This is a genomic window from Devosia sp. Root413D1 (genome assembly GCF_001425235.1).
Classification (GTDB): domain Bacteria; phylum Pseudomonadota; class Alphaproteobacteria; order Rhizobiales; family Devosiaceae; genus Devosia_A.
In genome coordinates this window covers 507,016-560,058 of record NZ_LMEA01000007.1, presented here as the reverse complement: position 1 = coordinate 560,058, position 53,043 = coordinate 507,016, and the positions used below count along the sequence as shown (strand labels likewise).

Annotated in this window: 66 protein-coding genes and 3 tRNA genes (2 of these 69 cut by a window edge); 14 read left to right on the top strand and 55 right to left on the bottom strand. The window is 63.6% G+C overall.

Annotated elements, in window-relative coordinates; all coding sequences use genetic code 11:
* The 4 genes from ASC89_RS07630 to ASC89_RS07615 form a co-directional block, all read right to left on the bottom strand.
* Window positions 1-463, bottom strand: partial view of an NAD(P)-dependent oxidoreductase gene (locus ASC89_RS07630; RefSeq protein WP_055996369.1) — the beginning only. Its footprint begins 503 nt before the window's first position; the window shows 463 of its 966 coding nt (coding positions 1-463); it begins with the start codon at window positions 461-463; its stop codon lies beyond the left edge, outside the window.
* Between the two features lie 87 nt (window positions 464-550).
* Window positions 551-1,036, bottom strand: coding sequence for a heme-binding protein (locus tag ASC89_RS07625; RefSeq protein ID WP_055996366.1), 486 nt, complete (start codon window positions 1,034-1,036; stop codon window positions 551-553).
* A gap of 106 nt (window positions 1,037-1,142) precedes the next feature.
* A complete protein-coding gene (locus ASC89_RS07620; protein ID WP_200940427.1) occupies window positions 1,143-1,736 on the bottom strand; it encodes a response regulator transcription factor in 594 nt (197 codons plus the stop codon).
* Window positions 1,736-3,283, bottom strand: a complete 1,548-nt coding sequence (locus ASC89_RS07615; protein WP_055996360.1) for a sensor histidine kinase — start codon at window positions 3,281-3,283, stop codon at window positions 1,736-1,738. The genes ASC89_RS07620 and ASC89_RS07615 overlap by 1 nt, the downstream gene beginning before the upstream one ends.
* A gap of 134 nt (window positions 3,284-3,417) precedes the next feature.
* Between ASC89_RS07615 and ASC89_RS07610 the strand changes: the two genes are divergently transcribed.
* On the top strand, window positions 3,418-3,966 hold the full coding sequence (locus ASC89_RS07610; protein WP_156384538.1) for an AAA family ATPase: 549 nt from the start codon (window positions 3,418-3,420) through the stop codon (window positions 3,964-3,966).
* Here the strand turns inward: ASC89_RS07610 and dld are convergent.
* The 33 genes from dld to rpsL all read right to left on the bottom strand — a co-directional run bounded on the left by dld (window position 3,958) and on the right by rpsL (window position 25,250).
* Window positions 3,958-5,676, bottom strand: a complete 1,719-nt coding sequence (gene dld, locus ASC89_RS07605; RefSeq protein WP_055996357.1) for a D-lactate dehydrogenase — start codon at window positions 5,674-5,676, stop codon at window positions 3,958-3,960. The two genes, ASC89_RS07610 and dld, sit on opposite strands and share 9 nt — an antisense overlap.
* 1 nt (window position 5,677) lies before the next feature.
* Entirely contained in the window at window positions 5,678-6,721 is a 1,044-nt protein-coding gene (locus ASC89_RS07600) for an NAD-dependent epimerase/dehydratase family protein (RefSeq protein ID WP_055996354.1), read from the bottom strand.
* A 116-nt stretch (window positions 6,722-6,837) separates the two neighbouring features.
* Window positions 6,838-7,266 (bottom strand): 50S ribosomal protein L17, encoded by a 429-nt coding sequence (gene rplQ / locus ASC89_RS07595; protein WP_055996351.1) that lies wholly within the window; start codon window positions 7,264-7,266, stop codon window positions 6,838-6,840.
* 145 nt (window positions 7,267-7,411) lie between these two features.
* Window positions 7,412-8,431 carry a DNA-directed RNA polymerase subunit alpha gene (locus ASC89_RS07590; RefSeq protein ID WP_055877867.1) on the bottom strand — a complete coding sequence of 340 codons (1,020 nt, stop codon included), beginning with the start codon at window positions 8,429-8,431 and terminating at the stop codon, window positions 7,412-7,414.
* Window positions 8,432-8,534: 103 nt separating this feature from the next.
* Window positions 8,535-8,927: a 30S ribosomal protein S11 gene (gene rpsK, locus ASC89_RS07585; protein ID WP_055877870.1), complete on the bottom strand. Its 393-nt coding sequence runs from the start codon at window positions 8,925-8,927 to the stop codon at window positions 8,535-8,537.
* An 82-nt stretch (window positions 8,928-9,009) separates the two neighbouring features.
* Entirely contained in the window at window positions 9,010-9,378 is a 369-nt protein-coding gene (gene rpsM, locus ASC89_RS07580) for a 30S ribosomal protein S13 (RefSeq protein ID WP_055877873.1), read from the bottom strand.
* A gap of 175 nt (window positions 9,379-9,553) precedes the next feature.
* Window positions 9,554-10,123: an adenylate kinase gene (locus tag ASC89_RS07575; protein WP_055877877.1), complete on the bottom strand. Its 570-nt coding sequence runs from the start codon at window positions 10,121-10,123 to the stop codon at window positions 9,554-9,556.
* Window positions 10,120-11,454 carry a preprotein translocase subunit SecY gene (gene secY, locus ASC89_RS07570; protein WP_055877880.1) on the bottom strand — a complete coding sequence of 445 codons (1,335 nt, stop codon included), beginning with the start codon at window positions 11,452-11,454 and terminating at the stop codon, window positions 10,120-10,122. Before secY ends, ASC89_RS07575 begins: the two co-directional genes overlap by 4 nt.
* A gap of 32 nt (window positions 11,455-11,486) precedes the next feature.
* Window positions 11,487-11,972: a 50S ribosomal protein L15 gene (rplO, locus tag ASC89_RS07565; RefSeq protein WP_055877882.1), complete on the bottom strand. Its 486-nt coding sequence runs from the start codon at window positions 11,970-11,972 to the stop codon at window positions 11,487-11,489.
* Between the two features lie 12 nt (window positions 11,973-11,984).
* A complete protein-coding gene (rpmD, locus tag ASC89_RS07560; protein WP_055877885.1) occupies window positions 11,985-12,173 on the bottom strand; it encodes a 50S ribosomal protein L30 in 189 nt (62 codons plus the stop codon).
* A 22-nt stretch (window positions 12,174-12,195) separates the two neighbouring features.
* Window positions 12,196-12,723, bottom strand: coding sequence for a 30S ribosomal protein S5 (gene rpsE / locus ASC89_RS07555; protein ID WP_055877888.1), 528 nt, complete (start codon window positions 12,721-12,723; stop codon window positions 12,196-12,198).
* Between the two features lie 22 nt (window positions 12,724-12,745).
* Window positions 12,746-13,108 (bottom strand): 50S ribosomal protein L18, encoded by a 363-nt coding sequence (gene rplR, locus ASC89_RS07550; RefSeq protein WP_055877891.1) that lies wholly within the window; start codon window positions 13,106-13,108, stop codon window positions 12,746-12,748.
* A gap of 12 nt (window positions 13,109-13,120) precedes the next feature.
* Window positions 13,121-13,654, bottom strand: a complete 534-nt coding sequence (gene rplF / locus ASC89_RS07545) for a 50S ribosomal protein L6 (RefSeq protein WP_055877892.1) — start codon at window positions 13,652-13,654, stop codon at window positions 13,121-13,123.
* Window positions 13,655-13,710: 56 nt separating this feature from the next.
* On the bottom strand, window positions 13,711-14,109 hold the full coding sequence (gene rpsH / locus ASC89_RS07540) for a 30S ribosomal protein S8 (RefSeq protein ID WP_055877895.1): 399 nt from the start codon (window positions 14,107-14,109) through the stop codon (window positions 13,711-13,713).
* Between the two features lie 13 nt (window positions 14,110-14,122).
* Window positions 14,123-14,428 (bottom strand): 30S ribosomal protein S14, encoded by a 306-nt coding sequence (rpsN, locus tag ASC89_RS07535; RefSeq protein ID WP_055877897.1) that lies wholly within the window; start codon window positions 14,426-14,428, stop codon window positions 14,123-14,125.
* Between the two features lie 21 nt (window positions 14,429-14,449).
* Window positions 14,450-15,007, bottom strand: coding sequence for a 50S ribosomal protein L5 (rplE, locus tag ASC89_RS07530; protein WP_055877900.1), 558 nt, complete (start codon window positions 15,005-15,007; stop codon window positions 14,450-14,452).
* Window positions 15,000-15,314 carry a 50S ribosomal protein L24 gene (gene rplX, locus ASC89_RS07525; protein ID WP_055877903.1) on the bottom strand — a complete coding sequence of 105 codons (315 nt, stop codon included), beginning with the start codon at window positions 15,312-15,314 and terminating at the stop codon, window positions 15,000-15,002. Before rplX ends, rplE begins: the two co-directional genes overlap by 8 nt.
* A complete protein-coding gene (gene rplN / locus ASC89_RS07520; protein WP_055877905.1) occupies window positions 15,314-15,682 on the bottom strand; it encodes a 50S ribosomal protein L14 in 369 nt (122 codons plus the stop codon). Before rplN ends, rplX begins: the two co-directional genes overlap by 1 nt.
* 58 nt (window positions 15,683-15,740) lie before the next feature.
* Complete coding sequence (gene rpsQ, locus ASC89_RS07515) at window positions 15,741-15,974, bottom strand: 30S ribosomal protein S17 (RefSeq protein ID WP_055877908.1); 234 nt, start codon at window positions 15,972-15,974, stop codon at window positions 15,741-15,743.
* 10 nt (window positions 15,975-15,984) lie between these two features.
* On the bottom strand, window positions 15,985-16,221 hold the full coding sequence (rpmC, locus tag ASC89_RS07510; RefSeq protein WP_055877910.1) for a 50S ribosomal protein L29: 237 nt from the start codon (window positions 16,219-16,221) through the stop codon (window positions 15,985-15,987).
* 5 nt (window positions 16,222-16,226) lie between these two features.
* Window positions 16,227-16,640 (bottom strand): 50S ribosomal protein L16, encoded by a 414-nt coding sequence (gene rplP / locus ASC89_RS07505; protein ID WP_055877912.1) that lies wholly within the window; start codon window positions 16,638-16,640, stop codon window positions 16,227-16,229.
* Between the two features lie 16 nt (window positions 16,641-16,656).
* Complete coding sequence (gene rpsC / locus ASC89_RS07500) at window positions 16,657-17,418, bottom strand: 30S ribosomal protein S3 (protein WP_055877916.1); 762 nt, start codon at window positions 17,416-17,418, stop codon at window positions 16,657-16,659.
* Window positions 17,418-17,798 carry a 50S ribosomal protein L22 gene (gene rplV / locus ASC89_RS07495; protein ID WP_055877918.1) on the bottom strand — a complete coding sequence of 127 codons (381 nt, stop codon included), beginning with the start codon at window positions 17,796-17,798 and terminating at the stop codon, window positions 17,418-17,420. Before rplV ends, rpsC begins: the two co-directional genes overlap by 1 nt.
* A 1-nt stretch (window position 17,799) precedes the next feature.
* Window positions 17,800-18,078 carry a 30S ribosomal protein S19 gene (gene rpsS / locus ASC89_RS07490; RefSeq protein ID WP_055049075.1) on the bottom strand — a complete coding sequence of 93 codons (279 nt, stop codon included), beginning with the start codon at window positions 18,076-18,078 and terminating at the stop codon, window positions 17,800-17,802.
* A gap of 3 nt (window positions 18,079-18,081) precedes the next feature.
* Window positions 18,082-18,921: a 50S ribosomal protein L2 gene (gene rplB, locus ASC89_RS07485; RefSeq protein ID WP_055877921.1), complete on the bottom strand. Its 840-nt coding sequence runs from the start codon at window positions 18,919-18,921 to the stop codon at window positions 18,082-18,084.
* 14 nt (window positions 18,922-18,935) lie between these two features.
* Complete coding sequence (locus ASC89_RS07480) at window positions 18,936-19,229, bottom strand: 50S ribosomal protein L23 (protein ID WP_055877922.1); 294 nt, start codon at window positions 19,227-19,229, stop codon at window positions 18,936-18,938.
* A complete protein-coding gene (gene rplD, locus ASC89_RS07475; RefSeq protein ID WP_055877925.1) occupies window positions 19,226-19,846 on the bottom strand; it encodes a 50S ribosomal protein L4 in 621 nt (206 codons plus the stop codon). The genes ASC89_RS07480 and rplD overlap by 4 nt, the downstream gene beginning before the upstream one ends.
* Window positions 19,846-20,550, bottom strand: coding sequence for a 50S ribosomal protein L3 (gene rplC / locus ASC89_RS07470; RefSeq protein ID WP_055877928.1), 705 nt, complete (start codon window positions 20,548-20,550; stop codon window positions 19,846-19,848). Before rplC ends, rplD begins: the two co-directional genes overlap by 1 nt.
* Before the next feature lie 86 nt (window positions 20,551-20,636).
* Window positions 20,637-20,945 carry a 30S ribosomal protein S10 gene (gene rpsJ / locus ASC89_RS07465; protein WP_055049780.1) on the bottom strand — a complete coding sequence of 103 codons (309 nt, stop codon included), beginning with the start codon at window positions 20,943-20,945 and terminating at the stop codon, window positions 20,637-20,639.
* A gap of 73 nt (window positions 20,946-21,018) precedes the next feature.
* Window positions 21,019-22,209 (bottom strand): elongation factor Tu, encoded by a 1,191-nt coding sequence (tuf, locus tag ASC89_RS07460; RefSeq protein ID WP_055877931.1) that lies wholly within the window; start codon window positions 22,207-22,209, stop codon window positions 21,019-21,021.
* Between the two features lie 79 nt (window positions 22,210-22,288).
* Window positions 22,289-24,379 carry an elongation factor G gene (gene fusA, locus ASC89_RS07455; protein ID WP_055877934.1) on the bottom strand — a complete coding sequence of 697 codons (2,091 nt, stop codon included), beginning with the start codon at window positions 24,377-24,379 and terminating at the stop codon, window positions 22,289-22,291.
* 16 nt (window positions 24,380-24,395) lie between these two features.
* Complete coding sequence (gene rpsG, locus ASC89_RS07450; protein WP_055877935.1) at window positions 24,396-24,866, bottom strand: 30S ribosomal protein S7; 471 nt, start codon at window positions 24,864-24,866, stop codon at window positions 24,396-24,398.
* A gap of 12 nt (window positions 24,867-24,878) precedes the next feature.
* Window positions 24,879-25,250, bottom strand: coding sequence for a 30S ribosomal protein S12 (rpsL, locus tag ASC89_RS07445; protein ID WP_055049779.1), 372 nt, complete (start codon window positions 25,248-25,250; stop codon window positions 24,879-24,881).
* 521 nt (window positions 25,251-25,771) lie between these two features.
* Here rpsL and ASC89_RS07440 point away from each other — a divergent pair.
* Window positions 25,772-26,248 (top strand): YbjN domain-containing protein, encoded by a 477-nt coding sequence (locus ASC89_RS07440; protein WP_055996348.1) that lies wholly within the window; start codon window positions 25,772-25,774, stop codon window positions 26,246-26,248.
* A 21-nt stretch (window positions 26,249-26,269) separates the two neighbouring features.
* Here the strand turns inward: ASC89_RS07440 and ASC89_RS07435 are convergent, their stop codons facing one another.
* The 11 genes from ASC89_RS07435 to secE form a co-directional block, all read right to left on the bottom strand.
* Window positions 26,270-26,935 (bottom strand): O-methyltransferase, encoded by a 666-nt coding sequence (locus tag ASC89_RS07435; RefSeq protein WP_055996344.1) that lies wholly within the window; start codon window positions 26,933-26,935, stop codon window positions 26,270-26,272.
* A gap of 116 nt (window positions 26,936-27,051) precedes the next feature.
* Window positions 27,052-28,362 (bottom strand): esterase-like activity of phytase family protein, encoded by a 1,311-nt coding sequence (locus ASC89_RS07430; protein WP_055996341.1) that lies wholly within the window; start codon window positions 28,360-28,362, stop codon window positions 27,052-27,054.
* Window positions 28,363-28,506: 144 nt separating this feature from the next.
* Window positions 28,507-29,406 (bottom strand): SPFH domain-containing protein, encoded by a 900-nt coding sequence (locus ASC89_RS07425; RefSeq protein ID WP_055996338.1) that lies wholly within the window; start codon window positions 29,404-29,406, stop codon window positions 28,507-28,509.
* A gap of 190 nt (window positions 29,407-29,596) precedes the next feature.
* The gene (gene rpoC, locus ASC89_RS07420) at window positions 29,597-33,799 is read right to left on the bottom strand and encodes a DNA-directed RNA polymerase subunit beta' (protein ID WP_055877948.1); all 4,203 of its coding nucleotides are present in this window, start codon (window positions 33,797-33,799) and stop codon (window positions 29,597-29,599) included.
* An 81-nt stretch (window positions 33,800-33,880) separates the two neighbouring features.
* On the bottom strand, window positions 33,881-38,029 hold the full coding sequence (gene rpoB, locus ASC89_RS07415; protein ID WP_055877950.1) for a DNA-directed RNA polymerase subunit beta: 4,149 nt from the start codon (window positions 38,027-38,029) through the stop codon (window positions 33,881-33,883).
* A 348-nt stretch (window positions 38,030-38,377) separates the two neighbouring features.
* Entirely contained in the window at window positions 38,378-38,752 is a 375-nt protein-coding gene (rplL, locus tag ASC89_RS07410; RefSeq protein WP_055877952.1) for a 50S ribosomal protein L7/L12, read from the bottom strand.
* 71 nt (window positions 38,753-38,823) lie between these two features.
* On the bottom strand, window positions 38,824-39,342 hold the full coding sequence (gene rplJ / locus ASC89_RS07405) for a 50S ribosomal protein L10 (protein WP_055877957.1): 519 nt from the start codon (window positions 39,340-39,342) through the stop codon (window positions 38,824-38,826).
* Between the two features lie 363 nt (window positions 39,343-39,705).
* Entirely contained in the window at window positions 39,706-40,401 is a 696-nt protein-coding gene (gene rplA / locus ASC89_RS07400) for a 50S ribosomal protein L1 (RefSeq protein ID WP_055877960.1), read from the bottom strand.
* A gap of 2 nt (window positions 40,402-40,403) precedes the next feature.
* Window positions 40,404-40,832 carry a 50S ribosomal protein L11 gene (gene rplK / locus ASC89_RS07395; protein ID WP_055877963.1) on the bottom strand — a complete coding sequence of 143 codons (429 nt, stop codon included), beginning with the start codon at window positions 40,830-40,832 and terminating at the stop codon, window positions 40,404-40,406.
* Window positions 40,833-40,996: 164 nt separating this feature from the next.
* Window positions 40,997-41,527, bottom strand: a complete 531-nt coding sequence (gene nusG, locus ASC89_RS07390; RefSeq protein WP_055877965.1) for a transcription termination/antitermination protein NusG — start codon at window positions 41,525-41,527, stop codon at window positions 40,997-40,999.
* 35 nt (window positions 41,528-41,562) lie between these two features.
* Window positions 41,563-41,757 (bottom strand): preprotein translocase subunit SecE, encoded by a 195-nt coding sequence (gene secE, locus ASC89_RS07385; protein ID WP_055877966.1) that lies wholly within the window; start codon window positions 41,755-41,757, stop codon window positions 41,563-41,565.
* 236 nt (window positions 41,758-41,993) lie between these two features.
* On the opposite strand from secE, the gene ASC89_RS29095 reads away from it, so the two are divergent.
* Entirely contained in the window at window positions 41,994-42,122 is a 129-nt protein-coding gene (locus ASC89_RS29095; RefSeq protein WP_274532690.1) for a hypothetical protein, read from the top strand.
* Window positions 42,123-42,134: 12 nt separating this feature from the next.
* On the top strand, window positions 42,135-42,380 hold the full coding sequence (locus tag ASC89_RS07380) for a helix-turn-helix domain-containing protein (protein ID WP_055996336.1): 246 nt from the start codon (window positions 42,135-42,137) through the stop codon (window positions 42,378-42,380).
* On the opposite strand, the gene ASC89_RS07375 is transcribed toward ASC89_RS07380, so the two are convergent.
* The 3 genes from ASC89_RS07375 to ASC89_RS07365 all read right to left on the bottom strand — a co-directional run bounded on the left by ASC89_RS07375 (window position 42,350) and on the right by ASC89_RS07365 (window position 44,335).
* Window positions 42,350-42,643, bottom strand: a complete 294-nt coding sequence (locus ASC89_RS07375; protein WP_055996333.1) for a hypothetical protein — start codon at window positions 42,641-42,643, stop codon at window positions 42,350-42,352. The two genes, ASC89_RS07380 and ASC89_RS07375, sit on opposite strands and share 31 nt — an antisense overlap.
* 261 nt (window positions 42,644-42,904) lie before the next feature.
* Window positions 42,905-43,852 (bottom strand): hypothetical protein, encoded by a 948-nt coding sequence (locus tag ASC89_RS07370; protein ID WP_055996330.1) that lies wholly within the window; start codon window positions 43,850-43,852, stop codon window positions 42,905-42,907.
* A 407-nt stretch (window positions 43,853-44,259) separates the two neighbouring features.
* Window positions 44,260-44,335 (bottom strand) — tRNA-Trp (locus ASC89_RS07365).
* 168 nt (window positions 44,336-44,503) lie between these two features.
* On the opposite strand from ASC89_RS07365, the gene ASC89_RS07360 reads away from it, so the two are divergent.
* Window positions 44,504-44,782: a hypothetical protein gene (locus ASC89_RS07360; RefSeq protein ID WP_055877974.1), complete on the top strand. Its 279-nt coding sequence runs from the start codon at window positions 44,504-44,506 to the stop codon at window positions 44,780-44,782.
* An 83-nt stretch (window positions 44,783-44,865) separates the two neighbouring features.
* Here ASC89_RS07360 and ASC89_RS28410 read toward each other — a convergent pair whose 3' ends face one another.
* Complete coding sequence (locus tag ASC89_RS28410) at window positions 44,866-45,033, bottom strand: hypothetical protein (protein WP_156384537.1); 168 nt, start codon at window positions 45,031-45,033, stop codon at window positions 44,866-44,868.
* A 97-nt stretch (window positions 45,034-45,130) separates the two neighbouring features.
* Here ASC89_RS28410 and gcvA point away from each other — a divergent pair, with 97 nt between their 5' ends.
* The 3 genes from gcvA (at window position 45,131) to ASC89_RS07345 (ending at window position 47,447) form a co-directional block, all read left to right on the top strand.
* Window positions 45,131-46,024, top strand: coding sequence for a transcriptional regulator GcvA (gene gcvA / locus ASC89_RS07355; protein WP_055996327.1), 894 nt, complete (start codon window positions 45,131-45,133; stop codon window positions 46,022-46,024).
* Between the two features lie 95 nt (window positions 46,025-46,119).
* Window positions 46,120-46,344 (top strand): dCTP deaminase domain-containing protein, encoded by a 225-nt coding sequence (locus tag ASC89_RS29235; protein ID WP_407065059.1) that lies wholly within the window; start codon window positions 46,120-46,122, stop codon window positions 46,342-46,344.
* A 20-nt stretch (window positions 46,345-46,364) separates the two neighbouring features.
* Window positions 46,365-47,447 (top strand): UTP--glucose-1-phosphate uridylyltransferase, encoded by a 1,083-nt coding sequence (locus tag ASC89_RS07345; RefSeq protein ID WP_055996324.1) that lies wholly within the window; start codon window positions 46,365-46,367, stop codon window positions 47,445-47,447.
* A gap of 154 nt (window positions 47,448-47,601) precedes the next feature.
* Here ASC89_RS07345 and ASC89_RS07340 read toward each other — a convergent pair.
* Window positions 47,602-47,675, bottom strand: a tRNA-Gly gene (locus tag ASC89_RS07340).
* A 165-nt stretch (window positions 47,676-47,840) separates the two neighbouring features.
* Between ASC89_RS07340 and ASC89_RS07335 the strand changes: the two genes are divergently transcribed.
* The 5 genes from ASC89_RS07335 to ASC89_RS07315 all read left to right on the top strand — a co-directional run bounded on the left by ASC89_RS07335 (window position 47,841) and on the right by ASC89_RS07315 (window position 51,716).
* A complete protein-coding gene (locus ASC89_RS07335; protein WP_055996321.1) occupies window positions 47,841-48,236 on the top strand; it encodes a thermonuclease family protein in 396 nt (131 codons plus the stop codon).
* A gap of 160 nt (window positions 48,237-48,396) precedes the next feature.
* Window positions 48,397-49,227 carry a sugar phosphate isomerase/epimerase gene (locus ASC89_RS07330; RefSeq protein WP_162247915.1) on the top strand — a complete coding sequence of 277 codons (831 nt, stop codon included), beginning with the start codon at window positions 48,397-48,399 and terminating at the stop codon, window positions 49,225-49,227.
* A complete protein-coding gene (locus ASC89_RS07325; RefSeq protein ID WP_055996315.1) occupies window positions 49,224-49,985 on the top strand; it encodes an NAD(P)-dependent oxidoreductase in 762 nt (253 codons plus the stop codon). Before ASC89_RS07330 ends, ASC89_RS07325 begins: the two co-directional genes overlap by 4 nt.
* Window positions 49,986-50,065: 80 nt before the next feature.
* Window positions 50,066-51,097 carry a PAS domain S-box protein gene (locus ASC89_RS07320; RefSeq protein WP_055996313.1) on the top strand — a complete coding sequence of 344 codons (1,032 nt, stop codon included), beginning with the start codon at window positions 50,066-50,068 and terminating at the stop codon, window positions 51,095-51,097.
* 136 nt (window positions 51,098-51,233) lie between these two features.
* Window positions 51,234-51,716, top strand: coding sequence for an AAA family ATPase (locus ASC89_RS07315; RefSeq protein WP_244488411.1), 483 nt, complete (start codon window positions 51,234-51,236; stop codon window positions 51,714-51,716).
* Between the two features lie 41 nt (window positions 51,717-51,757).
* On the opposite strand, the gene ASC89_RS07310 is transcribed toward ASC89_RS07315, so the two are convergent.
* Window positions 51,758-51,842, bottom strand: a tRNA-Tyr gene (locus ASC89_RS07310).
* 154 nt (window positions 51,843-51,996) lie between these two features.
* Between ASC89_RS07310 and rlmB the strand changes: the two genes are divergently transcribed.
* A complete protein-coding gene (gene rlmB, locus ASC89_RS07305; protein WP_055877986.1) occupies window positions 51,997-52,752 on the top strand; it encodes a 23S rRNA (guanosine(2251)-2'-O)-methyltransferase RlmB in 756 nt (251 codons plus the stop codon).
* A 34-nt stretch (window positions 52,753-52,786) separates the two neighbouring features.
* Here the strand turns inward: rlmB and ASC89_RS07300 are convergent, their stop codons facing one another.
* A protein-coding gene (locus tag ASC89_RS07300) for a hypothetical protein (protein ID WP_055996310.1) crosses the window boundary here: on the bottom strand, window positions 52,787-53,043 show its 3' portion. The gene runs 82 nt beyond the window's last position; only the last 257 of its 339 coding nucleotides appear in the window; its start codon lies off the right edge, out of view — the gene reads right to left on this strand; the stop codon is at window positions 52,787-52,789.

The following is a 53,043-nucleotide window of genomic DNA, read 5'->3' as shown; positions in this document are numbered from 1 at the left end:
AGACGGTGGCGGGAAAGCCGTGGCGGCGCGCCTCGTCGAGCAGGTAGCTTTCGATCGCCGCCTTCTGCGTGCCGTACTCGCCGAAGGGGTTGCGCGGCTGGTCTTCGGTGGCGGGCACGGCAGTGTTGTGGCCATAGACCCAGATGGTACCGCAGTGGATGAAATGCTGCACCTTGCCGCGCAGCGCCTCGACCAGTTGCTGGGCGCGCGGCAGCACGAAGCAGATCATGTCGATGACGATGTCAGCCTCAAGCGCCGCAATCGCAGTGCCGAAACTGCCTTCGTGCTCGGCGGCCTCGCGATCGATGAGGACCGTCTCCACCCTGCCCCACGCAGCATTGGGCGTGTACGGCTTGCGGTGGCCGCGCGTGACGTTGATGACGTGATGACCGGCTTCGACCAAGCGAGGCACGAGGTAAGTGCCGACATGGCCGCTGCCTCCGATGATGACGACCTTGGCCATGACGCTCTCCTCCAATGAACGAAAGGCGGTGCATGTGCACCGCCCTTCCCACATTGTAGCCGCAGCCAAGCCGCGGAGGAAAGTCGCTTACTGCAGCAGCTCGGCATTGGCGTCGATGGCCGCGACGGCGCAGGCCTCATCGATGGCGCCCGAGGGTGCACCGCCCACGCCGATAGCGCCGATGGTCTCGTCGCCCGACTTCACCGGCACGCCGCCGGCAAGCACCAAGAAGCCCTCGAGCGTGGTCAGCTCGGCCGCCGACGGGTTCTTGGCGATGTTCTCGACCATCACCGCCGTCGGGGTACGGGTCGAGGCCGAGGTGTAGGCCTTGCGGGTAGCGGAATCGAGGGTGTGCGGACCGGCGGCGTCGGCGCGGAGCAGTGCGCGGAGGTTGCCGGCGCGATCAACCACGGCGACCGAGACGTTGTACTTGTCGGCGGCGCAGGCCTCGACCGCCGATTGAGCGAGCCTGGTCGCAACATCGAGCGGCATGTTCTTTTTGTTGAGGGTCGCGGCATTGGCGACGCCCGTGAGCGCGAGGACGGCGGCGAGGGCGAGGGAGAGCTTGGGCATGGGATACTCCGGAAGGTGGGTGGCGCATGGCGCCGTTGACCCCGGAAATCTGACCGCTCCCGGCCTCGATCACTATCGGTGAGCCGCCCGAGGCAGGTCGGTAGCGCTACCGACGGGCGGCCGCCGCAACGATGCGGACGAACTCGGCGACCGAACTGGTGCCGAGCTTTTCAGCGATGTGGGCGCGGTGGGTATCGATGGTGCGCGGCGAGATGGCCAGCGTCTCGGCGATTTCTTTCGTCGCCCAGCCGCGGCTCACCATGTCGAGCACCTCGCGCTCGCGGTCGGTGAGCGTTGCCAGCAGCTGCCGCGCCTCGTCGTCCTCCTGCTGCGTATCCAGCCGCGCGAGTGCTGCCTGCACCGCTTCGACCAGCACCTGCTCATCGATCGGTTTGGTGAGGAAGTCGACGGCGCCGGCTTTGAAGGCGCGTCGGCAGGCGTGGATGTCGCCGTGTCCGGTGATGACGATGAATGGCCAGTCGATGCCGCGCTCGCTGAGCCGCTCCTGCAGTTGCAGACCCGAGACAGCCGGCATCCTGAGGTCGACCAAGAGGCACCCCGGCTGCAGCGCTGCGGATGCGGCGAGGAAGCTCGTTGGGTCGGCGTAGGTGCTGACGGCATAGCCGTAGGTCCCGAGCAGCAACGACAGCGCGTCGCGTACGGCCTCATCGTCATCGACGAGATAGATCGGGGTCTTGATCATCTCGGTGCGCCTCCGCGATAGCGCGGCAGCGTCACGGTGAAGCTCGCGCCGCCCTCCGGATTGTTGGCAGCCTCGACGCTGCCGCCGAAGCGCTCGACCAGCGTTTCGCAGAGCGGCAGGCCAAGGCCCATGCCAGTGGGCTTGGTGGAGTAGAACGGCTCGAACAGGTGCGGCAGCACGTCGGCCGGTACCCCCGGTCCGTTGTCACTAACCCGGACTCGGACCTGCTCGGCATCCGCCGTGACCGTGACCACGACCCGGTTCCCCTGCCCGGAAGCCTCGATGGCGTCTGCGGCGTTGCGAACGAGGTTGTGCAGCACCTGCTCGAGCTCAATGGGGTCGGCCAGTACGGTCGCCGGCTCGCTCGATGGGATGATCTCGAGCACCACGACCCGGTCCCGGAGGTCGGCGACCAGCAGACTGGCGACCTCGGCGGCGACGCGGTTGAGGTCGCTCGGCTGCGGCGTCGTGGGCGACTTGCTGACGTAGGCGCGCAACCGCCCGAGAATATCGGCAGCGCGGCGGGCCTGGCGCACGTTGGCCTCGAGCACGCCAGCGAGGGCGGCGCTGTCCGGAGGGCTGTGCTCGGCCAGACGCAGGCCGGCCTGGCTCTGGCTCAGCAGCGCCGTCAGCGGCTGGGTCAGCTCGTGGGCAATGCCCGAGGCCAGCTCGCCCATCGAGTTGACCCGGGCGGCATGCTCGAGCCGCAACTGGTGCTCCTGCGCCCGCTGGCGCTCCCGCGCCTCTGCCGTCGCTCGGCGCTGCTGCAGCAGTAGATAGGCGGCAGCAGCGAGCACAAGCGTGCTCACGGCAAACACCAGCAGAGGGCCGAGCGGCAGCACTTCTGCTAGGGTGAGCCGCTGCTGCAGGCGAAGTGAGAGCGGCTGTGACGCACTGGGGACCAGCCACGAGCCGGCGAGCGTCACCTCGCCCAAGCCGGCAGTGGACGACCGATCGTCGACGAGGACTATCTCCCCCTTCGCCAGTTGCAGTGACAGCCCGGGCGGCAGATCCGGGTCATCCAGCAGCCGGGAGGCATCGATGCTCAGGGCGATGAGGAAACGCCCGGCGTCGTCCGAGGTGCGCTTCAGCAGCTGGTAGCCGCCAGCCCCTGAGGGATCAGCGAGCATGGTTGAGGTACCGCGCTGCAGCGACGGCGCGGCGCGCTCGAACTGTTGAAGTTGGCTCACCGTTGGCGTTTCGCCACTGACCGCCAGCGTCGCGAGGCTGCTGTCCAACAGCGCGATCGAGGTGATGCGTGGATAGAACCGGATGATGCTGTCGGCGAGCTGGGTGAACAGCTCCACCGGCGGCGGATCGCTGGCGATGGCGAGCGTCGCGAGCCCCGTGAGGTGCGCATCGTGCTGTGCCGTCGCCTGGCCGATAGTGCGCTGTAGCTCGAAGCCGCGCGCGTCGAGCTGCCGCTGTGCTTCGGCAATGCCGAGCCATGCCGAAATGACGGCAAAGGCCACGAGGCCTAGCAGCCAGGCAGCTGCGAGGGCACTCAGTGTCTTACGGTCGGTGGCGCGTGAAACGTCGTTCATGCTGCGATCTATAGCGGCGAGACGCGCTGCAGGCGATCCGCAGCACCACCGATCTGACCTCTCGCCTCGTCCGGCCGGATACAGTATAAGCCGCGTCCCCCGGAACCGGGGATTACTGAACATGGGGGGTGAAAATGGACGTGCTGCCACTCTCGGCGCTGGGCGAACGCATCATGATCTGCGGGCCGTCGAACTCCGGCAAGTCGACGCTCGCTGTCGCGCTGGCAAACAAGATCGGCGCCGAACCATTCCACGTCGACCTGTTCCGGCACCTGCCCAACACCAATTGGGAGCAGCGGCCGGACGAGGAGTTTCACGCGCTGCATGACGCCGCGGTCCTCAGGGAGCGCTGGGTGATGGACGGCAACTACTCGAGCCTGATGCCGCAGCGCTTCGCTCGCGCCACCGGCGTCATCCTGCTCTACGACAGCCACTGGGCGAACTTCCGGCGCTACCTGTGGCGCACGCTGTTTCAGAAAGACCGCGTCGGAGCCCTGGCCGGCAATCAGGACAGCCTGAAGTGGGAGATGATTCGCTGGATACTCGTTGTCCAGCCGACCCGCCGCGAGCGCGATCGAACCCGCGTCCGCGCCGCAGGGCTGCCGGTGGTCGAGGTGAACTCGATGGGGGAGCTGAAGCGGCTCTATGCCGAGTGGGGTCTCACTCGCCAGCTCTCAGTGTGAGTGGTCGTGGTGGTGGAGATGATCGTCGGCATAGTGCCGGTGCTTGGAGTCGTCGCCGATACCGGGGTTGAAGCTGTTGGTCGGATCGAGCGCCCGGAAGAAGGCCTGCTGCTCAGGCTTTGAGGCGTAGACGTGGCCGACATTGTGCTCGGCCGGATATTGCGCCCCGCGCTGGTCGAGCACGGCCAGCATGGCATCCTTCACCTCATGCGGATCGGCGCCCTTCGCCAGCACGTAATCCTGGTGGAAGACGTGGCAGAGGAAGTGACCATAGTAGAGCTTCAGCTCGAGCTGGCTGTCGATCGCCGCAGGCAGTTGCTCGTACCAGTCGTGATCGTTGCGGCGGAGCGCGATATCGAGCGCCAGCAGGCCGCCCGAGGTCTTCTCATGCATCAGCGCATAGCGGATGGCGGCGCCCGCCGCGGCGAAGCGATGGAGGAAAGCCTGGGATCCTTCCTTGGGCGTGCACCTGAAATACCCGCCATTGGCCCCGTCGGCGAACACCCGGTCCAGCAGCGCCTCGGCTTCGACAATGCCGTCGCCCGACATGCGCAGCATCAGGTGGTGCTCGTAGCGGTCGCGATACGCCAGCAGGCGTTGCGGCAGGTGCTCGGGGAACAGGTGGCTCAGCCCTTGCAGGACGCGGTCGGAGAGCTGCTTGGGCAGCAGCGGCAGCTTGTTGAGGGTGGCGTCCACCCTGCCCTTCAGGTTGAAGAAGGTCGGCATCACCTCGGTGCCGAAGCGCTGGATGACGAGGAAGGTATCCTTGCCGTGGCTGCGGGCGACATCGAACATGTCGCGATGCATGTATTCACCGGCCACCGGTAACGCGTTCAAGCTGAGCAGTTCGCGGCGGAGCCGGGTCAGCACTGCGACATCGTTGGTGCCGATGTAGAACACCTGCTCGGCGCCCTGCTTCTCGAACGTATCGAGCCGGACGGCGAACACGGCGAGCTTGCCGGCGCTGCCGGAGGCCTCGTGCAGGCGTCGCGGATCGGCGTTGAAGCGCGCGGCGGTGGGCTCATCGATCTGGCGCACCCGCTCGGCATACTCGCGGTCCGAGGCGAGGCCGACATTGTGCTGCACGTCCTCGGCCGAGTAGCCGCCCGACTGCAGGCGACCCAGAATCTCCTCGGGACTATTGCCGAGCTCGATGCCGAGGTGATTGACCAGTTCCAGCCGGCCGTCGGCGCCGAGCTGGGCGAACAGCGACAGCTCGGTATAGGCGGGACCGCGGTGGACCAGTGAGCCGCCGGAGTTATTGCAGACGCCACCAACGATCGAGGCGCCGAGACAGGACGAGCCGATCACCGAATGCGGCAGCCGGCCGATCGGCTTCAGCAGCTTCTCGAGCTTGTCGAGCGTGCTGCCGGGGAAGCTGACGATCTGCTTGCCGCCGTCGAGCAGCTGGATATCGGCAAGCCGCAGCGTGTTGACCACGACCACCGGACGATCATAGTGGCCGCTGGGCGTCGAACCCTCGGTGAGGCCGGTATTGGCGGCCTGCATGATGACGATGGCGTCGTGTCGGACTGTCGCCTCGAGCACCCGCCACAGCTCCAGCAGCGTGCCGGGTTTGGCCACGGCGATGGCATCCCCCTCGCCCGAGCGGAAGCCGCGACGATAGCGCTCGGTCTGCCGATCGCCGGTGATGAGGTAGCGGCGCCCGACGGCGGCGCGGAGATCGTCGATCAGCTCTGTGGTGGGCACGTCAGGTGGTCTTCTGTTTCACCAGTCCGAGGCGGATGACGCTGTCTGCGGTGGCGAGGATCGAATCCTTGGCGGAAATGAACTTGCGGCCCAGCAGTTTCTCACCTTTCGAGCCGTCGAACACCTTCTCATTGCCGATGTCGTTGATGATCTGGCGCGCCGGCCCACCGAACGAGGCGATCAGCTTGATGATCCAGTCCGGCACGGTCTTGCTGGTGACGTTCCATTCCGGGTGCGCGGCGCGCAGGATATTGCCGACCTCGGGGAATGGCACATACTCGGCCGTGGCCAGATAGCGCTGGCCGGCAGTCTCGGGCTTGTCGAGGGCTGCGAGATGCAGCGCCGCCACGTCGCGCACATCGATGATCGAGAAGCCGTTCGAGGGCATGGCCGGTGTCGAGCCATTGAGCAGGCCCGACACCATCTGCAGCGAGATGCTCGCATCCTTATCGAGCGCCGGCCCGATAATGGCGCCCGGATGGACGGTGGTGAGGCTGATGCCGTGTTGCTTCACGAAATCCCAGGAGAACTGCTCCGCCTTGGTCTTGCCGATGCAGTAGGCCCAGGTCCAGCGCATGTTGTCGAGATTGGTGAAGTAGGTCTCGTCGTAGACGCGACGGCCGCTGGTCTGGCCATGGCCGTAGCCAACCGTGGCGATCGAGGAGGTCATGATGATGCGCTTGATGCCGGCGTCGTTGGCGAAGCGGAAGACCCGCTGGGTGCCCTCGAGCGCCGGGCGGATCACGAGGCTCTGGTCCTTGGGTTCATCGGCGCGGATGGCGGTGGCGATGTGCATGACGGTGGCGACGCCCTGCATCGCCTTGGCCCACCCCTTGTCGTCGAGCAGATCCGCTTCCACCAGTTCCAGGCGCTCAAGCGGCCCCTGCCCCAGTTCGCCCAGCAGCGTCGCCCGGACCTCTTCGGAGCGCCCCAGCGAGCGCACCGTGCCGCGCACGCGGTGGCCGGCCTTCAGCAGCTCCAGCACTGTCCACTTGCCGACGAAACCGGTCGCGCCGGTGACGAGGATGAGGCCCTGATCCGACATTCCACTCTCCCCAATCGAGTACTTGCGCCATTACGGCGTGGATTATGTTCCGTGGTCAAACAAAAAGGCGGCCCGGAAAACCGGACCGCCTTTGATCTCTACCGAATACCTCGGCCTTACGCCGCGGCGGCTTCGTCGTCGGTCTCGCGCGCCTCGACCGGACCCGAGTCGAGGCCCTTGGCGTCGACGTCGCGATCGACCAGCTCGATGACCGCCAGAGCGGCATTGTCGCCATAGCGGAAGCCGGCCTTAAGGATGCGGATATAGCCGCCGTTACGATCCTTGTAGCGCGGACCGATGGTGGCGAAGAGCTTCTGCACCTGGGTCTCATCGCGCATCTGGGCGATGGCCTGGCGGCGGGCATGCAGGTCGCCGCGCTTGCCCAGCGTGATCAGCTTCTCGACGATCGGACGCAGTTCCTTGGCCTTGGGCAAGGTGGTCACGATCTGCTCGTGCTTGATCAGCGAAGCCGACATGTTGGCGAACATGGCCTTGCGATGTGCAGAGGTCCGGTTGAGCTTACGGTTCGAATTACCGTGGCGCATTTTGTTACTCCCTAAGGCCCGGGCGTCTCACGACGGGCGGTTAGTGCTGTGGATCACTTCGCTGAAGTGATCCACGTATTGGGTTGTCGCGCTTTCGAACCAGAAAAGTCTGCAACTTTTCCTGAAAACGCTCCGGTTGGCCTGCTTAATAATGGTCTTCGTAGCGCTTGGCCAGATCGTCGATGTTCTCAGGCGGCCAGTTCGGCACGTCCATCCCGAGGTGCAGGCCCATCTGAGCCAGCACTTCCTTGATTTCGTTGAGCGACTTGCGGCCGAAGTTCGGCGTGCGCAGCATCTCGGCTTCGGTCTTCTGGATCAGATCGCCGATATAGACGATGTTGTCGTTCTTCAGGCAGTTCGCCGAACGGACGCTGAGCTCGAGCTCGTCGACCTTCTTGAGCAGCGCCGGGTTGAAGGCCAGTTCCGGGACGGTGTCCTGGGTCTTTTCCTTGGTCGGCTCTTCGAAGTTGACGAACACCGACAGCTGGTCCTGCAGGATACGCGCGGCGTAAGCCACCGCGTCTTCCGGCGAGATGGCGCCATTGGTTTCGACGGTCAGGGTCAGCTTGTCCTTGTCGAGGCTCTCGCCGGCACGGGTCGCGTCCACCTTGTAGGAGACACGGCGAACCGGGGAGAACAGCGCGTCGACCGGGATGTAGCCGATCGGCGCGTCGTCGGGACGGTTCTTGTCGGCCGGGACGTAGCCCTTGCCGGTGTTGACGGTGAACTCGATGTTGATCTCGGCGCCGTCGTCGAGGTGGCAGATCACCAGGTCGGGGTTCAGCACTTCGATATCGCCGGTAACCTTGATGTCGCCGGCAACGACGGCACCCGGGCCCTGCTTAGTCAGGGTCAGACGCTTCGGACCTTCGCCGCCCATCTTGAGGGCGATTTCCTTGACGTTGAGCACGAGGTCGGTAATGTCTTCACGCACGCCGGGAAGCGACGAGAATTCGTGCAGGATGCCGTCAATCTGGATCGCGGTAACGGCCGCGCCCTGGAGCGATGAGAGCAGCACGCGACGCAGAGCGTTGCCGAGCGTCAGGCCGTAGCCGCGCTCAAGCGGCTCCGCAACGACCGAGGCCGTCCGCACGCTATCGCTGCCCGAAACGATGTCCAGTTTGGTCGGCTTGATGAGTTCCTGCCAGTTCCGCTGGATGGTCACGGTGGTGTCCTTTCAAATGGGCGGTCCGCCTAACCGCCTGTCCGCTATGCAATGTACCTATCCCGGCGCGAGGGGCGCGCCGGGAGATCTACCGTAACGGAGGTTAGACGCGGCGACGCTTGCGCGGCCGGCAACCGTTGTGCGGGATCGAGGTGACATCGCGAATGCTGGTGACGTTGAAGCCAGCAGCCTGCAGCGCGCGAAGCGCCGACTCACGGCCCGAACCAGGACCGCGCACTTCGACCTCGAGGGTCTTCATGCCGTGTTCCTGGGCCTTCTTGGCCGCGTCTTCAGCCGCAACCTGGGCGGCATACGGGGTCGACTTGCGCGAACCCTTGAAACCCATCACGCCCGAGGACGACCAGGAGATGGTGTTGCCCTGCACATCGGTGATGGTGACCATGGTGTTGTTGAACGACGCATTCACGTGCGCAACGCCATTGGTGATATTCTTGCGCTCTTTACGACGAACGCGTGCGGCTTCAGCTTTTGCCAATTTGTTTCCTCAGTTCGATATCGACGCTGCCGTAGTTCCAGCAGCTACATCAGGACGGCGGAGAGGTGCTCCGCGACCCGGATTACTTCTTCTTGCCGGCGATCGGCTTGGCCGGACCCTTGCGGGTACGGGCATTGGTGTGGGTACGCTGACCACGGACCGGCAGGCCCTTGCGGTGACGCAGACCACGGTAGTTACCGAGGTCCATGAGCCGCTTGATGTTCATCGCCACGTTACGGCGCAGATCGCCCTCGACGACGTAGTCGCGATCGATCGCTTCACGGATCTGGATCACTTCAGCGTCGGTCAGGTCGTTCACACGACGCTCGGCCGGGATACCAACCTTCTCGGTGATCTCCTGGGCGAACTTCGCGCCGATCCCATGGATGTACTGAAGCGCGATAACCACGCGCTTGTTGGTCGGAATATTGACGCCAGCAATACGGGCCACGTCCGCTCTCCTATAGTCGGCAGCTCAGGCTGCCCGTTTGATAACGACAAGGGACCGGAATTCCGCTCCCCACTCTTTGAGGAACCGAATCCAGCCCGATAATCCATGAGACTGGCGCGGTTCATAAGGGCAAGGTCCCGCAGAGTCAACTGCAGAGCCCCTGCCCCGAGGTATACTAGTTATGCACGGCCCGGCGGATGGCCGCCGTGACATCGTCGACCGGCTGCATGCCGTCGACCGACTTCAGAAGGCCTTTGCCGCGGTAGAACTCGACCAGCGGCGCGGTCTGCTCGCGATAGACGCTGAGGCGGTTGCGAAGCACCTCCTCGTTGTCGTCGCCACGAGCAACACCAGATTCCTTGGCCCGCTTGGCGATCCGCCCAACGAGCACATCGGCGTCGGCGGTGATCTCGATCACCGCGTCCAGCTGCATGCCCTTGTCGCCCAGCATCTGGTCGAGCGCCTCGGCCTGCGGGATGGTCCGCGGGAAGCCGTCGAGCACGAAGCCGGCCTTGCAGTCATCCTGGTCGAGCCGCTCGGAGACGATGCCGTTGACGATCTCGTCCGAGACGAGGTCACCGCGATCCATGATCTCCTTGGCGGCCAGACCCATCGGGGTCTTGGCGGCGATGGCCGAGCGCAGGATGTCGCCGGTCGAAAGCTGCGGGATCCCGTAGCTATCGATCAGCACCTTTGCCTGCGTGCCCTTACCGGCGCCCGGAGGTCCCAGAAGGATCAGCCTCATTTACGCTTGCCCCCAAGGCGCGACCGCTTCACCAGGCCTTCGTACTGCTGGGCGATCAGGTGGCTCTGCACCTGGGTCACCGTATCCAGCGTCACCGTCACGATAATCAGCAGCGAGGTACCGCCGATGAACTGGCTGACATTGAGCTGGCTGTGGATCATCTCGGGGATGAGCGCCACGACGGTCAGATAGAGGGCACCGATCACCGTGATGCGGGTCAGCACGTAGTCGATATAGGTCGCCGTCCGCTCGCCCGGACGGATGCCGGGGATGAAGCCGCCGGAGCGCTTCAGATTGTCCGCGGTGTCGGTCGGGTTGAAGACGATCGAGGTGTAGAAGAAGGCGAAGAAGATGATCAGGACTGCGAACAGCACCAGATAGAGCGGCTGGCCGCGACCGAGCAGCGCCGCCGTCACCGACAGCCACTGCGGCGCATCACCCTGCGCCGCGAACGACGCAATGGTGGCCGGCAGCAGCAGCAAGGACGAGCCGAAGATCACCGGGATAACGCCCGCGGTGTTGAGCTTCAGCGGCAGGTGCGAGGTATCGCCCTGGAACATCTTGTTGCCGACCTGGCGCTTCGGATACTGGATCAGCAGCCGGCGCTGGGCGCGTTCGAAGAACACGATCACGCCGATGACGACGACCGCGATGACCAGGAGGCCGACGACCCAGGGGGTCGGCAGAGCGCCGGTACGGCTCAGTTCGAGCGTCTGCACCACAGTCGCCGGCAGGTTCGCCACGATACCGGCGAAGATGATCAGCGATATGCCGTTACCGATGCCGCGCGAGGTGATCTGCTCACCCAGCCACATCAGGAACATGGTGCCGCCGACCAGCGTGATGACGGTCGAAAGACGGAAGAACCAACCCGGATCGATCACGACGCCCTGGCTGCCCTCGAGACCGATGGCGATGCCATAGGCCTGCACGGTGCAGAACAGCACGGCGAGATAGCGCGTGTACTGGTTGATCTTGCGACGGCCGCTCTCACCTTCCTTGCGGAGAGCTTCGAGGCGCGGCGACGCCGTGGTGATGACCTGCACCACGATGGATGCGGTGATGTAGGGAATGAGGTTCAGTGCGAAAATCGCCATGCGCTGCACGGCGCCGCCGGCAAACATGTCGAACATGCCGAAAATGCCCTGCTGCGCCTGCTGGAAGGTCGCGGCATAGGCATCAGGGTCGATACCAGGCACCGGAATGTAAGTCCCGAGCCGATAAACGAGAAGCGCACCCAGTGTGAACCAGATGCGCTGCTGAAGGGCCTTCGCTTTCGCGAAGGTCCCGAAGTTCAGATTCTTGGCCAGCTGTTCGGCTGCGGACGCCATAGTCGCTCCCTTTAGAATGGGGCCAGGCGCTCTTAGGCGTCAGCCTTCACTTCTGCCTGAGGCATATCGACCTTGCCGCCGGCTGCTTCAATAGCAGCGAGCGCGCCCTTGGTCGCGTGAGCAACCTTGAAGGTCACCTTCTTGGCAGTGAAACCGGAGCTGCCGATCAGCCGCACGCCATCGAGCTCGCGACGGATCACGCCGGCCTTCACGAGAGCGGCCGCATCGACCACGCCCTTGATGTCCAGCTTGCCGCTGTCGATGTAGTTCTGGATGCGGTCGATACGCAGCTGGTTCCACTTCTTGGGATTCAGAGCGTTGAAGCCGCGCTTCGGCATACGCATGTGCAGCGGCATCTGGCCGCCTTCGAAGCCGTTGATGGCGACGCCGGAGCGAGCCGTCTGGCCCTTACCGCCGCGACCACCGGTCTTGCCGACGCCCGAGCCGATACCACGACCGACGCGCACGCGCTTCTTATTGGCGCCCGGGTTGTCCCGGAGTTCGTTCAAACGAGTCATTGTTCTCGTCCCTTATTTGGCGTCGACGACGCGCACGAGGTGCGGGATCTTACGGATCATGCCGCGGACCTCGGGGGTGTCCTTGAGGGTCGACTGCTTGCGGATCTTGTTCAGCCCCAAACCGATAAGGGTGGCGCGCTGATCCTGCGGACGGCGCGTCGGGCTGGCGATCTGCTCGATGGTGACGGTCTTGTCGGCCATAGTTCTAACTCCCAAGCCCTAATCAGGCTTCGACGGTCTCGCCACGGCGAGCCTGGAGGTCGGAGACCTTCAGGCCGCGACGGGCGGCGACCGAACGCGGGCTATCAACACGCTTCAGCGCATCGAAGGTGGCCCGCACCATGTTGTAGGGATTGGCGGTGCCCTGCGACTTCGCCACGATGTCGTTGACCCCAAGGGTCTCGAACACCGCGCGCATCGGGCCGCCGGCGATGATGCCGGTGCCGGGAACGGCGGCACGCAGGATGACCTTGCCGGCGCCGTGGTGGCCGACCACATCGTGGTGCAGCGTACGTGCTTCGCGCAGCGGAACGCGGATCATCTGGCGCTTGGCCTGCTCGGTCGCCTTGCGGATGGCCTCAGGCACTTCACGCGCCTTGCCGTGACCAAAGCCAACGCGGCCCTTCTGATCACCAACCACAACCAGGGCGGCGAAGCCGAAACGACGGCCACCCTTCACAACCTTGGCGACGCGGTTGATGTGAACCAGCCGGTCGACGAATTCGCTATCGCGCTCTTGAACGTCTCTCATCGAATTTTCCTTTGTCGCCGGATCAGAACTGCAGGCCGCCTTCGCGGGCCGCATCACCAAGGGCCTTGACGCGGCCATGGTAGAGGTAGGCACCACGATCGAACACGACCGTCGACACCTTGGCAGCGAGACCACGCTCGGCAATCAGCTTGCCGACAGTGGCTGCGGCCTCGGCGGTCGAGCCGTTCTTGACCTTGGCCTTGACGTCCTTATCGACAGTCGAAGCGGCAGCAAGCGTGCGGCCGGATGCGTCGTCGATGATCTGGGCGTAAATATTCTTGTCCGAACGGTGCACGGACAGACGCGGGCGGCCATTGGCGTTAGCCTTGAGCGCCTTGCGAACTCGGGCCTTGCGGCGGTCCGCACCTTTGAGGCTGATGGGCATCTCGTGCGCTCCTTACTTCTTCTTGCCTTCTTTGCGGGCGATGTACTCGCCCACATAACGCACACCCTTGCCCTTGTAGGGCTCCGGCGGACGCCAACCGCGAATGTCGGCGGCCACCTGGCCAACCAGTTGCTTGTCCGAGCCGGTCACGACCACTTCGGTCTGCGTCGGCGCCGCGAGGGTAATGCCAGCCGGAGTGTTGAACACCACTTCGTGGCTGAAGCCGAGCGACAGCTTCAGATCCTTGCCCTGCATGGCGGCGCGATAACCAACGCCCTGGATCTGCAGCTTCTTCTCGAAGCCAGCACTGACGCCGATCACCATGTTGTTGATCAGCGCGCGGGTGGTCCCCCAGGCAGCCCGAGCTTCCTTGCTCTCGTTAGCGGGCTCGATGACGATGCCGTCATCGGTCTGCTTGGCGTTCACGATATCCATGAGCGTCAGCGACTGCTCGCCCTTCGGCCCCTTTGCGGTGACCTGGCGATCGCTGATCGTGACGGTGACGCCACTGACCGGAGCAATCGGCTTTTTGCCTGTACGGGACATTCTTTTCTACTTCCTTCGGAGTAATCGTCACACCGACGCCTTCAAGGCAACGAGCCTTAGAAGACGCGGCAGAGTACCTCGCCACCCAGGTTCTGGGCTTTAGCTTCATGATCGGCCATCACGCCCTTGGGGGTCGACAGGATCGACACACCGAGGCCATTGGCAACCGAGGGGATGTTCTTGACCGACGCATAGACGCGACGGCCAGGACGCGAGACGCGCTCGATGGTGCGGATCACCGGAGCGTTGTCGGAATACTTCAGCTCGATGTCGAACTGGGCAACGCCGTTGTCCATCTTGCTTTCCGAGTAGCCGCGGATGAAGCCTTCCGACTTCAGCACGTCGAGCACACGGCCACGCAGGGTGGACGCCGGGGTCTGGACGACATCGCGACGGCGCATCTGCGCGTTGCGGATGCGGGTCAGCATATCGCCGATCGGATCAGTAAGGCTCATTGTCTTCGTCTCCTTACCAGCTCGACTTCACAAGGCCCGGGATCAGCCCGAGGTTGCCGAGCTGACGCAGGGCAATACGGCTGAGCTTGAGCTTGCGATAGTAGCCACGCGGACGACCGGTGAGCTCGCAGCGGTTATGCACGCGGTTCTCAGCCGAGTTACGCGGCAGCGCGGCAAGCTTGAGCTGCGCCGCGAAGCGCTCCTCGAGCGAGACGCTCTGGTTCATCACCACTGCCTTGAGCTTGGCCCGCTTGGGACCCAGCTGCTTGGCAAGGCGCTTGCGCTTGTTGTTCTTTTCGATGGAGCTGGTCTTTGCCATGTCTCGTCCTTCTCTCTTCCGTTACTGCCGGAAGGGGAAATTGAAAGCCTTGAGCAGCGCCCGGGCTTCGTCGTCGGTGCGCGCGGTCGTGCACACGATGATGTCCATGCCCCAGGTCTGATCGATCTGATCGAAATTGATCTCGGGGAAGATGATGTGTTCCTTGATGCCCAGGGCGTAGTTGCCACGACCATCAAAGGAATTCGGGTTCAGGCCGCGGAAGTCGCGAACCCGCGGCAGAGCGATGTTCACCAGGCGGTCGAGAAACTCGTACATGCGCGCCTTGCGGAGCGTCACCTTCACGCCCAGCGGCATCTCTTCGCGGACCTTGAAGCCTGCGATCGACTTGCGAGCGTGGGTGATGACGGGCTTCTGGCCGGCGATCTTCTCGAGATCGGCAGCTGCCGACTTCACCTTCTTGGTGTCGTTCACCGCCTCGCCGACACCCATGTTCAGCACGATCTTGTCGAGCTTGGGGGCCTGCATGACGTTCTTGTAGCCGAACTCTTTGATCAGGTTCGCCTTGATGGTCTCGTCGTACTGAGCACGGAGACGCGGGATATAGACGGTATCAGCCATCGATCGTGTCCCCGGTCGACTTGGCGACGCGCACCTTGGTGCCGTCGGCGTTGATCTTGAACCCGACGCGCGACGGCTTGCCGTTCGCATCGGCGATCGCGAGGTTCGACAGGTGAATCGGGGCTTCTTTGGTGAAGATGCCCGCATCCTGGCTCGCGGTCTGCTTGGTGTGGCGACGCACAAGGTTCAGACCCTGCACGGTGGCCTTGGTCGCATCGGGGAACACCTGGGTGACCTGACCGGTCTTGCCCTTGTCCTTGCCGGCGAGAATGACGACCTTGTCGCCCTTCTTAATCTTGGCCGCCATCACAACACCTCCGGCGCAAGCGAAATGATCTTCATGTGGTTCTTGGAACGCAGCTCGCGCGGCACCGGCCCGAAGATACGGGTACCGATCGGCTCGGCCTGGTTGTTGATCAGCACGGCCGCGTTGCGGTCGAAGCGGATGACGGTGCCATCGGCGCGGCGAACCGGGAATGCGGTGCGCACAACGACGGCCTTCATCACCTGGCCCTTCTTGACGCGGCCACGCGGGATCGCGTCCTTGACCGAGACAACAATGATATCGCCCACCGAGGCGTACTTGCGGTGCGAACCGCCGAGTACCTTGATGCACATGACACGACGCGCGCCGGAATTATCGGCAACGTCGAGATTGGACTGCATCTGGATCATGGCTTGATGCCTTTTTCAGTTTCGGGGTCTGCCTACTCGGCGAGCCCTAAATTCCGGTTTACGCGGAGGGTTTCAGGACCCAGCGCTTGTTCTTCGAAATCGGCGCCGACTCTTCGATCCAGACGACGTCCCCGACCTTGGCCACATTGGCTTCGTCGTGAGCGTGGTACTTCTTGGACCGGCGCACGGTCTTCTTCATCACCGGGTGGGTGAACGCACGGTCGACCCGCACCACCACGGTCTTGTCATTGGTGTCGGAGACCACAGTCCCCTGCAAAACGCGCTTGGGCATCGGTTGCTCCTTACTTCGCTGCGGCTTTTTCGCCGAGGATGGTCTTCACCCGCGCGATTTCGCGGCGGACTTTCTTGACCTCGGTCGGCTTTTCCAGCTGCTGGGTAGCGCGCTGGAACCGCAGGTTGAACTGCTCTTTCTTCAGGCCGAGCAGCTGATCCTTCAGCTCATCGGGGGTCTTGGCGCGGAGGTCGGCGGCGCCGTTGGCGCTCTTGGCCTCAACTTTTTTCTTGGGTGCACGTGCCATGGCGATCAATCCGCAATGCGGGTGACGACCCGCGTGATGATCGGAAGCTTCATCGCGCCGAGGCGCAGGGCTTCCTTGGCGACGTCCTCGGGGACGCCGTCGATTTCGAACAGGATGCGACCGGGCTTGACGCGAGCCGCCCAGAATTCCACCGAACCCTTGCCCTTACCCATGCGGACTTCGGTCGGCTTCTTGGAAACCGGCAGGTCCGGGAAGATACGGATCCAGACGCGGCCGGCGCGCTTCATCTCGCGGGTGATCGCGCGGCGAGCCGCCTCGATCTGGCGAGCCGTAACGCGCTCGGGCTCCTGGGACTTCAGGCCGAACTGACCGAAAGCCAACTCCGTGCCACCCTTGGCATTGCCATGGATGCGGCCCTTATGCGCCTTGCGGAACTTGGTACGTTTTGGTTGCAGCATTTTTGTCTATGCCTTCTCAGTTCGCCGGCGCGCGATCGCGGCGATCGCCGCGCTCACCACGATCGTCCCGATCGGAACGCTCGCGACGCTGACCACCCTCGTTCGAACCGCCGCCTTCAGTGGCGCGACGCTCGTGAGCGGACGGATCGTGCTCAAGGACTTCGCCCTTGAAGACCCACACCTTGATGCCGATGATGCCGTAGGTGGTCTTCGCCTCGGCCGTGCCGTAGTCGATGTCGGCGCGCAGCGTGTGCAGCGGCACGCGACCTTCGCGGTACCACTCGGTGCGAGCGATGTCGGCGCCGCCGAGACGGCCGCCCACGTTCACCCGGATGCCGCCGGCGCCCATGCGGATCGCCGTCTGCACTGCACGCTTCATCGCACGGCGGAACGCCACGCGACGCTCGAGCTGCTGGGCAATGCCCTGAGCCACGAGGTTGGCATCGGTCTCCGGCTTGCGCACTTCAACGATGTTGATGTGCACTTCGCTGTCGGTGAACTTCTTCACCTTGGCGCGGATCTTGTCGATGTCAGCGCCCTTCTTGCCGATCACGATGCCCGGGCGGGCAGTGTGGATCGACACGCGGCACTTGCGGTGCGGACGCTCGATGACGATCTTCGAGACCGCAGCCTGCTTCAGGTCTTCAAGCAGCGTCTCACGGATCTTCAGGTCTTCCTGGAGCAGCGAACCGTACTCACCCTTGTTCGCGTACCAACGCGAGTCCCAGGTGCGGTTGATGCCGAGGCGCAGACCGATCGGGTTGATCTTCTGACCCATTATGCGGTCTCCTCAACTTGGCGAACCACAATGGTGAGGTTCGAGAACGGGCGCTCCATGCGGGCAGCGTGACCACGGCCACGGGCCATGAAGCGCTTCATCACCAGGGAGTCACCGACATAGCACTCGGCAACGACCAGGCTGTCCGGGTCGAGGCCGTGGTTGTTCTCGGCGTTCGCGATGGCGCTCTCGAGCGTCTTCTTGACCGAGCCGGCAATGCGCTTGCGCGAGAAGGTCAGCTCGGCGAGAGCCTTGTCGACCTTCTTGCCGCGGATCATCGCAGCCACGAGGTTGAGCTTGATGCCCGAGGTACGAAGCATGCGGAGAACCGCCTTGGCCTCGTTGTCCTTGAGCGACCGCTGAGTTTTCGGCTTGCCCATGTTACTTCCTCTTGGCCTTCTTGTCGGCCGCGTGACCGTAGTACGTACGGGTCGGAGCGAACTCGCCAAACTTGTGGCCGATCATCTCTTCCTGGACGTTCACCGGCACATGCTTGTGGCCGTTGTGCACGCCGAAGGTGAGACCGACGAACTGCGGCAGGATCGTGGAACGACGGCTCCAGATCTTGATGACTTCGTTGCGGCCGCTCGCACGGCTGGTCTCTGCCTTCTTGAGCAGATAGCCGTCGACGAACGGGCCTTTCCAGACTGAACGCGACATGGCTTAGCGGCCCTTCTTCACGTGACGCGAGCGGACGATAAACTTGTCCGTCGACTTGTTGCTGCGGGTCTTCTTACCCTTGGTCGGCTTGCCCCACGGGGTCACCGGGTGACGGCCACCAGAGGTACGGCCTTCACCACCACCATGCGGGTGATCGACCGGGTTCATGGTCACACCGCGGTTGACCGGCTTGCGGCCGAGCCAGCGATTACGACCGGCCTTGCCGATCGACGTGTTCGAGTGATCCTGGTTCGACACCGCGCCGACAGTGGCGAGGCACGAACCGTGGACCCGGCGCTGCTCGCCAGAGTTGAGGCGAAGGATCGCCCAACCGGCGTCGCGGCCGACATACTGCGCATAGGCACCGGCCGAACGGGCGATCTGACCGCCCTTGCGGGGCTTCATCTCGACGTTGTGGACGATGGTGCCGACCGGCATGCGCTCGAGCGGCATGGCGTTGCCCGGCTTCACGTCGGCGGTGCCGAGCGTCGAGATCACCTTGTCGCCGGCAGACAGACGCTGCGGCGCGATGATGTAGGCGAGCTCGCCGTCCGCGTACTTGATCAGCGCGATCCAGGCGGTGCGGTTGGGATCATATTCCAGCCGCTCGACGGTCGCCGTCTCTTCGAAGCGCACGCGACGGAAGTCGACGATACGGTACGAACGCTTGTGACCGCCGCCGCGATGGTACGCGGTGATACGGCCGGCGTTGTTACGACCGCCAGACTGGTTCAGACCTTCGGTCAGCGACTTGACCGGCTTGCCCTTCCACAGCTCCGACCGATCGGTCGTGATGAGCTGGCGGCGGCCCGGGGAGGTCGGATTGTAAGTTTTTAGACCCATTCTTCTCTCTCCCCTCAGATGCCGGTCGAAATATCGATCGACTGGCCATCGGCCAGGGTGACAATGGCCTTCTTGACATCCTTACGGGTGCCAAGTTCCTGCCGGAAACGCTTCACCTTGCCCTTGCGGACCAGGGTGTTGACCGCCTTGACCTTGACCGAAAAGAGCGCCTCGACGGCGGCTTTGATGTCGGCCTTGGTGGCATCGATCGCGACGTCGAAGACGACCTGGCTGTGCTCGGACGCCATCGTCGACTTTTCGGTGACGACCGGGTTACGGATCACGTCGTAGTTGCTGAACTTGCTCATGCGAACCGGGCCTCGAGCGCTTCGAGCGCTGCTTTGGTCAGAACGAGCTTATGGCGACGGAGAATGTCAGCGACATTGATCCCCTGCACCGGCAGCACGTCGATCTGCGGAATGTTGCGGGCCGCGTTGGCGAAATTCTTGTCCACCTCGGCGCCGTCGATGATCAGAGCACTCGACCATTCCAGCTTGCCGAACTTGGCAACCAGCTGGGCGGTCTTGGGCTCCTTGGTGGCGACGGTCGGAACGATGACCAGTTCGCCAGCCTTGGCCTTGGCCGAAAGCGCATGCTTCAGCGCCAGGGCGCGGACCTTCTTGGGCAGCTCGATCGCATGGCTGCGGGGCTCGGGGCCAAAGGCCCGGCCGCCGCCGCGGAACTGCGGAGCAGACTTGGCGCCGTGACGGGCGCCGCCCGAGCCCTTCTGCTTGATCGACTTCTTCGAAGTGTACGCGATCTCCGAGCGGTGCTTCACCTTGTGGGTGCCGGCCATCGCCTTGAGCTGCTGGTAACGGACCATGCGGTGCAGGATGTCCTGACGGACTTCAAGACCGAAGATCTCGTCCTTCAGGGTGACCGAACCGTCGGCCTTGCCGTCCAGAGTAGTGACCTGGAGTTCCATTATTTCGCCTCCTCGGCCACGGCTGCGACAGCCGCCTTGAACGAACCGGGCACAGCAGCGCCCTTCGGAGCGGCCTTCTTGACCGCGTCCTTGATCTGGATCCAGGCGCCCTTGGCACCCGGGACAGCGCCCTCGACCATGATCAGCCCGCGCTCCACATCGGTGCGCACGACCTTCAGGTTCTGGGTAGTGACGCGACGGTCGCCCATGTGGCCGGCCATCTTCTTGCCCTTGAACACCTTACCGGGGTCCTGGCGCTGCCCGGTCGAACCGTGCGAACGGTGCGACACGGACACACCGTGCGTGGCACGCAGGCCGCCGAAGTTCCAGCGCTTCATGCCGCCGGCGAAACCCTTACCGATCGAGGTACCGGTCACGTCGACCAGCTGACCTTCGACAAAGTGGTCCGCCTGCATGGTGGCGCCAACTTCGATGAGGTTCGCAGGATCGACACGAAACTCAGTTACCTGACGCTTGGGCTCGACCTTGGCGACGGCGAACTGGCCGCGCTCCGCCTTGGTGACATTCTTTGCCTTGACAGTGCCCGCGCCGAGCTGGAGGGCGGTGTAACCGTCCTTCTCCTGCGTGCGCTGGCCAACCACCTGGCAATTCTTGAGGTCGAGCACGGTCACGGGGACGTGTGTGCCATCATCCAAGAACAGGCGGGTCATGCCCAGCTTCTGTGCGATCAAACCAGAACGCATCGGTTGTTACCTTCTCTCTTTGGCGCTTGACCGGGTCATTGTGTCCAAGAGGACCCTTTGGATGGTCAGCGCGAAAACTCAGTCACTCAGAGCTTGATTTCGACGTCGACGCCGGCGGCGAGATCGAGCTTCATCAGAGCATCGACGGTCTGCGGGGTCGGATCCACGATGTCCAGAAGACGCTTGTGGGTCCGGATCTCGAACTGCTCGCGCGACTTCTTGTCGATGTGCGGCGAGCGGTTGACCGTAAACTTCTCAATCTGTGTGGGCAGCGGGATCGGCCCGCGCACCTGCGCACCCGTACGCTTGGCCGTGTTGACGATCTCCCGAGTGGAGGTGTCGAGCACACGGTGGTCAAAGGCTTTGAGCCGGATGCGAATGTTTTGACCGTTCATCTTGCTTTCCCAGCGAAAAATGGAACGCGGCGCGCTGTTTGTAGCGGCGCGCCGCGCCCTGGATTACCAGGTCTTATTTCAGGATCTTGGCGACGACGCCCGAACCGACGGTACGGCCACCCTCACGGATAGCGAAGCGGAGCTTCTCTTCCATGGCGATCGGCACGATCAGCTGGACCGAAATATTCACGTTGTCGCCCGGCATTACCATCTCGGTGCCTTCCGGCAGCGTAACGACGCCGGTCACATCGGTGGTGCGGAAGTAGAACTGCGGACGGTAGTTGGCGAAGAACGGCGTGTGACGGCCACCCTCTTCCTTGGTGAGGATATAAGCCTCAGCCACGAAATCGGTGTGCGGGGTCACGGAACCGGGCTTGCAGAGCACCTGGCCGCGCTCGACCTGAGTGCGGTCGATACCACGGATCAGCGCGCCGATGTTGTCGCCAGCCTGGCCCTGATCGAGCAGCTTGCGGAACATTTCAACGCCGGTCACGGTCGTCTTCTGCGTCGCCTTGATGCCGACGATCTCGACTTCCTCACCCACCTTCACGATGCCGCGCTCGACACGGCCGGTCACCACGGTGCCACGGCCGGAGATCGAGAACACGTCTTCGATCGGCATCAGGAACGGCTGGTCGATCGGACGAGCCGGCTGCGGGATGTACTCGTCAACGGCGGCCATCAGCTTGAGCACGGCGTCATGGCCGAGCTCCTTGTTGCCGTCGTTCAGAGCTTCGGTGGCCGAGCCCTTGATGATCGGAACGTCGTCGCCCGGGAATTCGTAGGACGACAGCAGCTCGCGAACTTCGAGTTCCACGAGCTCGAGGAGCTCCGGATCATCGACCATGTCGCACTTGTTCAGGAACACGACGAGCGCCGGCACACCGACCTGACGGGCGAGCAGGATGTGCTCGCGGGTCTGCGGCATCGGGCCGTCGGCAGCCGACACGACCAGGATCGCGCCGTCCATCTGGGCAGCGCCGGTGATCATGTTCTTCACATAGTCGGCGTGGCCCGGGCAGTCGACGTGAGCGTAGTGACGGTTGGTCGTCTCGTACTCGACGTGGGCGGTGTTGATCGTGATGCCGCGCGCCTTCTCTTCCGGCGCTGCGTCGATCTGGTCGTACGCCTTGAAGGTCGCGCCACCGGTCTCAGCCAAAACCTTGGTGATCGCTGCGGTCAGCGAGGTCTTGCCATGGTCGACGTGACCGATGGTGCCGATGTTGCAGTGAGGCTTATTGCGGGAAAACTTTTCCTTGCCCATCGCTTCTCTCCGTATGCGTCAGCCAACAGCCGACGTGAGTTTTCAGTTTTAATTCAAGCGCTTGCTTAGCGGGTAAACGTTAAGCGTACTTTGCCTGGACTTCGGTGGCGACCGCCTGCGGAACCTGCTCATAGTGGTCGAAAGTCATGGTGTACTGAGCGCGCCCCTGGCTCATCGAGCGGAGCGAGTTCACGTAGCCAAACATGTTGGCAAGAGGCACCATGGCGTCGATCACCTGCGCGATACCGCGGGCTTCAGTGCCGCGGATCTGGCCGCGACGTGAATTCAGATCACCGATGACGTCGCCCACATAGTCTTCCGGGGTCAGAACTTCAACCCGCATGATCGGCTCGAGGATCTTCGGTGCGGCCTTCTCGATGGCTTCACGGAAACCCGCGCGGCCGGCGATTTCGAAGGCGAGGACCGAGGAGTCGACGTCGTGGTAGGCGCCGTCGGTCAGTGCGAACTTCACGTCGACGATCGGGAAGCCGATGATCGGACCCGAACCCATGACGGAAGCCACGCCCTTCTGCACGCCCGGCACATATTCCTTCGGCACGTTGCCGCCGACGACTTCCGAGACGAACTCGAAACCCTTGCCCGGCTCATTCGGCTCGATGCGGAACTTGATGCGCGCGAACTGGCCCGAACCACCCGACTGCTTCTTGTGGGTGTAGTCGTGCTCGACCGTGCGGGTGATCGCCTCGCGGTACGCCACCTGCGGCGCGCCGATATTGGCTTCCACCTTGAACTCGCGGCGCATGCGATCGACGAGAATGTCGAGGTGCAGTTCGCCCATGCCCGAGATGATGGTCTGGCCGGATTCTTCGTCGGTCTTGACGCGGAACGACGGATCCTCGGCAGCCAGGCGAGCGAGCGCGAGGCCCATCTTTTCCTGGTCGGCCTTGGACTTCGGCTCGACGGCGATGTCGATAACCGGCTCCGGGAATTCCATGCGCTCGAGAATGACCCGGTTGTTCGGATCAGACAGCGTGTCGCCGGTCGTGGTGTCCTTGAGGCCAACGATGGCGACGATGTCGCCGGCGTAGGCTTCGTTGATCTGCTCACGGCTGTTGGCGTGCATCTGGAACATGCGGCCAACGCGCTCGCGCTTTTCCTTGACCGTGTTTTCCAGCATGGCGCCGGCCTCGAGGTGACCCGAGTAGATGCGGCAGAAGGTCAGCGAGCCCATGTGCGGGTCGTTGGCGATCTTGAAGGCCAGCATCGACAGCGGCTCGGCGTCAGAGGCGTGACGCTCGATCGGAGCCTCGGTCTTGACGTCGATGCCCTGGATCGCAGGAATGTCGGTCGGAGCCGGCAGGAAGTCGATAACGCCATCCAGCAGCGGCTGCACGCCCTTGTTCTTGAAGGCCGAGCCACAGAACACCGGATAAAGCTTCACTTCGCAGGTGCCCTTGCGGATCAGCCGGCGCAGCGTGTCGTTATCCGGCATTTCGCCGTTCAGGTAAGCTTCGGTGGCCGCATCGTCCATCTCGACGGCGGTCTCGATCATCTTCTCGCGGTACTCAGCGGCCTTGGCCTTGAGGTCCTCGGGGATCTCGACGACGTCCCACTGGGCGCCCAGCTCTTCGTTGCGCCAGACGAGCGCATTCATTTCGATCAGGTCGACAACGCCACGGAAGTCGCTTTCGGCACCGATCGGCAGCTGCATGACGACCGGCTTGATGCCGAGGCGCTTGTCCAGCGTATCGAGGCAGAAATAGAAATCGGCACCGATCTTGTCCATCTTGTTGACGAAGATCAGACGCGGAACGTTGTACTTGTCGGCCTGGCGCCAGACGGTTTCCGTCTGCGGCTCGACGCCCTGGTTGCCATCGAGCAGCGCGATGGCGCCGTCGAGCACGCGGAGCGAACGCTCGACTTCAATGGTGAAGTCAACGTGGCCGGGGGTGTCGATGATGTTGAAGCGGTACTGGGTGCCGTCACGGCCCTTCCAGAACGTGGTGGTCGCGGCGGACGTGATGGTGATGCCGCGCTCCTGCTCCTGCTCCATCCAGTCCATGGTCGCGGCGCCGTCGTGGACTTCGCCGATCTTATGGGACTTGCCGGTGTAGTAGAGAACACGCTCGGTCGTGGTCGTCTTGCCAGCATCAATGTGAGCCATGATGCCGAAGTTACGATAGTGATTGATCGGGTATTCGCGGGCCATCTGAGCGAGCCTTCCGTTACCAGCGGTAATGCGAGAAGGCACGGTTGGCGTCAGCCATACGGTGCGTGTCTTCGCGTTTCTTGACGGCCTGGCCGCGGCCGTTGACGGCATCCATGAGCTCGCCCGACAGGCGCTCCTTCATGGTGTGCTCGCCACGCTTGCGGGCCGACTCGATGAGCCAACGAATGGCCAGGGCCTGCTGACGGTCCGTACGAACCTCGACCGGAACCTGGTAGGTCGCACCACCGACGCGGCGCGAACGGACTTCGACGGCCGGGCGGATGTTGTCGAGGGCGGTGTGGAACACGCCGATCGGATCCTGCTTCAGCTTGGTCTGTACGATGTCAAAGGCGCCATAGACGATCGACTCGGCAGCCGACTTCTTGCCGTCCTTCATGAGCGAGTTCATGAACTTGGAGACAACGAGATCGCCGAACTTCGGATCGGGATTGACGACGCGCTTTTCAGCGGAGTGACGACGGGACATCTGGAATGCTCCTTACTTCGGCCGCTTCGCGCCGTACTTCGAACGGCGCTGCTTGCGATCCTTCACCGACTGGGTGTCGAGGACGCCGCGCAGCACGTGGTAGCGAACGCCCGGCAGATCGCGAACACGACCGCCGCGGATCAGCACCACGGAGTGTTCCTGCAGGTTGTGGCCTTCGCCGGGGATATAGGAAATGACTTCACGCGAAGTGGTCAGACGGACCTTCGCAACCTTGCGAAGAGCCGAGTTCGGCTTCTTCGGGGTCGTCGTATAAACGCGAGAGCACACGCCGCGCTTCTGCGGGTTTGCTTCCATCGCCGGTACTTTGTTCCGCTTGGGCTTGGATACCCGAGGCTTGCGGATCAACTGATTAATGGTCGGCATTGCGCTCTTTCCATCGGTCCGAAGTTCGTTGCGAAAGACGATGACAAACCAATAGGGCGCCAATTCCACCCCTAACGGGGCAGCAGCGCCTCTCATTGCAGCGGACCGCCCGGCGTTGGCCAGGCGTTCATGCGCACGAAGATTTGTCGTCGTCTCTTGCCTTTGGCGATGTGTTTGAAGTTCCTGGATGCCCGCACAAGGTGGCAGATACCCGCGTGAACTTCACGACCGACCGCTAAGGTTGCGCCTCTATATGGTCAGTGAGTCCCCCCGTCAAGGATTCTTTGCAGCGGAACGTGATGCTCACGCTGCCGGAAATCCGGGGAATTTCCATCCACGGGCAGGATGGGGTCGGAGGGCAGAGCTAATCTGCCGCGAGCGCATGGCTGGCGCCAGATCGTCGATGCAGTTTTCCTCGATTTTCGGGAATCGGGGGGCAGCGTCCCCTGCCCTGCATTGGCCCCTTTGGGACAAAGGTGTAACAGTCGGCGCGACACCGGAGCCAAGTTGGAGAGCAATCGATGAAGCTGGGACGCCTCTTGGCCACCGTTACGCTGGGGACCCTCGCCGCGACATCGGCGCTCGGGCAAAGCGTTGTCGATGGCTCCAAGGTCGACGAGATTGTGACGATCGCCCGCGGCTACGGCGCGGCGACGCTCGAGAACCAGGGTGACGGCAACCCGCGCATCGCCGGCAACATCAAGGGTGTGCCGTATTACGTGTTCTTCATGAACTGCACCGACCAGGCGGCGTGCGAGGACATCAACTTCTACGCGGGCTTTGCCAACATCAAGCCGACCATGGACGCGCTCAACGCCTGGAATCGCGACAAGCGCTTCGGCAACGCCTATCTCGATGCCGATCTCGACGCGGCGATCGAGTATGACGTGAACCTCGAGTACGGAGTGACCCGCGAGAACCTCGACGCCGCGTTCGGGGTGTGGTCGGTGCTGCTCGAGCAGTACACCGAGTATGTCGGCTACAAGCCGGCTCCCTGAGCTCCGCCTGTTCCTCGGGCTTCAGTCGAGGATCATCACCGCGAAGCCGTCATAGCCCTTGGCGCCGACCGTCTGCAGCGCCGTGGCCGAGAGCCGGGGGTTGGCGGCGATCAACTCGAACGCACCGCGGCTGCCCAGCACGTTGGGGTCGCGGCTCTCCGCATTGGCCACCTGGCCATCCCGCACCACATTGTCGAGCACGATCACCGTACCCGGCCGGCCGAGCTTGATGGCCCAATCGAGGTAGACGGTGTTGCTCGGCTTGTCGGCATCGATGAAGACGAAGTCGAACGGTTCGGGTTGCTCGGCGGCCAGCAGCGGCAGCGTCTCCGCCGCGGCGCCGACGCGAACCTCGATCCGCTCGGCATACCCCGCGCGCGCAATGTTCCGGCGGGCCACCTCGGCATGGTGCGGCTCGTATTCCAGTGTGATGATCGAGCCGCCGGCCGGCAGCGCCTTGGCCATCCAGATGGTCGAGTAGGCACCGAGCGTGCCAACCTCAAGGACGCGCCTCGCCCCGCTCATCCGTACCAGGAGGTGCAGGAACTTGCCTTGCGCCGCCGACACATCGATCGGCCGCAACCCGCTGGCCGCGTTGGCCTGCAGCGCATCGGCCAGTGCTGCATCCTCATCGACCAGCCGGTCGACGATGTAGTCATCCACCCTGCCCCACAGTTCGGCACTCATCGGCGGTCTCCGCTTGTCCGGTCGGCTTCTACGCCGCGACGTATGACGACTGCATGACACCTGGACCAGGCAAAAGGAAGGGGCCGGTATCGGCCCCTTCCGGTTCTGGCTGGGCCTTACTCGGCCTTCAGGAAGTCGGCGACGTCGAGCAGCATGAACTCGTTGTCGTCGGCCCGGCCCTGCTGACGGCCCACCGAGTAAGGATAGTTGTTGTCGTTGGCGACGACGATGGTGGTCGGATCGACCAGGTCGACATCCTCGATGGTCTCGAACGGGAAGGTGAAGACGCCGCTCTCGGTGCCGCGCGGGGCGACGCCGTTCGGGTCCTTGATGGCGAGCAGGTCGATATAGGCGAGCTTGTGCAGCACGCCATTGGCATCGGTCTTGTTGAGATCGACCAGATAGATACGCTTCAGCTTGGCCGGCTTGTCGGCCCAGGCGCCACCCGAGCCCTGGTCGCGCTCGATGATCAGGGCGCGGTGATCGTCGATCATGTTGAAGTCGCCGATCGAGTTCGCAGCGTCCTCCAGCGGGTAGTAGCGGACCTGCTCGCCCCAGCTGTTGCTGTCGAGGTGGAACTCCAGCATGCGGATCGCCGGCTTGCCGTCGACCAGTTCCGCCGCGCCGGCCGTCTCGTCGAAGAAGGTCTTTTCGAGCAGCGGGTAGAGCGTCTTGCCGTCGGCCGACTGGGCCATGCCCTCATAGCCACCGGAACGCTGGGTGTTGACGCCGGCGAGCGGGGTGCCCGGATTGGGGGTGACGACCGTCTGGTTGTCCGGCGACTTGTAGTCGACATCGCCGATCTTGGTGGCAACGACCTTGAGCACCGTGCCGTCGGCGGCGACGTTGATCAGCCAGGGGCCGAACTCGTCGCCGAGCCAATAGGTGTCGCCGACCGGCTGGATCGACTCGATGTCGAAGTCGGAGCCCGTGAGATAGCGCTCCTTGGTGGCTTCGTTGACGATGCGGAACGGCACAACGCCGTTCGGGTCCTTGAGGAAGGTGGTGTTCGTCACCCCTACCCGGCCGTTGGCCCAGTCGAGCTTCAGCTCGTGGAACATCAGCAGCGAGTCGGTCGACGTGAGCTTGGAGCCGAAGCCATTGTCGGTCAGCACCAGGAAACGGTCGCCGCCGAGTGAGCGGATACCCGAAAACCCCTGGATCGCCTGCCCGGCATAGGGTCGAGACAGCCCGGTCTTCTGGTCGTAGATCGAGTAAAGCGCCTCGGTCTTCGCACCATTGGTGAAGCGGCCGGAAAGGTTGAAGTAGGCCGGGGCATCTGCCGGCGCCGGAGTGAAGGACTGGGCCGGCAGCTCGGCATGCGCTTTCAGCACAGCGTCGAACTGCCTGGGCGCGACATCCTGGGCAATGGCGGCGCTGGCGAGCGCGACAAGGCTGACGCCGGCGATAAGGGCTTTGCGCAACATGAGATGCTCCTTTGGGTTGCGCGCCTCAGGTACTGATGCCGTGTGTCGCTTGCCTCACAGCGCGGTTGCAGATTTGCGTCGGAGCGATGACGGAAATGAGAAAGGGCCCTCGAGGGCCCTTTCGTTAGTAGGGAGCACGCGAGCTCAGGGTATCGTGGGCGTGGGCGTCAGGTTGAGGAACGGCACCGTGCCGCCGGGCGGCATCACCGATGGCAGGACACCGTCCCACTTTTCGGCCTGGACGAGCGCCACGACACCCGGGTGGTCCTTCAGCGCCTGCCCGCGCTGGTCGATCGCCGTTGCCTCGGCCCGGCCCTTGATCTCGATCGAGTAGGCCTCGGCCTCCGCGGCAAGTCGCACGGCCTGAGCATTGGCGGTGGCCGTGGCGACGACCGAGTCCGCTTCCGCCTGAGCCTGGGTGACGGTGATCTTGGCCTGCACTTCCTGCTGGGCCAGTTCCTGCTGCCGCTTCTGCACTTCGACGGTGGCGAGCTGCTTCTGCTCGATGGAGTTCTCGTAGGCAGCGGAGAACTTGATGTCCTCGACCTGCACGCTCTCCACCATGATCGGGTCGCCGATGCCGGCCTGCAGGGCGGCGAGCGCATCGAGGTTGAGTTTGGCACGCTGCTGGATGACACCCAGCGCGTCGTACTGGCCGAAGACGTTCTTGAACAATGCCGGCACGCGCGGCTCGACCAGCCGGGCGATCATATTGTCGACGCCACCATACTCGGCATAGACCTCAGCGCCGCTGCCCGGAATGACGTGATAGCTCACCGACAGCCGGATCTGCGCCGGCTGCTGGTCGCGGCTGTAGGACTCCATCGACTCGAAGGTCTTGGTGTGGGACTGCAGCGACACCTCCTTCACCTCGTCGACGATCGGCAGCTTGAAGTGGAGGCCCGGTCCAACCGTGCCGGTGACCGCCCCGTTGCGGAGCACCACGCCCTCTTCACCCTGGTCGATCTGGTACCAGGAGCCGAACAGGATGACAGCGACGACGGCGATCACGGCGACGGCGATGGCAAGCGGCGGAATACGCATTGTATCTCCTGGTGCTCAAGTCGCCGCCCGGCTGACACGCTGAATCGCGGACGAACGACGATGGCCGCAGCATGTCATGCAGCGATCGGCGTTTGTCCACGTCGCCGGCGCGGTTGTCGGCAGTTTCCTGCTGCCAGAAAAAAGAAAGGGCCCCGGAGGGCCCTTTCGAAGTTCTGCGATGTCCTGCCGATTACTCGGCCGGCTCCACCGGGGTCGGGGTCGGCGCCGGGATGGCGGCGGTCTCGGCCTGGCGGCGACGCTCGTCGAGGATCATGTCGTCGCGACGAGTGGCGATCGCCTTGGCCTTGCTGATACCCGCACCGGTACCGGCCGGGATCAGGCGGCCGACGATGACGTTCTCCTTGAGACCTTCGAGCAGGTCGGCCTTGCCGGAAACTGCCGCCTCGGTGAGGACGCGGGTGGTTTCCTGGAAGGACGCGGCCGACACGAACGAGCGGGTCTGCAGCGACGCCTTGGTGATGCCAAGCAGCACCGGGTTGGCCGTCGCCGGCTTCTTGCCGTCGGCAACCAGCTGGTCGTTGAGCTCGTCGAAGTCCAGCTTGTCGAGCTGCTCGTCCTTGAGCATGCCGCTGTCGCCCGGGTTCACGATCTCGACCTTCTGCAGCATCTGGCGAACGATCACCTCGATGTGCTTGTCGTTGATCAGCACGCCCTGCAGCCGGTAGACTTCCTGGATCTCGTTGACGAGGTAACGAGCAAGCTCTTCCACGCCCTTGATCGCCAGGATGTCGTGCGGTGCCGGGTTGCCGTCGAGGATGTACTCACCCTTCTCGATGGTGTCGCCTTCCTGGAGGTGGAACGGCTTGCCCTTCGGGATCAGGTACTCGACGGGCTCGGCGCCCTCTTCCGAGGCCTCGATGATGATCCGGCGCTTGTTCTTGTAGTCGCGACCGAATTTGATCGTGCCGGTGATCTCCGCGATGATCGCGTGATCCTTGGGACGACGGGCCTCGAACAGCTCGGCCACACGCGGCAGACCGCCGGTGATGTCCTTGGTCTTGGCGCTTTCCAGCGGAATACGGGCCAGAACGTCACCCGGCGACACCTTCTCGCCCGGCTCGACCGCGATGACCGCGTCGACCGAGAGCAGGTACCGGGCTTCACCGCCGCGATCCAGTTTGACGACGGCGTCGCCACGCTTGATCGTGATCGCCGGCTTCAGGCCGTCGCTGCGCTGGCTGGTCCGCCAGTCAGCCACGACGCGCTTGGTGAAGCCGGTGGTCTCGTCGGTGTTTTCCGTCACCGATGCACCGTCGACCAGATCCTCGAAGCCGACTTCGCCATCGACTTCGGCCAGCACCGGACGGGTGTAGGGATCCCATTCGGCGATACGCTGGCCGCGCTTGACCTCGGCGCCGTCATCGACACGGAGCTTGGCGCCGTACGTCACGCGGTGCGTGGCGCGGTCCTTGCCCTCGGGATCGAGGATGGCGATGGTCACGTTACGGCCCATGGCGACCAGCTGGCCGCCCTCGACCTTGGCGACATTGCGGTTGCGGATCTCGACCTTACCCTCGGCGCCAGCCTCGAGATAGGACGAGTCAACCACCTGCGCGGTGCCACCGATGTGGAACGTACGCATGGTCAGCTGGGTGCCCGGCTCACCGATCGACTGAGCGGCGATAACGCCGACAGCTTCACCGATGTTGACCGGCGTACCGCGAGCGAGGTCGCGACCATAGCACGCGGCGCAGCAGCCCTGGCGGAGATCGCAGGTCAGCGGCGAACGGATGCGCATCGACTGGACCTTGTAGCTCTCGATGAGCTCCACGTCCTTTTCGGTGAGCAGCGTGCCCTTGGGAACGATGACGTCGCCGTTCTCCGGGTTCACCACATCGTCAGCCGCGGTGCGGCCGAGAATGCGCTGGCCCAGCGAAGCCACGACCTGGCCGGCATCGACGATCGGCTCCATGGTGAGGCCGCGTTCGGTACCGCAATCGAGCTCGGTGATGATCGAGTCCTGCGCCACGTCGACGAGACGACGGGTCAGGTAACCCGAGTTCGCGGTCTTCAGCGCGGTGTCCGCGAGGCCCTTACGAGCACCGTGGGTCGAGTTGAAGTACTCGAGAACGTTCAGGCCTTCCTTGAAGTTGGCCGTGATCGGGGTCTCGATGATCGAGCCATCCGGACGCGCCATCAGGCCGCGCATACCGGCGAGCTGCTTCATCTGCGCCGGCGAACCGCGCGCACCGGAGTGGCTCATCATGTAAACCGAGTTGATCGGCTTCTGACGACCCGTCTCCTTGTCGAACTGAACGGCAGCAATGCCCTTCATCATCTCTTCGGCGACCTTGTCACCGCACTTGGCCCAGGCGTCGACCACCTTGTTGTACTTCTCGCCCTGAGTGATCAGGCCGTCATTGTACTGCTGCTCGAACTCTTCGACCTGCTTACGCGTGTCCTCGACGATTTTGTACTTCGAGGCCGGGATAACCATGTCGTCCTTGCCGAACGAGATGCCGGCGCGGGCAGCGTGCTTGAACCCCATATCCATGATGCGGTCGCAGAAGATGACCGTCTCCTTCTGACCGCAACCGCGATACACGGTGTCGATCATCTTGGAGATCATCTTCTTGGTCATCAGCTGGTTGGCCGTCGCATACGGCACCGCCGGATGCTTGGGCAGGAGCTTGCCCAGCAACATGCGGCCCGGCGTGGTCTCGACGATCTCGGTCGTGCGGTTGCCTTCCAGATCATAGACGTCGACGCGCCCCTTGATCTTGGTGTGCATGGTGACGACGCCGGAAGCCAGCGCGTGCTCCAGCTCGCCCATGTCCGAGAACGCCATGCCCTGCCCCGGCTCACCCTCGTTCATCAGGGAGAGGTGGTAGAGGCCCAGCACGATGTCCTGGCTCGGCACGATGATCGGCTGGCCGTTGGCCGGGTGCAGAATGTTGTTGGTCGACATCATCAGCACACGGGCTTCGAGCTGCGCCTCGAGCGAGAGCGGCACGTGCACGGCCATCTGGTCGCCGTCGAAGTCGGCGTTGAACGCCGCGCAGACGAGCGGGTGCAGCTGGATAGCCTTGCCTTCGATCAGGTGCGGCTCGAACGCCTGGATGCCCAGACGGTGAAGGGTCGGAGCGCGGTTCAGGAGAACCGGGTGCTCGCGGATCACTTCATCGAGGATATCCCAGACCTCGGGCTTTTCCTTCTCGACCAGCTTCTTGGCCTGCTTCACCGTCGACGAGAGGCCCTTGGCCTCAAGGCGCGAGTAGATGAAGGGCTTGAACAGCTCGAGCGCCATCTTCTTGGGCAGGCCGCACTGGTGGAGCTTGAGCTCCGGACCCACGGTGATCACCGAACGGCCGGAATAGTCCACGCGCTTGCCGAGCAGGTTCTGGCGAAACCGGCCCTGCTTGCCCTTGAGCATATCGGAGAGCGACTTCAGCGGACGCTTGTTCGCACCGGTGATGGTGCGGCCACGGCGGCCGTTGTCGAACAGCGCATCGACCGCTTCCTGAAGCATGCGCTTCTCGTTGCGGATGATGATATCGGGCGCCCGCAGTTCGATAAGCCGCTTCAGGCGGTTGTTACGGTTGATCACACGACGGTAGAGGTCGTTGAGATCGGACGTGGCGAAGCGGCCGCCATCCAGCGGGACCAGCGGGCGGAGCTCGGGCGGGATGACCGGGATGACGGTCATGATCATCCACTCGGGCTTGTTGCCCGAGACGATGAACTGCTCGACGATCTTCAGGCGCTTGGCCAGCTTCTTGGGCTTGAGCTCAGTGGTCGCCTCGGCGATCTCGACGCGGAGGTCCGCGGCGATCTTCTCGAGGTCGAGCGAGAGCAGCAGGTCACGGATGGCCTCGGCGCCGATCTTGGCGGTGAAGCTGTCGGCACCATACTGGTCCTGGGCGTCGATATACTGCTCCTCGGTGACCAACTCGTTCACGCCGAACGGGGTCAGGCCGGGGTCCAGCACAACGTACTGCTCGAAGTACAGGATGCGCTCGATATCCTTCAGCGTCATGTCGAGCAGCAGCGCGATACGCGACGGCAGCGACTTGAGGAACCAGATATGGGCAACCGGGGCGGCGAGCTCGATGTGGCCCATGCGCTCGCGACGGACGCGGCTCAGGGTGACTTCGACACCGCACTTCTCGCAGATGACGCCCTTGAACTTCATGCGCTTGTACTTGCCGCACAGGCACTCGTAGTCCTTCACAGGCCCGAAGATGCGCGCGCAGAACAGGCCGTCGCGCTCAGGCTTGAACGTACGATAGTTGATGGTCTCGGGCTTTTTGATCTCGCCGTAGGACCAGCTCAGGATCTTTTCCGGGCTCGCGATGCTGATCTTCATCTGATCGAACATCTGAACCGGGACCTGCGGGTTGAACGGGTCCATGACGTGGTGATGAGTGTTCATCGGTAGACTCCTCTTATCGGAGCTCCCCGGCGGCTCGGGCCGGGAAGCGTCCGAAGTGAATGTGGGTTGAACTCGGCAGCCTTATTCCGCCGCGTTCTGAGGAGGTGCGAGCTGGTTGTCGGCAGGGCCGCCCTGGGGCAGCGCATCGCCTTCAAACGTATCCAGCTCGACATTGAGGCCGAGAGAGCGGATTTCCTTGACGAGAACGTTGAAGCTCTCGGGGATGCCCGCCTCGAAGGTGTCGTCGCCTCTGACGATCGCCTCGTAGACCTTGGTGCGACCAGCAACGTCGTCCGACTTGATGGTCAGCATTTCCTGCAGCGTGTAGGCGGCGCCGTACGCTTCGAGCGCCCACACCTCCATTTCGCCGAAGCGCTGGCCACCGAACTGCGCCTTGCCGCCCAGCGGCTGCTGGGTAACGAGCGAGTACGGGCCGATCGAGCGGGCGTGGATCTTGTCGTCCACGAGGTGGTGGAGCTTCAGCATATAGATGTAGCCCACGGTCACCCGGCGATCGAACTGCTCACCGGTACGGCCATCGAAGACGATGGACTGGCCGGTGGAGTTCAGCCCTGCCCGCGTCAGCAGCTCGACGATATCGCTCTCCTTGGCGCCGTCGAACACCGGCGTGGCGATCGGCACGCCCTTGGAGAGATGCTCGCCGAGGCGGAGCAGGCTGTCGTCGTCAAGCTGGGAGACGTACTCGTCGCCTTCGTAGAGGGCGCTGATCTCCTTCTTGAGCGGCGTCATGTCGCCCTTCTGCTGGTAGGTCTTCATGATCTCGTCGATCTTCTTACCCAGGCCGCGCGCGGCCCAGCCAAGATGCGTCTCGAGAATCTGGCCCACGTTCATGCGCGACGGCACGCCGAGCGGGTTCAGCACGATGTCGACGTGCGTACCGTCTTCGAGGTACGGCATGTCTTCGATCGGGGTGATACGCGAAACCACACCCTTGTTGCCGTGCCGGCCGGCCATCTTGTCGCCCGGCTGGATCTTGCGCTTGGTCGCCACGAAGACCTTGACCATCTTCATCACGCCCGGCGGAAGTTCGTCACCGCGCTGCAGCTTGTCGACCTTGTCGATGAAGCGCTGCTCGAGCAGCTTGCGGCTCTCCTCGTACTGAGCGTGGAGGGCCTCCATCTCGGCCATCACCTTGTCGTCCTCGAGGGCGAACTGCCACCACTTGGACCGCGGCTGGGCGTCGAAGGTCGCGTCGTTCAGCTTGGTGCCGTTGACATAGCCCTTGGGGCCAGCGGTCGCGGTCTTGCCGAACAGCATTTCCTTCAGGCGCGCATAGACGTTGCGGTCGAGGATCGACTGCTCGTCGTCACGGTCCTTGGCCAGGCGCTCGATTTCCTCGCGCTCGATGGCCATGGCGCGCTCGTCCTTGTCGATGCCGTGGCGGTTGAACACGCGCACTTCAACGACGGTACCAGCATCGCCCGGCGGAACGCGGAGCGAGGTGTCACGGACGTCCGAGGCCTTCTCGCCGAAGATGGCGCGGAGGAGCTTCTCTTCCGGCGTCATCGGGCTTTCGCCCTTCGGGGTGATCTTGCCCACGAGGATATCGCCGGCAGCGACTTCCGCACCGATGTGGACGATACCGGCTTCGTCGAGGTTCTTCAGCGCTTCTTCCGAAACGTTCGGAATGTCGCGGGTGATTTCCTCGGGACCAAGCTTGGTGTCGCGGGCCATCACTTCGTATTCCTCGATGTGGATCGAGGTGAACACGTCCTGCATGGCGATCTTTTCGCTGAGCAGGATCGAGTCTTCGAAGTTGTAGCCGTTCCACGGCATGAACGCGACGAGCACGTTGCGGCCGAGAGCCAGATCGCCCAGGTCGGTCGAGGGACCATCGGCAACGATGTCGCCGGCGTCGACATGGTCGCCCACCACCACCAGCGGGCGCTGGTTGATGCAGGTCGACTGGTTCGAACGCTGGAACTTCATCAGGTTGTAGATGTCGACGCCGGACTTCGACGCATCGGTCTCTTCGGTGGCGCGGATAACGATACGGGTCGCATCCACCTGGTCGACGATGCCCTTGCGCTTGGCGACGATCGCGGCGCCCGAGTCACGGGCGACGATCTTTTCCATGCCGGTGCCGACGAACGGCGCCTCGGCACGCAGCAGCGGCACGGCCTGCTTCTGCATGTTCGAGCCCATCAGGGCGCGGTTGGCGTCGTCGTTCTCGAGGAACGGGATCAGCGAAGCCGCGACCGAGATGACCTGCTTGGGCGAAACGTCCATCAGGTCGATGGTCTCTTTGGGTGTCAGACCGTTGTCGCCGGCGTGGCGAGCCACGACCAGGTCGTCGGCGAACTCACCCTTGGCGGTCAGCTTGGCGTTGGCCTGGGCGACGTAGTGCTTGGCCTCTTCCATTGCCGACAAGTAGACGACGTCGTCCGTCACCTTGCCGTCCACGATCTTGCGGTACGGGGTCTCAATGAAGCCGTACTTGTTGACGTGGGCGTAGGTCGCGAGGTTGTTGATCAGGCCGATGTTCGGGCCTTCCGGCGTCTCGATCGGGCAGATACGGCCATAGTGGGTCGGATGCACGTCACGGACTTCGAAGCCGGCGCGCTCACGGGTGAGACCGCCAGGCCCGAGCGCCGACAGGCGACGCTTGTGCGAGACTTCCGAGAGCGGATTGGTCTGGTCCATGAACTGGCTGAGCTGCGACGAGCCGAAGAACTCGCGCACCGCGGCAGCCGCGGGCTTCGCATTGATCAGGTCCTGCGGCATGACGGTGTCGATCTCGACCGACGACATACGCTCCTTGATCGCGCGCTCCATGCGGAGCAGCCCGAGACGGTAGTGGTTCTCCATCAGTTCGCCGACCGAACGCACCCGGCGGTTGCCGAGGTTGTCGATGTCGTCGATCTCGCCCTTGCCGTCGCGCAGGTCGACGAGGGTGCGAACCACCTCGACGATGTCGTCCTTGCGCAGGATCCGGACGGTGTCCTCGACGTCGAGGTCGAGACGCATGTTCATCTTGACGCGGCCGACGGCGCTCAGGTCATAGCGCTCGCTGTCGAAGAACAGCGACTTGAACATGGCTTCGGCGGTCTCGACGGTCGGGGGCTCGCCCGGACGCATCACGCGGTAGATGTCGAACAGCGCGTCTTCGCGCGACTCGTTCTTGTCGACGGCCAGCGTGTTGCGCAGGTAAGCGCCCACGGTGACATGGTCGATGTCGAGGATCGGCAGCGCGTCGAAGCCGGCGTCCTTGAGCTTGTTGAGCAGCTTCTCGTCGATCTCGTCGCCGGCTTCGGCGAAGATCTCACCAGTCTTGAGGTTGACCAGGTCCTGCGCGATGAACTGACCGTAGAGGTCCTCTTCCACCACGGCGAGATGGGTCAGGCCGTTCTCGGCGAGCTTCTTGGCCTGGCGCGGCGAGAGCTTCTTGCCCCCTTCGTGCACGACGTCGCCGGTCTTGGCGTCGATGAGGTCGAACGTCGGCTTGGCGTTCTTCATCTTGTCGGCGTCGAACGGCTTCTGCCAGCCGGTCTTGGTCTTTTCGAACTGCAGCGTGGTGTAATAGGTGTCGAGAATCTCCTCGGCATCCATGCCGAGCGCCTTGAGCAGCGAGGTCACCGGAATCTTGCGGCGACGATCGATACGGGCGAACACGATGTCCTTGGCATCGAACTCGATGTCGAGCCAGGAACCGCGATACGGGATGATGCGGGCGGCGAACAGGAGCTTGCCCGAAGAGTGGGTCTTGCCCTTGTCGTGGTCGAAGAACACGCCCGGCGAACGGTGCATCTGCGAAACGATGACGCGCTCGGTGCCATTGACGATGAAAGTACCGTTCATGGTCATGAACGGCATGTCGCCCATATAGACGTCCTGCTCCTTGATGTCCTTGACGGAGCGAGCGCCGGTCTCTTCATCAACTTCGAACACGATCAGGCGAAGCGTGACCTTGAGCGGCGCTGCGAACGTCATGTCGCGCTGACGGCACTCGTCGACGTCATACTTGGGCTGCTCGAACTCGTATTTCACGAACTCGAGGGAGGCAGTGTTGGAAAAGTCGGTGATCGGGAAAACCGACCGGAAAACGGACTGAAGCCCCTCATCGTTACGACCGCCCTTGGGCTCGTCGACGATGAGGAACTGATCATAGGAGGCCTTCTGAACCTCGATCAGATTGGGCATCTCCGTGACTTCGCGAATGCTGCCGAAAGATTTGCGTACCTTGCGGCGGCCGTTGAAAGTGGTAGCCATACCAGCTCCTCAAATTTCTCGATGTCTCGGAGGCAGATGTCCAAAGGCCCGACTATCAGCCGTCGGGCATCAGGACATCGGCCTTGTTATTTTCATCGGGGCCCGGTGAGAGGGAGAGAGCCCCGGTCATTACGCACTCGTTCGCGCGGGGCCACTTCTGCCCCCGTCGCAACTGCACTCGAATTCATCTGCGCTCGATGAGCGCCATCCGAACTCCGAAATTTTGATTATCCTGCCCGGCCATCCAATCGCGCGGGTGGAACGCGTCCCAAACACTATAAATGCGACGCAAATAAGGCAGCGCGGCAATTCTGCCGCGCTGCCCGAGATCGTTGTCCGGAGACGAGCTTACTTGAGCTCGACCTTGGCGCCGGCGGCTTCCAGCTTCTTCTTGATGTCTTCGGCTTCGGCCTTGTTGGCGCCTTCCTTGACAGCCTTCGGAGCCGCTTCGACCAGCGCCTTGGCTTCGCCGAGGCCCAGACCAGTGATGGCGCGGACTTCCTTGATGACGTTGATCTTGTTCTCGCCGAACGAAGCGAGGATCACGTCGAATTCAGTCTTCTCTTCCACCGGGGCGGCAGCAGCAGCGGCCGGGCCGGCAGCGACGGCGACCGGAGCGGCAGCCGAAACGCCCCACTTCTCTTCGAGAAGCTTCGACAGCTCGGAAGCTTCCAGAACGGTCAGGGCAGACAGGTCGTCTACGAGTTTGGCGAGATCAGCCATTTGAGTTCACTCTCTTTGATGTTTCAGTTCGAACCGTGGAGGGCCGGATCGGCCCCACGTGGGTAGTTTGCCTATGCTGCATTGCTCTTCTCGGCGTGCGCCGAGATGACCCGTGCAACCGCACCACCAGGGGCCTGGAGGACCGACGCGATACGCGTGCCGGGCTGCTTGAGCATCCCTGCGAGCGTGGCGCGAAGCTGGTCCAGCGACGGCATGGTGGCGAGCGCCTTGACGTTGTTGGCGTCGAGCCCGGTCTTCCCCATTGCGCCACCGAGAACCACGAACTTCTGGTTCTTGTCAGCGAAAGCGGCCGCGACTTTCGGCGCGATCATGGGATCCTTGGCGAAGGCGACGACGGTCGGACCTGAGAACAGGGCCGACATATCGGCGTTGTCGGTTTCCTTCAGAGCAAGCTTGGCAAGGCGGTTCTTGGCCACCTTGATCGTCCCGCCGGCCTGCTTCATCTGCCTGCGCAGATTTTCCAGGTCGGCAACGGTCAAGCCGGCATTCTGGGCAACAACGATCGATCCGGCCGTCGCGAACGACGACTGGAGCGAGGCGATGAGCTCAGCCTTTTCCGCTCTTTCCACTGCTAGTCTCCACATTTGGTCCGGAGATAGGCCCCGGACCGTTTGCCAATTGCTGCCCTCCGTTTGGGAGTGCAGCGGTTGATGCCTGTCAACCGGCTGACCGTCGGAGGGCGAAATGCCCCTTGGCGGCAACTGGCCTGGTTCGAACCGGACACGAATTCCGGTTGTCACCCCATCTATGCGGGCCCCTTGTTCCCTTGATCGCGCGCTAGCGCGTCGCTGGGTTCCTTTGATGCGCGCGAGCGCGTCGCAGGCTTGGGATTAGCGCCCTTTCGGGCAGACCCGCAGTCTCGGACAGGACTTCACCGATCCGAAGATCGGCATCCTGGCGGCATCGCTGCCGCCAGGAATTGGTAGTCGGTCTTAAGCGTTGACCGACGAGGGATCGACGTGCACGCCCGGCCCCATGGTCGAGGACACGGCGACGCGCTTGACGTAGGTGCCCTTGGCGCCAGCAGGCTTAGCCTTCTGGATCGCGTCGGCGAACGCCTTGATGTTCTGCAACAGGGCCTCTTCCGAGAACGAGGCCTTGCCGACGCCGGCGTGCAGGATGCCTGCCTTCTCGACGCGGAACTCGACGGCACCGCCCTTGGCGGACTTGACCGCACCGGCGACATCAGGGGTCACGGTCCCGACCTTCGGGTTCGGCATCAGGTTGCGCGGCCCGAGGATCTTACCGAGACGGCCAACCAGCGGCATCATGTCCGGGGTGGCGATCACGCGATCGAACTCGATCTTGCCACCCTGGATGATTTCCACCAGGTCTTCGGCGCCAACGATATCGGCGCCGGCCTTGCGGGCCTCATCGGCCTTGGCATCCTTGGCGAACACGGCGACGCGAACGGTCTTGCCGGTGCCGTTGGGCAGGTTCACCACGCCGCGGACCATCTGGTCGGCGTGACGCGGGTCAACACCCAGGTTGAACGCAACTTCGACGGTCTCGTCGAACTTCGCCTTGGCGCGTTCCTTGACCATCTTCACGGCGTCGCTGAGCGCGTAGAGCTTCTTGCGATCGATGCCCACGCGGGCGGCGTCAGTACGCTTACCGAGCTTGCTCATGATCAGCCTTCCACCTGGATGCCCATGGAGCGGGCGGAGCCGGCGATCATGGTCGCGGCCTGGTCGACGTCATAGGCGTTGAGATCGGCCATCTTCTTTTCGGCGATCTCACGGATCTGCTTCTGCGTGATCGTGCCAGCAGATTCCTTGCCCGGAAGCTTGGAGCCGGACTTCAGGTTCACGGCCTTCTTGATCAGGTAGGTGACCGGCGGGAGCTTGGTCTCGAAAGTGAAGCTCTTGTCGGCATAGATGGTGATCACGACCGGGGTCGGGGCACCCTTTTCCTGCTCGGCGGTCTTCGCATTGAAGGCCTTGCAGAATTCCATGATGTTGAGGCCGCGCTGACCCAGCGCGGGGCCGATCGGGGGCGACGGGGTCGCCGAGCCGGCCGGGACCTGAAGCTTCAGGTACCCAGTGATTTTCTTTGCCATGGTTCAATCTCCATATGTGCCCAGGATCGGGCGGGTGATCCGCGTCACCGGATCTGTGAGACGCCGTGGTCCGGGCTTTACGAGCGGTTGGCGACCGCCCTGCCCTCCCACGGTTTTCTCGCAACACTCAGGCTGCGAGTATCCGGCTTGCGCCGGAATCTGGATCAGACCTTCTCGACCTGACCGTATTCCAGTTCGACGGGCGTCGGACGCCCGAAGATCGAAACTTCCACCTTGAGGCGCGAACGCTCCTCGTCGACTTCTTCCACCACGCCGTTGAAGCTGGCGAAGGGACCGTCGGAGACACGCACCTGCTCGCCGACCTCGAACGAGACCGATGGCTTCGGATGCTCGACGCCTTCCTGCACCTGCTGCAGGATGGCCATGGCTTCCTTCTCCGAGATCGGCATGGGCTTGTCGCCCGAACCGAGGAAGCCGGTAACTTTCGGCGTGTTCTTGATCAGATGGAATGCCTCGTTGGTCATATCCATCTTCACCAGCACGTAGCCCGGGAAGAACTTGCGCTCGGCGTCAACCTTGCGGCCGCGACGCATCTCGACCACCTTCTCGGTTGGCACGATCACGTCGTCGAACAGGTCTTCAAGCTTCTTCTGCGCAACCTTCTGGCGGATGTCTTCCGCCACCTTGCGCTCGAAGTTCGAGTACGCCTGAACGATATACCAGCGCTTGGCCATGCCGCGTCGAAGCTCCTAAAAGTTCAGTTTACCGTTCAGCGGATCGACAGGACGAACTGCACGGCCATCGCAATGAGCTGATCCGCAAGCAGGAAGAAGACGCTCGCGATGACCACCATCACCAGCACCATCACCGTCGAGACCAGGGTCTCGTTGCGGGTCGGCCAGGTGACCTTGCCGACTTCCTGACGAACCTCTTGCAGGAACTTCAGCGGGTTCAGTGCAGCCATCAGCTCTACTTCCGGTCGGGCCATCAGGCCAAAAACGAAGAACCGCGCGAGTCACCCCGGGCGGCTTGGGAAGCGGTATCTAATGGCTTGCCTCGGCTATTGCAAGTCCCAATGACACCGTGATGTCGGCGCTCCGGCGCCCGTGCACGAGGGCTGTCAGCCATCCGTCAGGTTGACTCCGTTACCACAAGCCTACGGACCCGCGGCGTGATTCTGGGGCGATGGGGATGGGGGCTTTGCTGCAAGCGATGACGCGAGCCCAGTTCGGGCACTGGCTGCCAGTGGCGATCATGGCCGCCGCCGCTGTCGTCGCTTTCCTCGCCGCCCTTGATCTCAGCCTCACCCTGCCGGTCGACATGGAATAGCGCGAGGCCTCGATGCTCAACGCCTACAACCTCCACCCCGATCCAGCCGCGACGCTGCAACTGGTCGGCCTGCAGGCCGCGGATGTCGAGCGCGAACTGATCCTGGCAACGCTGCGCGCCACCCACGGCAACCGCACGCACGCGGCCGCCATCCTTGCCATCAGCATCCGAACGCTGCGCAACAAGCTGCACGAGTATCTCGAATACGGCATCGACGTACCGCCGCCTCACGACGCCGGAAAATCCGACGAAGCATAGAGCCGGCGCATCGCGACGCTGTCGTAGCGCTCGCCATCGACCTCCAGTGTCGCCGAGTTCAGCTTGCCCGGAAGCAGCGATTCCATCGCATAGCGCAGCGCCAGGGTGGCCGAAGGAAAGCGACGGTAGTCGAGACCTGCCTTCCGCCCCACCTGCACCGGAAAGTAGAGATCGGCCGGTTCGGTATAGTCGAACGGTCCGGACGGCTCCTCGGCGCCGACGCTGGGATCGGCATCGGACCCGGAAAGAGGGCTGCGCGGCATGGACGCGGTCTCCGTCAGCCGAAACTGGTGCCGAAGCGCAGCAGCGGCGCCAACACGAACAGTGCGCCGAGCGTGATGAAGAAGCTCAGCGCCACCGTCAGCGTGCGACTGGGCATGCGACGAACCGCGACGGGCGCGGTGTCGGGATGATCCACGGGCATATAGGGGGGTCGCTTTCGCTGGCGGCGCGTTGGTGCGCCCAGGTACTGTACGCCCCCATTCGACAGCTACCTATCGAATTCGCGTCCCGCACCGAGGCGCTCAGGCCGTGCCGCCCGGACCAACAATGGAATCGTGGATGGTCACGTCAGATTCCGACGGCGCCTTTGCGTGCTGCGCGCGGTTGAGCCACCTGATGGCAAAGCCAAAGCCGACCAGCAGCAGCCCGCCGCCGACGATGGAGAGCGGCGACGGCCCCAGCGCTGCGAACCACTGGATGAAGAAGTGGATCGCTCCGAACACGGCGGCGGCATTGACCACCCAACGGCGGTTGGCGCGGATCGCCCAAAGGCCCGTGACGATGAGCACCAGGGCCCAGGCGATGCTGAAGGCCAGCGGTGGCAGCTTCAGTGCATCGTCGCCGAACAGCGAGCCGATGAGGAAGCCGAAGTTCAGCATCAGGATAGCGACGCGCGCCGCGATGATCGCCAACCGCTCATAGTCCGCGGACAGCCGCAGCGAGAGCAGATAGAGCCCGAGCGTCAGCGCCGCGAGAATGCCGATGGTCAGGGCCGGCTGCCAGAAGAAGCTGCCATTGTAGGCCGTTGCTCCGCCCACTGTTGCCGTCAGCATGATCACCGACAATGCCGCCAGGAGGCCCGAGCGCGCCGCCACCGCCGCCACTGCCAGCCCTCCTCCGATGGCCAGATTGATCGGCACTGATCCCTCAGCGAGGATCGAGATGCCGCCCGAGAGGGCAAGAGCACCGATGGTGACGCAGACCTGGCCGAACAAGGTCCAGCGCTCGATGCCGTTGAACCTGAGCACCAGCCCCAGCGCCAGAAGCAGCCCGCCGAGCCCGATGGCGGTCTCGGCGGTGGGAAACAGCGCGCCCAGCCCGATGACGATGGCGGCAGCGCCGAACGAGAGCAGAATATTGGTGCCAAGCGCGCCGGTATCGGCTTTGGCAAAGCCCTTCAGCCGATCGGCCTCCGCCTGCGTGAGATCCCCGCGCCGGACGAGATCGTCGAGGTCGAGCGTCACTTTCATGTCGTCAAATCCCCAAGCCCCACGCCTTCTTGGGATAGATCGGCAGCGCCCGCAAGGGACCGCCATGCAGCAGGCCGCCGCATTGGCGAGAGTTGATCGCGCCGATCAGCGGGATGTCTTTGTTAAATGCGCGCCTTTCGCAGCCGACCTAGAGTGAGGGCTTCGGGAGGAAGCAGCGGGCTGCTGACTCTGGTGGCAACTCGTGTCGCGCCCGCTGTCTTTCTCCCGAGGGCCCTATGCTCGGGACGATCTTCCCTGCTGCGCCATTGCCACCCTCGTCGCGGCGATGCTGGCACCCCCGGTCGCGATGTGGCTCGGAATGCCGTGAGTGGACCGACGCCTACCGGCGCGGCGCACTTCGATCGGCGAAAATAGGATTGATCGGCGCGCTCAGGCGCCTGGGCAGGTGGCAGGGGCAGAAGGACTTGAACCCTCGACCCTCGGTTTTGGAGACCGATGCTCTACCAACTGAGCTATACCCCTAAACCTGCGGCCCTCCCTCTACTGAAAAGCCTCGCGCCGCGCAAGTGGCAAGGGGGCAACCTTCGCGTGATGATTGCGCGCCGCTGTGGCGCGGGATTAGGCTCTGTGCCGCGCGGTCCAGGGCCTTTCACCAAGGGGCTGCGCTTTGGAGGTAACCAGGGGAAATAGATGAAGAGACTCGTTCTCGTTGCCGCGCTCGTCGCGTCCGGTTTCGCCGTGCCTGTCCTGCCTGCCGCTGCCGCTTCGGTGCTCTCGGATTCGGAAGTGAACTGCCTGATCTTCCCCGCCCTGAAGAAGGAATGCTGGGAGAAAGGCGCCGAGATGCTGAAGGCGACGCCGAAGACGGTTGCCACAGCGACCGAAACCACCGCGACCAAGCTCAAGCTGCCGACGCTGTGGACCTGCACCGCCGCGCCCAAGGGTTCGGGCCACCTGCTCGACTGCTGATCTCGAATCTGTCCGCACAAACAGAAGGCCCGGCAGCGATGCCGGGCCTTTGTTATGGTCCCTCGCGGAAGCGGCGCCGCTCATCACGGGTGGTGAAAAGGATAGTGCGTGTCGTTGGCGCCGATATCGGTGCGCAGGTACGAACTCAGCTCCCGGATATCGGCCACGGGGTGGGCGCGAGGTGGCAGGATGACGTGCTTCACCCAGCCGAACAGGCGGGCAGCGCGGGACTTGGGGGCCTGGTAGAGCATTTCGATCACCGTCAGCTTTGATACGTGTGAAGGGTAGATGCGCCTCCAGAGCTTTGATTTCCAACCAAAGCTCGAGTATCATGCATAAGGAGGCCTTATGTCAGATCACCTACCCCCACTTGCTGCGATCCGCGTCTTCGAGGCGGCTGCCCGGCACCTGAGCTTCACCCGCGCCGCCCAGGAACTGGGCATGACGCAGGCTGCGGTGAGCTACCAGATCAAACTGCTCGAGGAGCGGGTGGGCTCGCCGCTGTTCCTCAGGCGGCCGCGCGAGGTGGCGCTCACCGAGGCCGGCGAGCGGCTGGCGCCGGAGGTGAGCCGCTCTTTCGAGATTCTGCGCGAAGCCTTCATCGATTTCGGAGCGCGCGAGCATGGGACGCTGATCGTCAACACCATGCACACCTTTGCCGCGCAATGGCTGGCGCCGCGGCTCGGCATCTTCCAGCTCCGGCACCCGGAGATCGCGGTGCGGCTCGAGACCACTGACCGGCTGGTAGATTTCAGTCGCGAGCAAGTGGATGTCGTCGTGCGCGCCGGTAAAGGCGTCTGGCCGGGGCTCAACGCGGTCAAGCTGCTCGACGTGCGTTTCACCCCGATGCTGTCGCCGGCGCTGGCAGCGAGCATCGGCGGAGTGCATGAGCCGGCCGACATCCTGAAACTGCCGCTGCTCGACGCCGACGACCCCTGGTGGATCCTCTGGCTCGACGCCTACGGCCTGCCGCGCGATGTGCTGAAGCAGCAGAAGACACCCTCGATGAACATGCAGACCTTCGACGCGATCGCCGCCATGACCGGCCAGGGCGTCACCCTGCTTACCCCCGACTATTTTCAACGCGAGCTGGCGGAAGGGCGACTGATACAGCCGTTCGAACGAGTGTTCGGCGAAGGCAACAGCTTCTGGCTCGCCTACCCCGAGGGACGCCGCAACGTCGCCAAGATCAAGGCGTTCCGCGACTGGGTGGTCGAGGAGGCGGGCAAGCCGATCAATTAGGAAGGGCTGGAGCGAGTTAAGGGGATTGATGAGCTCAAGCGTGGGGGCAGATCCCTCCTCCGCCACCACTAATCCCTGGGTATTGCCCCCCGCGCATGGGCCCGTTCGTTCATGTCACGGCGGACTTGATAGATATCGGTTCGGTCAACCAGTGGACGCTACAGCTGAACCCCGTGCAGCCGGTTCGTGTATACCGCGGCATGCGGATTGGGCAGGTTACGTTCTGGACCGTTCGCGGAAACATCGTCCTGTATGGTGGGAAATACCAAGGTAGCAGGGGGCCGCAGAGCTCCAAGGCCTATATCGAGTTCAAAAGTTGACCGTGATTGGGAGGAAAGGCATGGACCCTCGGTTTGAGGAGGAGGCGCCAGCAACGCAATACTACGATAACGCGCTGTTTGAGCGCCTGCGTCGCGACTACAGGAGCAACTCACTCTCTACGCCCCTCCTGACCGACATCCGGTATGCAACGCGAGCCGATATCCAATCCCACTGGCCGGACGAGGCCCACCGCAAAATCGGCAGTTCGACGATATCGGCCGGCGATGTCGGCGCTGTCATTCTGTGTGGTGGCCTTGCAACCCGCTTTGGCGGCGGTGCAAAGGCGGCCGTAGAGTTGTTGCCAGGCTGGACGCTGCTGCGTGTGAAGCTGGAAGCGCTGGCAGGGGTCGCTGCGGCGCACGACACGACGTTGGCAGTAATCGTCGTGGTCAGCCCTGCGACTGAACTCGCCGTGCTCAAGGTGCTCGAAAGCCAGAGCCATGCGAGGCTGCGCATCAAGGTCGTAACGCAGTCGGTGCTGCCACGGCTACTCGAGGATGGGCACCTGCTGCTGCAAGCGGATGGAACTCCGAGTTTCAGCCCACCCGGCCATGGCGAGGTTCCGAAGCTGCTCGCTGCCCACCACAGCATAGACGGCATTTCCCCGCGCTTGTGGCAAATCTCCAATATCGACAACCTGCTTGCAACGCTCGATGCCGACATCGTCGGGGCGCACATCGCCAGCAAGATGGATGCCACCGTGGAGGTGGCTCCGGGGACCGCGACGGATGTCGGTGGATACCTCACCTACGGTCCGCACGGCTTCGAGATTCTCGAAGGCTTCCAGGTCGATCCCTCGGACCGCCCCACCCAGGAATTCTTCCTGAACACCAACACGTTCCTTATTGGCAGCACCGCCATTTCAGCCGGAGAGCGCCTCCCCTACTACGCGGTGACAAAGACGACATCGGATCGACGAACCGCCGTCCAGTTCGAGCAACTGCTTGGAGGTATTGGCAGCCTGATATCGCTTAACGCAGTTGCTGTGCCGCGGGACGGCAACATGTCTCGCTTCAGGCCGATGAAGCTCATCGAAGACTTGCACGAGTCACGCAGCGCGGTGGTCGCGGCGCTGGAAGCATCCGGCCTGATCAACTGGTAGCCGCCGCCGATTACTCCTGACCGGTGCGTCGGTGGCCGAAGAAGATCTGCCGCATCGCCTCGTCGATATCAGCCTCCTTCACAAACCGGCTGGCTGCAGGGATAGAGCTGAAACGCCGCGTTTTCATGCCGTTAGGTCGACGGGCGGGAAGGGCTGGAGCGGGTGAAGGGAATCGAACCCTCGTCATAAGCTTGGAAGGCTTCTGCTCTACCATTGAGCTACACCCGCGCCGGAGCGCCAGCGCTTCTTAGTGGCTGAGGCGCGATGCTGGCAAGCCTCTTCGATCCCATCCAAACGTCTTCGATCCCACCCAAGCCTCTTCGATCCCACCCAAGCCTCTTCGATCCCACCATTGTGCGTTGCTCACGCGCCAGATCGGAGTCAGCGTGAGGCATGCGAGCTGCGATTGCCCTGCTGATGCTGCCGCTGCTGGCGGCCCCCCTTCCGGCCCATGCCGAGGATGCACGGTTCATGCTGTGCGAGGCCCTGCCCCACCTCACCTGCGTCTGGTCTGGTGACAGCTTCTACCTGCGCGGCAAGGTGGTCCGCCTCGCCGACGCCGTCACGCCGGAGCGCTACACGTCGGCATGTCCCAAGGCGAGCCAGCTCTCGTGGCGTTCGGCGCTGCGACTGCGCGACCTGCTGAATGCCGGGACCTTCGAGATCGGGGATGCCGATGGATCGGCGTTGGCGTTGGTGTCGCGGGATGGACAGTCGCTGGGTGCGCAGCTGATCACCGAGGGGCTGGCCCGGGCGAGGACGCCGGCATCGCCGGACTGGTGCGGCTAGCCAAGTCGCGCCGGCGCAGCCCCTGCCCCACGCGAGGCAAACGTATAATTGACTCCGGGCGCTGCCGCCGGATGGATGCCGCGTCTCGAGGAGGACGATGATGCGGCTTGGTATGAGCGGGTGTTTCTTGCCCGCGGACATGAATGACCTGACCCCAGAGATGTGCCGACGGGTTCGCGATGCAGGTTTTTCCGGCATCTTCACGCGCTTTCGCGACAACGACCCGCTGACCGCGCGGCGCGAGGACGCGGCGCGGCTGAAAGCCCTGCTCGCCGACGAGGGCGTGTCACTGTTCCAGACCACCGGCTACTGGCAGAACCTCGTCACCTCCGACGAGACGGCGCGGGCGCAGTCGGTGCGCGTCGTGCAGGCGGCGCTGCAGCTCGCAGGCTGGATGGGCGCCCGCGGCATCGACACCGGCCCCGGTTCGATGAACCCAGCCGGGCCATGGTTCCCGCATCCCGATAACTGGACGGCCAGGGCCGAGGACCAGTTGGTCCGCTCGCTCAAAGAGTGCGCCAAGGCGGCGGAGGATGCGGGCGTGTTCCTCAGCCTCGAATCGCACTCGCTGGTGACGCCGCGCACTCCTGAAATCGCCGCCCGCATCCTCGATGCAGTGGATTCGCCATGGGTGCGCTGCGACTATGATTCCGCCAACTGGATCACGCTCGAGACGATCTACGATACCGGCGGCGCACTCAACGCGCATTTCGACCGGCTCGGCCGCCACATCTGCAGCGCCCACGCCAAGGACATCTGGGTGGAGAACCGGCTGGCGATCCACTTGCAGGACGGCTGCCCCGGTAGGGGCCTGATGGACTTTGCGACGCTGTTCAGCCGGCTAGAGGCGCTCGACCCGGACTATCCGCTGATCGCCGAGGGCAACTCGAGCGAGGAACTGCCCGAAGTCGGGGCGCTGTTCCACCGGATCGCCGGCGAGCGCGGCATCCGCATCCTCGATGTCGGCGATAAGCCGGAGGCTGCCCGATGAAACTGCTGCTCGTCGGCGGGGCCGGCCATGTCGGCCAGCTGATCACCCCCTATCTGAAGGCGAGGCACACGCTCAGGGTGCTCGACCTCACCCCACCCGCCGACCCTGACGTCGAGCATGTGAAGGGTTCGGTGCTCGACCCCGAGGCGATCCGCGAGGCGCTCACCGGGGCCGATGGTTTCGTTTGGCTGGCGATGCGCAGCGCCCAGGGCGGCATGGTCACCGACCAGGACATCGAAACCATCGTCAACAATTATGACCTGAACACCAAAGCCTTGCACCTGTTCCTTTACCTGGCACAGGAAGCTGGGGTGAAGCGTGGGGTCTATACCAGCTCGATGAGCGTCCACTATCGCGGTCGCCCGAATTATCCCGGCGAGGACCAGGTGCCACTCGACTCGCCCTCCGTCTATGGCCTCAGCAAGGGACTGGGCGAAGAGATCTGCGCCTATTTCGCGCACTGGTTCGGCATGAACATCATCGGGCTGAGGATCAGCGGACCGCGCAAGCGCGCCGACTATCTGGCGCAACGCCGCCACCCGCAGCGCGCCGGCGACGGCAGCTATGTCTACCCGCTCGATGAGGAGGACATGGCTAACGCCTATCTCGGCGCCATCGAAGCGGTGACGCCGCCCGCGCCTGGCGGGTTCGAGGCCCTGTTCATCGTCGGCGACGAGACCGGGGAGGAACACGACCTGTCGAAGGCCGCTCGACTCATCGGCTGGCAACCGCGCTCGCACCGTCTGCTGATCGAATAGCGGCAGGACGCGGAGAATCTCTCGCGCCCCGGAACCAATGTGCGTCCCTCTCGTTCACTGGCGGGTGTCTGGGGGACTATATGCAGGGTGAACGAGAGAACCTGGACGAGGGCGAGCGCATCATCGAGGCGCGGCTCGCCGCGATCATTGATTCGTCCTTCGATGCTGTAATCGCCAAGGATCTGAACAGCGTGATTACGCATTGGAACCCGGCAGCCGAACGGATGTTCGGCTACACGGCCGAGGAAGCCATTGGCCGCTCCATCACCATGCTGATCCCGCCGCACCTGCAAAGCGAGGAAACCGACATCATCCGGCGCATCCGCGCCAATGAGCGGATCGAGAGTTATGAGACCGTGCGGCTGCGCAAGGACGGCAGCACGGTGTTCGTGTCGCTGACCGTATCGCCGATCCGCAACCCGCGCGGCGAGGTGGTGGGCGCTTCCAAGATCGCCCGCGACATCACCCAATCGAAGGAAAGCGAACGGCGGATCCGGGTGCTGCTGCGCGAGATCAACCATCGGGTGAAGAACCAGTATGCGGTGATCCTGTCGCTGATCCGCGAGACCGGGCTGAGTTCGGTATCGATTGACGAGTTCCAGGCCAAGATTCGCACCCGCATCGCCAGCCTCGCGGCCTCGCATGACCTGCTGGTCCGCTCGGAATGGACCGGCTCGACGCTGGCCGAACTGGTCAAGGCGCAACTGGCGCCGTTCGGACACGAGAACCTGGTGACCATTTCGGGCCCCCTGGTCTCGATCTCGCCCAACGCCGTGCAGAACCTCGGTATGGCCTTCCACGAGCTGGGCACCAACTCCGCCAAGTACGGGGTGCTCTCCGGTGCCGGCGGCGCCATCACGGTGTCATGGTCGGTGAGTCGGGGGCCGGCGGCCGAGCTGGCGATGACCTGGGACGAGAACTTTGACGAGCCGCTGGTAGCCGAGCCGCAAGCCGGGCGTGGGTTCGGAACCGTCGTACTCGAGCGCGTAACACCGGTCGCCCTCAATGGCCGAGCCAGTACCACGCGCACCGCGTCGCGCATTACATGGACGCTCGAGGCGCCGGTGAGCTCGGTATTGATGGAAGAAGCTGGCGCAGAGGGCGACGCCTAGGCCGCGCCGCCTCTGCCTTCGGGGATCGGCGAGCCGACCCTGGGATCGGCGAGAGCCGACCCTGGGATCAGCGAGAGCCGGTTGCGCTTCCGGTGGAGGTGGGGCCACATGTGGAGGCAACCGAGACTGGCGGGTCATGGCAACACTTCATCTGATGGTTGGACTGCCAGGCAGCGGCAAGACGACGCTGGCCCGGAAGCTGGAGGTCGATTACGGCGCGCTCCGCCTTACCGTCGACGAGTGGCATGTCCGGTTGTTCGGCATGGACGTCGAGGAGCACATTGACGACGGTGATCTCGCGACACACAACGCCAGGCACGCGGCCATCGAGGCGCTGCTGTGGGAGACTGCGTCGCGGGTTCTGGTCCTTGGCGTGGACGTGATCCTCGATTTCGGCTTCTGGACCAGGCGCGAGCGAGACGAACTGCGAGCAAAAGCTCGCGATCTCGGCGTCGGCTTCACAATCCACTTTGCCGATGCGACCGAGGGGCAGCTGCTGGAACGCATCAGGGCCCGGAATGGCCAGTTGCCTTCCGGGACGTTTCACATCCCCGAGGCCAGGCTCAAAGACTGGATGGGCCTGTTCGAGGCCCCATCGCCGGACGAGCTCACTGAGTAAGCCTGCCGGGGCTCTAATGAATACCGACCGCTTCAAGGGGGTGGTGGAGGGGACTGGATTCGAACCAGTGTACGCTAAGCGAGCAGATTTACAGTCTGCCGGATTTAACCACTCTCCCACCCCTCCATTCAGAGCCGGAGAAACGAACGGCGCCCGTCCCCGGGCGCGTCGTCGGGGCGGTTTATGTCGGGGCGGTGAACGCCTGTCAACACCCAATCCGCCCTTTGCGCATCGCAGTGCTCGCCTTGCTGTCCTGCATCAAAACCGCTAGGGCATCCCTATGAGCCGCAACAAATTCCCGCCCAAGCCCAAGTACGACCCGGATACCGGGCCGGTCTACCTCTATGGGCTGCATACGGTGCGGGCGGCACTCGACAATCCCCTGCGCGAACGGCGCAACCTCTTGGTCACTCCCAATGCGCTGATGCGCCTCAGGGAGACCGGTCCGGTGGAGATGCGCTTCACCGAAACGACGCCCAGGGATCTCGATCGGCTGCTCGGTGCGGACGCCGTGCACCAGGGTGTGGCGCTGGAAGTCGAGGCGGTCAGCCGCTTCGGGCTCAACGATGTGCCCAATCCCCGGCTGGTGGTGATCCTCGACCAGCTGACCGATCCGCATAATGTCGGGGCGATCCTCAGAACGGCCTGTGCCTTCGGCGCCGATGCGGTGGTCACCACGGCCCGGCATTCGCCGCGCGAGACTGGGGTGATGGCCAAGGCCGCCTCCGGCGCGCTCGACATGGTGCCGATGATCGAGGTGCGCAATCTCGGCGACGCGATCGAGAAGCTCAAGGAGCGCGGGCTGACGGTGATCGGCTTCGATTCGGAGGCCCCTGCTCCGATCCGCCCACGCACCGACGATGCGCCGATGGCGATCGTCCTCGGCGCCGAGGGCAAAGGCCTCAGGCAGCGGACGCGCGAACTGTGCGACGAAATGGTGCGGCTCGACATGCCCGGGCCGATCAAATCGCTCAACGTCTCGAACGCGGCGGCGATCGCACTGTTCGCGGTAACCGCCGGCCGCGCGGGGGCGTAAGGGCCCGCGGGGATACCCGCGGGCCCTCAGTACCTCACGGCGTGGTGCAGCGCACCAGATCGGTCCCATTCACGTTCAACACGTCGGTCCCGGCCTGGGCGATCTCGATCGTCTTGTCGCCCGCCTTGAGGCTTGCCTTGCCGTTCGTGGCTGGAACGGCATCCACCAGCGTGATCTCGCTACCCTGCCGCACGGAGATCTTGGTGATCACCACGTAGCCGGTGCCGCCGGCCTGGTCGACCGTGCCGCAGGCGTCGTAGGTCGGCGCCCAGACGCCGAGATAACCAACCT

Bases quoted from the DNA above. Each gene is read 5' to 3' on its own strand.
- ASC89_RS07335 (WP_055996321.1), top strand. From the start codon at position 47,841: ATGCGAGCTGCGATTGCCCTGCTGATGCTGCCGCTGCTGGCGGCCCCC.
- ASC89_RS07480 (WP_055877922.1), bottom strand. From the start codon at position 19,229: ATGAGCAAGTTCAGCAACTACGACGTGATCCGTAACCCGGTCGTCACC.
- fusA (WP_055877934.1), bottom strand. From the start codon at position 24,379: ATGGCCCGCGAATACCCGATCAATCACTATCGTAACTTCGGCATCATG.
- ASC89_RS07610 (WP_156384538.1), top strand. From the start codon at position 3,418: ATGGACGTGCTGCCACTCTCGGCGCTGGGCGAACGCATCATGATCTGC.
- ASC89_RS07320 (WP_055996313.1), top strand. From the start codon at position 50,066: ATGCAGGGTGAACGAGAGAACCTGGACGAGGGCGAGCGCATCATCGAG.
- rplF (WP_055877892.1), bottom strand. From the start codon at position 13,654: ATGTCCCGTACAGGCAAAAAGCCGATTGCTCCGGTCAGTGGCGTCACC.
- ASC89_RS07325 (WP_055996315.1), top strand. From the start codon at position 49,224: ATGAAACTGCTGCTCGTCGGCGGGGCCGGCCATGTCGGCCAGCTGATC.
- rpsH (WP_055877895.1), bottom strand. From the start codon at position 14,109: ATGAGCCTTACTGATCCGATCGGCGATATGCTGACCCGCATCCGCAAC.
- rpoB (WP_055877950.1), bottom strand. From the start codon at position 38,029: ATGGCTACCACTTTCAACGGCCGCCGCAAGGTACGCAAATCTTTCGGC.
- ASC89_RS07370 (WP_055996330.1), bottom strand. From the start codon at position 43,852: ATGAAAGTGACGCTCGACCTCGACGATCTCGTCCGGCGCGGGGATCTC.
- rpoC (WP_055877948.1), bottom strand. From the start codon at position 33,799: ATGAACACTCATCACCACGTCATGGACCCGTTCAACCCGCAGGTCCCG.
- ASC89_RS07430 (WP_055996341.1), bottom strand. From the start codon at position 28,362: ATGTTGCGCAAAGCCCTTATCGCCGGCGTCAGCCTTGTCGCGCTCGCC.
- nusG (WP_055877965.1), bottom strand. From the start codon at position 41,527: ATGGCCAAGCGCTGGTATATCGTTCAGGCGTACTCGAACTTCGAGCGC.
- rpsQ (WP_055877908.1), bottom strand. From the start codon at position 15,974: ATGCCCAAGCGCGTTTTGCAGGGGACTGTGGTCTCCGACACCAATGAC.
- rplN (WP_055877905.1), bottom strand. From the start codon at position 15,682: ATGATCCAGATGCAGTCCAATCTCGACGTTGCCGATAATTCCGGCGCG.
- rplO (WP_055877882.1), bottom strand. From the start codon at position 11,972: ATGACTCGTTTGAACGAACTCCGGGACAACCCGGGCGCCAATAAGAAG.
- rpsS (WP_055049075.1), bottom strand. From the start codon at position 18,078: ATGTCGCGTTCAGTCTGGAAAGGCCCGTTCGTCGACGGCTATCTGCTC.
- ASC89_RS28410 (WP_156384537.1), bottom strand. From the start codon at position 45,033: ATGCTCTACCAGGCCCCCAAGTCCCGCGCTGCCCGCCTGTTCGGCTGG.
- rplQ (WP_055996351.1), bottom strand. From the start codon at position 7,266: ATGCGCCACGGTAATTCGAACCGTAAGCTCAACCGGACCTCTGCACAT.
- rpsE (WP_055877888.1), bottom strand. From the start codon at position 12,723: ATGAGAGACGTTCAAGAGCGCGATAGCGAATTCGTCGACCGGCTGGTT.
- ASC89_RS07575 (WP_055877877.1), bottom strand. From the start codon at position 10,123: ATGAGGCTGATCCTTCTGGGACCTCCGGGCGCCGGTAAGGGCACGCAG.
- ASC89_RS07615 (WP_055996360.1), bottom strand. From the start codon at position 3,283: ATGAACGACGTTTCACGCGCCACCGACCGTAAGACACTGAGTGCCCTC.
- rpsG (WP_055877935.1), bottom strand. From the start codon at position 24,866: ATGTCCCGTCGTCACTCCGCTGAAAAGCGCGTCGTCAATCCCGATCCG.
- ASC89_RS07380 (WP_055996336.1), top strand. From the start codon at position 42,135: ATGCTCAACGCCTACAACCTCCACCCCGATCCAGCCGCGACGCTGCAA.
- rplD (WP_055877925.1), bottom strand. From the start codon at position 19,846: ATGGAACTCCAGGTCACTACTCTGGACGGCAAGGCCGACGGTTCGGTC.
- ASC89_RS07315 (WP_244488411.1), top strand. From the start codon at position 51,234: ATGGCAACACTTCATCTGATGGTTGGACTGCCAGGCAGCGGCAAGACG.
- rpsN (WP_055877897.1), bottom strand. From the start codon at position 14,428: ATGGCAAAGACCAGCTCCATCGAAAAGAACAACAAGCGCAAGCGCCTT.
- rplV (WP_055877918.1), bottom strand. From the start codon at position 17,798: ATGGGCAAGCCGAAAACTCAGCGGTCGCTCAAGGACAACGAGGCCAAG.
- rplX (WP_055877903.1), bottom strand. From the start codon at position 15,314: ATGGCGGCCAAGATTAAGAAGGGCGACAAGGTCGTCATTCTCGCCGGC.
- rplE (WP_055877900.1), bottom strand. From the start codon at position 15,007: ATGGCTGATACCGTCTATATCCCGCGTCTCCGTGCTCAGTACGACGAG.
- secY (WP_055877880.1), bottom strand. From the start codon at position 11,454: ATGGCGTCCGCAGCCGAACAGCTGGCCAAGAATCTGAACTTCGGGACC.
- ASC89_RS07435 (WP_055996344.1), bottom strand. From the start codon at position 26,935: ATGAGTGCCGAACTGTGGGGCAGGGTGGATGACTACATCGTCGACCGG.
- rplB (WP_055877921.1), bottom strand. From the start codon at position 18,921: ATGGGTCTAAAAACTTACAATCCGACCTCCCCGGGCCGCCGCCAGCTC.
- ASC89_RS07330 (WP_162247915.1), top strand. From the start codon at position 48,397: ATGTGCCGACGGGTTCGCGATGCAGGTTTTTCCGGCATCTTCACGCGC.
- ASC89_RS07625 (WP_055996366.1), bottom strand. From the start codon at position 1,036: ATGCCCAAGCTCTCCCTCGCCCTCGCCGCCGTCCTCGCGCTCACGGGC.
- rplK (WP_055877963.1), bottom strand. From the start codon at position 40,832: ATGGCAAAGAAAATCACTGGGTACCTGAAGCTTCAGGTCCCGGCCGGC.
- ASC89_RS07360 (WP_055877974.1), top strand. From the start codon at position 44,504: ATGAAGAGACTCGTTCTCGTTGCCGCGCTCGTCGCGTCCGGTTTCGCC.
- rpsJ (WP_055049780.1), bottom strand. From the start codon at position 20,945: ATGAACGGTCAAAACATTCGCATCCGGCTCAAAGCCTTTGACCACCGT.
- ASC89_RS07600 (WP_055996354.1), bottom strand. From the start codon at position 6,721: ATGTCGGATCAGGGCCTCATCCTCGTCACCGGCGCGACCGGTTTCGTC.
- rplA (WP_055877960.1), bottom strand. From the start codon at position 40,401: ATGAGCAAGCTCGGTAAGCGTACTGACGCCGCCCGCGTGGGCATCGAT.
- rplR (WP_055877891.1), bottom strand. From the start codon at position 13,108: ATGCCCATCAGCCTCAAAGGTGCGGACCGCCGCAAGGCCCGAGTTCGC.
- tuf (WP_055877931.1), bottom strand. From the start codon at position 22,209: ATGGGCAAGGAAAAGTTTTCCCGCAATAAGCCTCACTGCAACATCGGC.
- rplP (WP_055877912.1), bottom strand. From the start codon at position 16,640: ATGCTGCAACCAAAACGTACCAAGTTCCGCAAGGCGCATAAGGGCCGC.
- gcvA (WP_055996327.1), top strand. From the start codon at position 45,131: ATGTCAGATCACCTACCCCCACTTGCTGCGATCCGCGTCTTCGAGGCG.
- ASC89_RS07425 (WP_055996338.1), bottom strand. From the start codon at position 29,406: ATGCGTATTCCGCCGCTTGCCATCGCCGTCGCCGTGATCGCCGTCGTC.
- rpmC (WP_055877910.1), bottom strand. From the start codon at position 16,221: ATGGCACGTGCACCCAAGAAAAAAGTTGAGGCCAAGAGCGCCAACGGC.
- secE (WP_055877966.1), bottom strand. From the start codon at position 41,757: ATGGCTGCACTGAACCCGCTGAAGTTCCTGCAAGAGGTTCGTCAGGAA.
- rplC (WP_055877928.1), bottom strand. From the start codon at position 20,550: ATGCGTTCTGGTTTGATCGCACAGAAGCTGGGCATGACCCGCCTGTTC.
- ASC89_RS07440 (WP_055996348.1), top strand. From the start codon at position 25,772: ATGAAGCTGGGACGCCTCTTGGCCACCGTTACGCTGGGGACCCTCGCC.
- rplL (WP_055877952.1), bottom strand. From the start codon at position 38,752: ATGGCTGATCTCGCCAAACTCGTAGACGACCTGTCTGCCCTGACCGTT.
- rpsC (WP_055877916.1), bottom strand. From the start codon at position 17,418: ATGGGTCAGAAGATCAACCCGATCGGTCTGCGCCTCGGCATCAACCGC.
- ASC89_RS07375 (WP_055996333.1), bottom strand. From the start codon at position 42,643: ATGCCGCGCAGCCCTCTTTCCGGGTCCGATGCCGATCCCAGCGTCGGC.
- ASC89_RS29235 (WP_407065059.1), top strand. From the start codon at position 46,120: ATGGGCCCGTTCGTTCATGTCACGGCGGACTTGATAGATATCGGTTCG.
- rlmB (WP_055877986.1), top strand. From the start codon at position 51,997: ATGAGCCGCAACAAATTCCCGCCCAAGCCCAAGTACGACCCGGATACC.
- rpmD (WP_055877885.1), bottom strand. From the start codon at position 12,173: ATGGCCGACAAGACCGTCACCATCGAGCAGATCGCCAGCCCGACGCGC.
- rpsL (WP_055049779.1), bottom strand. From the start codon at position 25,250: ATGCCGACCATTAATCAGTTGATCCGCAAGCCTCGGGTATCCAAGCCC.
- ASC89_RS07345 (WP_055996324.1), top strand. From the start codon at position 46,365: ATGGACCCTCGGTTTGAGGAGGAGGCGCCAGCAACGCAATACTACGAT.